This window comes from Thermus arciformis, from assembly GCF_900102145.1.
Taxonomy (GTDB): Bacteria; Deinococcota; Deinococci; order Deinococcales; family Thermaceae; genus Thermus; species Thermus arciformis.
The window spans coordinates 1-54,617 of sequence record NZ_FNBC01000007.1 but is presented as its reverse complement, the minus strand read 5'-3'; the positions used below and the strand labels follow the sequence as shown (position 1 = coordinate 54,617).

Genomic DNA, 54,617 nt, shown 5'->3' with positions numbered 1-54,617 from the left:
CGAGGCCATCGGGGCCCGGGTGGCGGTCCTCTACACCGACACCCTGGACGCCCGGGTAAAGGGCTACCTGGACCTCCTGGACCACAACCTGAAGGCCCTTTGCCCATAATGGGGGCATGGGCTTCAAGGAGATCTTCGGCGCCCTGCCCGAGGCCAGCGCCCAGGCCCCCGGGCGGGTGAACCTTTTAGGCGAGCACACGGACTACCAGGAAGGCTACGTCCTCCCCACCCCCCTCCCCTACTTCACCCGGGTGGAGGCGGGAAGGGCCAAGGGCCGGGTGGAGGCCTACAGCGAAAACCTGGGGGAGCTCCGGGCGAGGCCCCTGGAAAGCCCTCCCCAGGGGGACTTCCTGGACTACCTCTTGGGGGTGGTCTGGGCCCTTAGGGAGGCCGGGCACGGGGTGGAAGGGGCCCGGTTCTACGTCCGAAGCGACCTCCCCATGGGGGCGGGGCTTTCCAGCTCCGCCGCCCTCGAGGTGGCGGCCTTAAGGGCCCTCCGCACCCTCCACCGCCTCCCCCTCTCCGACCTGGAGGTGGCCCGCCTCGCCCAGAAGGCGGAGGTGGAGTACGTGGGGGTCCGGTGCGGGATCATGGACCAGATGGCGGCGAGCCTGGGCCAGCCGGGGCAGGCCCTCTTCCTGGACACCCGCACCCTGGCCTACGAGAACCTTCCCCTTCCCCCGGGGGTGCGGGTGGTCGTCTTGGACCTGGGGCTTGGGCGCCGCCTGGCGGAGGCCGGGTACAACCAGCGTCGCCAGGAGGCGGAGGAGGCGGCGAGGCGCCTCGGGGTGCGGAGTCTAAGGGACGTGGCCGACCTCTGCCTGGTGGAAAGCCTTCCCCCGCCCCTGGACCGGCGGGCCCGGCACGTGGTGAGCGAGAACCTGAGGGTCCTCCGGGGGGTGGAGGCCTTAAGGCGGGGGGACGCCCGGGCCTTCGGGGAGCTCATGACAGCGAGCCACCGCTCCCTGGCCCAGGACTACGAGGTGAGCCTCCCCGAGCTGGACCGCCTGGTGGAGGCGGCCCTAAAGGCCGGGACCCTGGGGGCCAAGCTCACGGGGGCGGGGTTTGGGGGGGCGGTGGTGGCCCTCGTGGAGGAGACCCGGTGGGAGGCCTTCCGGGAAGGCCTCTTCCGCTCCTTCCCCGGGCTTAGGATTCTCTAGAGGTAGACTGGGGGCATGGAACAACCAAGCCTCCTTCCCCTCCTGGACGAGCGCCTACCTCTCACGGAGGAAAAGGTGGCGGAGGCCGCCCGCCTGGCCGGGGTGCCCTTGGCCCAGGCCTGGGGGGTGGTGGCCTACTACCCCCGCTACCGGGGCCTGCCCCAGGGGCGGCTTCTGGTGGACGACCCCGTGGCCCGGGCCAGGGGGTTTTCCCGGCTTCGGGAGGAAGCGGAAGGCACCTATCCCCCCTTGGGCCTCGAGGCCCTCTCCCCCGTCTACCTGCGCTTCACCGAAAAGGGGCGCTTTCTGGAATGGGAGGGGCGGTGGGTGCCCTTTAGGGAGTTCCGCCTCCCCTTCGCCCTGGGCCGGGGCCACGGGCTCCTTCCCCCCGAGCCCGCCCCCACCCTGGCCCAGTACCTGGCCCTGGGGGGGCTTGGGGGGCTTCGGGCCTGGAAGGGGGGCCTGTTGGATCCGGGCAAGGTCCTGAAGGCGGTGGAGGAGGCGGGTCTCTTGGGCCGGGGCGGGGCGGCCTTCCCCACCCACGTGAAGATGCGGGCCGTGGCCCAAGGGCAAGCCCCCAAGTACCTGGTGGTGAACGCCGACGAGTCCGAGCCCGGCAACTTCAAGGACCGCTTCCTCCTGGAACACCACCCCTTCCTGGTCCTGGAAGGAGCCCTCCTCGCCGCCTTGGCCGTGGGGGCGAGCCGGGTCTACCTCTACGTGCGGGAGGAGTTTGAGGCGGCCATCCTGGGCCTGGAAAGGGCCATCCGGGAGCTGGAGGAGGCGGGTTTTCTTTTCGTCCCCACGGAGGTCTTCCGAAGCGGCGGGCTTTACATCTGCGGGGAGGAGACCGCCCTTTTGGAGTCCATGGAGGGCAAGCGGGCCGAGCCCCGCTTAAAGCCCCCCTTCCCCGTGGAGCGGGGGCTTTGGGGGAGGCCCACCCTGGTGCAGAACGTGGAGACCCTGGCGAACCTTCCCCTCCTCCTCCGGGAAGGCCCCGAGGCCTGGCGCCGGAAAGAGCCCAAGCTCTTCTCCATCAGCGGGGACGTGGCCCGGCCCGGCCTCTACGAGCTCCCCCTGGGCACGCCCCTGGGGGAGGCCCTGAGGCGGGCGGGAGGGGAGCCCGAGGCCCTTCAGGCGGTGCTCCTGGGCGGGGCCGCCGGGGTCTTCACCCGGGACTGGGACCTCCCCTTGGCCTACGGGGGCAGGCTCCCCCTGGGGGCCGGGGCCATCGTGGCCTTCGGGAAGGACGTGGACCTCTGGGAGGTCCTGGAGGGGCTGGCCCACTTCTTCCAGGAGGAGTCGTGCGGCAAGTGCTTCCCCTGCCCCCTGGGCACCGCGGTACAGGTGGGGATGGTGAGGCGGCGGGAGCGGGACCCTTCCCTCCTCCAGGACCTGGCCGCCACCTTGAGGGGAAGCCTCTGCGGCCTGGGCCAGTCGGCCTTCTGGGCTTACCGAAGCCTGTTGGAGGTGGAAGGTGCGGCTTAAGGTGAACGGGAAGGAAGTGGAGGCCAAGGAAGGGGCCCTCCTCCTGGAGGTGGCCCCGGTCCCCACCCTCTGCCACCACCCCCACACGGAGACCCGGGGGGTTTGCCGCCTCTGCCTGGTGGAGGTGAACGGCCGCCTGGCCCCCGCCTGCGCCACGGAGGTTCGGGAGGGGATGGAGGTGCGCACGGACACGGAGGGGCTAAAGGCCCTGCGCCGGACCCTTTTGGAGTGGCTTGCCCTCACCACCGACCTCTCCTTGGCCCCAGGGCTCCTGGGCCTGATGGCGGCCTACGGGGCCGAGCCCGGGCGCTGGAAGGAGGCGCCCAGCCGGCGGGGACGCCCCCCCATCCGCGACAACCCCTTCTTCCTGCGGGACTACGCCAAGTGCGTGAACTGCCGCCGCTGCGTGGACGCCTGCGGGGACGGGATCATGGGGGTCTACGCCCTGACCCTGGCGGGAAGGGGCCTCCAGGCCCACCCCACCACCCCCCTGGACCGTCCCCTGCCGGAAACCCCTTGCGTCTTCTGCGGCAACTGCGTACAGGTCTGCCCCACGGGGGCCCTTAGGCCCCTGGCCTTGGAGGTGGGATGATGCGCACCACCTGTCCCTACTGCGGCGTGGGCTGCCAGGTGGAGCCCGAGGTGAGGGAAGGCCGCGTGGTCCGGGTCCTGGCCCCGGACCTCCCCCCCAACCACGGGGCGCTTTGCGTGAAGGGCCGCTTCGGCCTGGACTTCCCCTTCTCCGGAAAGCGCCTCCTTTACCCCATGGTGCGGGAAAGGAAGGGGGCCCCCTTGCGCCGGGCCACCTGGGAGGAGGCCTTGGACTTCGCGGCGGGAAAGCTCCTGGAGGTCCTCAGGCGGAAGGGCCCGGGGGGGATCGCCGTCTTCCCCTCGGCCAAGACCACCAACGAGGAGGTCTACCTGGCCCAGAAGCTGGCCCGGGCCCTCCTTTCCACCCACAACGTGGACCACTGCTCCAGGCTCTGCCACTCCTCCTCCACCGCCGCCCTGAGCCGCTCCTTGGGCGGGGCCAGCATGACCAACCCCATAGAGGACGTGTGGAAGACGGACCTCTTCCTGGTGGTGGGCTCCAACACCACCGAGACCCACCCGGTGATCGCCGCCATGATCAAGAAGCGGGTGCGCCAGGGGGCCAGGATGATCGTGGTGGACCCGCGGTACACGGGGATGGCCGAGGCCGCCACCCTGTGGCTCAGGGTGCGGCCAGGCACGGACGTCTTCCTCCTGAACGCCATGGCCCGCTACCTCCTGGAGGAGGGCCTTTGGGACCGGGCCTACGTGGAGGCCCGCACCGAGGGGTTCGCAGAGTGGCGGGCCTCCCTGGAGGGGTACACCCTCGAGGCCGCCCAGGAGGTCACCGGGGTGCCCAAGGAAGGGATCGCCGAGGCCGCCCGCCTCTACGCCACCACGGAGCGGGCCGGGGCCTACTGGGCCATGGGGGTGACCCAGCACACCAAGGGCACGGCCACCGCCCAAGCCCTGGTGAACCTGGCCCTCCTCACGGGCAAGGTGGGGAAAGAAGGGGCGGGGCTCAACCCCTTGCGGGGCCAGAACAACGTCCAGGGGGCCGGGGACATGGGGGCCCTGCCCGACGTCTACCCCGGCTACCTCAGGGTGGCCGAGGAGGGGCCGAGGCGGCGTTTTGAGGCCCTCTGGGGCGTACCCCTCCCCGAGGCCCCGGGCCTGCGCATGACCGAGGTCTTCGCCGCCATCCCCGAGGTGGAGGCCATCTACCTCATCGGGGAGGACCCCGTGACCAGCGAGCCCTACCAGGACCACGTGAAGGAAAAACTCCTGGCCCTCCCCTTCCTGGTGGTCCAGGACATCCTGGAAAACGAGACCACCCCCTTCGCCGACGTGGTCCTGCCCGCGGCGAGCTTTTTGGAAAAGGAAGGCACCTTCACCAACACCGACCGCCGGGTGCAGCGGGTGCGGAAGCTCCTAGACCCCCCGGGGGAGGCCCGGCCCGACTGGTGGATCACCCAGGAGCTGGGGAAACGCCTGGCCCAGGCCCTAGGCCGCCCTTGGCCCACCTATCCCGGGCCCGAGACCATCTGGGAGGAGGTGCGGCGGGCCATTCCCGAGATGGTGGGCGGGATCTCCTACGCCCGCCTCGAGGCCCAAGGGGTGCGCTGGCCCTGCCCGGAGGAGGGGCACCCCGGGGAGGCGGTCCTCTTCCGGGAGGGCTTCAACACCCCCACGGGCAAGGCCCGCTTCTTCCCCGCCCCCTATACCCCCCCGGCGGAGACCCCCTCCCCGGACTACCCCCTCACCCTCTCCACCGGCCGGGTCCTCTTCCACTGGCACGGTGGGACGCTGAGCCGCAACAGCCAGCTGAACCAGGCCTACCCCGAGCTCAAGGTGGAGGTGAACCCCATAGACGCCAAACGGCTTGGCCTCGAGGACGGGGAGCCCGTGTACGTGGTGAGCCGGAGGGGGCGGATCAGGGCCAGGGCCTGGGTCACGGAGCGCACCCCGGAAGGGGTGGTCTACGCCCCCTTCCACTTCGCCGAGGCTCCCGCGAACCGCCTCACCCTGGACGCCCTGGACCCCGTAAGCCGCATCCCCGAGTACAAGGTGAGCGCCGTGCGCCTGGAGAAGGCCGACTAAACGGCGGGGAAGGCGAAGGTCTCGTAGCCCAGCTCGGCCACGGCGAACCAGCGGTAGAGCTCGTTCCGGAAGGCCCAGTAGGCGGAGTAGACCTTCTTGTAGGTGGCGTCCTTGGCCGCCTGCTCCTCGTAGAGGGCCTGGGCCTCCTGCAGGGCCTTCCGCAGGATCTCGTTGGGCCACTTCCTGAGGCGCACCCCCGCCTTGAGGAGGCGCTGGAGGGCCGGGGGGTTTTGCGCGTCGTACTTGGCCATCATGGTGAGGTTGACCTCCGCCGCGGCCACCTGGAAGGCCTCCTGGAACTCCTTGGGCAGGCGGGCCCACTCCCGCTGGGAGACCAGGAAGGAGAGCTGGGCGCTGGGCTCCCAGAAGGAGGGGTAGTAGTAGTACCTGGCCACCTTGTAGAAGCCCAGCTTCTCATCGTCGTAGGGGCCGGAGAACTCCGTGGCGTCAATGGTGCCCCGCTCCAAGGCGGGGTAGATGTCCCCGGCGGCCAGGGTCTGGGGCACCACCCCAAGCCTCCCCATCACCAGGCCCCCGAGGCCAGGGATGCGCATCCTGAGGCCCTTGAGGTCGGCGAGGCCCTTGATCTCCTTGCGGAACCACCCCCCCATCTGGGCCCCGGTGTTGCCCCCGGGGAACTGGACCACCCCGAAGTCGGCGTAGACCTCCCGGAGGAGCTCAAGCCCCCCACCCAGGAGCATCCAGGCGTTGTGCTGCCGGTAGGTCATGCCGAAGGGCACCCCCCCGTCAAAGGCCAGGGCCGGGTTCTTGCCCACGTAGAAGGGCCCGTAGGTGTGCCCCGCCTCCACCGTGCCCTGCTGCACCGCGTCCAGCACCTGCCCCCCGGGAACGATCTCCCCCGCCTGGTAGACGCGGATCTGGAAGCGCCCCCCCGTGAGCTCCGCTACCCTCTTGGCCAGGTCCTCGGCCCCGCCATAGAGGGTGTCCAGGCTCCTCGGGTAGCTGGAGACGAGCCGCCAGCGCACCTGGGGGCTCGCCTGGGCAAAGGCCCCGTAGGAAAGGCTCGCCGCCACGCCCACGCCAAGACCCTTGAGGAAGCTCCTCCTTTTCATAGGTTTCCCCCTTCCCCCCCAGTATAGCCAAGGAGCCGCTGCAGCTGGGCCAGGAGGGCCTGGCCCTCAAAGGGCTTGCCCAAGAAGGCCTGGGCCCCGGCCCTCAGGGCCTCCTCCTGGCTTTGGGCGGAAACGCTCGCGGAAAGGGCCAGGATGGGGATGGGGCTCCGCTCCCGGACCTTGCGGATGACCTCGAGGCCGGAAATCCCCGGCATCACCAGGTCGCAGATCAGGAGGTCGTAGCCCTCCCCGAAGCGCTCCAGGGCCCTCTGGCCGGAAGGGGCCCAGTCCACCTGGTGGCCCGCCCGTTCCAGGAGGCGCCGCACCATGTGGGCCACCAGGGGCTCGTCCTCAACGAGGAGGATGCGGGCCATACAAGGGTAGGATAACCCGGAAGAGGCTTCCCCTGCCCTCCTCGCTTTCCACCTCTATCCGCCCCCCGTGGGCCTCCACGATGTGCTTGGAGATGAAAAGGCCAAGCCCGGTGCCGGAAACCCCCCGGGCGCGGGCGTTTTTGGCCCGGGCGTAGCGCTGGAAAAGCCGGGGAAGCTCCTCCTTGGGGATGCCGGGGCCCGTGTCCGCCACCTCCAGGAAAAGCTCATCCCCCACCCGCCTGGCGGAGAGGGTGACCCTCCCCCCGGGCGGGGTGAACTTGAAGGCGTTGGAGAGGAGGTTTCCCACCACCTGGACGATGCGGTCCGGGTCCACCTCCACGAGGGGGAGCTCCTCCAGTTCCACCCGGAACTCCACCCCGGAAAGCCGGGCCACCCCCTGGAAGCTCCGGGCCAGGTCCAGGAGGAGGGGCTTAAGGTGCACGGGGCGCCGGGAGATCTCAAAGCGGCCCGCCTCGAGGCGGCTTGTGTCCAGGAGGTTGTCCACCATGGTCTTGAGGCGGAAGGCGCTTTCCATGATGAGCTCCACGGACTCCTGGGCGCTTGGGGAAAGGGCCTCCTCCTGCAAGAGTTCCGCCAGGCCCATGATCACCGCGAGGGGGGTGCGGAGCTCGTGGCTCACCGCGGCGATGAACTCCCCCTTGACCCGGTCCGCCTCCAGCCTGGGCCTGAGGTCCCTCAAGTCCACCACCACCCCCCCCACCCTGGGGTCCTGGAGGAGGTTCCGCCCCCAGGCCTCCATGGGGATGGGGGTGCCGTCTTTGTGGAGGACCCGGAACTCCCCGGTGAGGGTGTGCCCCGGCTGGGAAAGGAGCTCCCCAAGCAGGGCTTCCGCCTTGGGCCGGTCCTCCGGGTAGACGAAGTCCAAGGCCTTCACCGGGGCCTCCTTGTACCCCTCGGGCTCGTAGCCCAAAAGGGTGCGCACGCTGGGACTCGCGAAGCGGATGAAGCCTTCTTGGTCCAGCACGTAGACCACGTCCTGGGAGTGCTCCAGAAGGGCCTTCAGGCGCTCCTCCTCGGCCTCCAGAAGGGCCAGGAAGCGCCCCTTCTCCAAGACCAGGGCGAGGAGGGTGGCCACCTGCCCCAGGCGGTGGAGGAGCCTCTCGGAAAAGCGCCGCCCCTGGCGGTAGCCAAGGAGGAGGGCCCCCCGGAACCCTTGCGTCCGGAAGGGGACCACGAGGGCGCTCTTTAGGCCCAAGGCCTCCGCCAGGGCGCAGTCCTCTGGGGCCAAGGCCTCCACCCCCAAGGGGGCCTCCTCCCCCAGGGCCCGCTCCAGGAGGTTGGGCCGGGGAAGCTCTTCGGGAAGGGCACAGGTGCTGTAGAGCACCTCCCCTTTCCCCCCGCTTTCCGCAAGGAGCACCCCTTCCTGGGCGGCGAAGAGGGCCAAGAGCCGATCCACGATGGCCCGGCCCAAGGAGGGAAGGTCCCGCTGGCGGAGGGCCTCCTGGGCCACGTCCACCAGGGCCTGGGTGAAGGCCACCTGGTCCCTTAGAGCCCGCTCCATGCGGGTGCGCTCGGTGATGTCGTGGAGGACCAAAATCCTCGCCTCCCCCACCTGCCGCCCCCGCACGCTGTAGGTGGCCCCGCCCAGGGCGAGCTCCAGCCTCCCCCCTTCCAAGGCGGGGGCCAAGGCGGCGGGAAGGTCCTCCAAGGCCACCTCCGCCCCCAAGCCCAAGGCCTCCCGGGCCCGGCCGTTGGCGAAACCCCGCTCACCGAAAAGGACCACCACGCCGTCGGGAAGCTCCTCCAGGACCTGGGAAAGCCGGGTCCTCTCCGCGGCCAGGGCTAAGGAGAGGCGGGTCTTTTCCCGGTAGAGCTCGGCGTTGCGGAAGGCCACCCCCGCCGCCCCGGCCAGAAGCTCCAGGTAGCGCACCTCTTCTTCGGAAACGGGAGGCCCTCCGGGCCCGTGGTCCACGGCCAAGACCCCGAGGACGGCCTCCTCGGCCACCACGGGCACGAAGGCCACGGTGGGCCCCATCCCCTGGGCCACCCCAGGGGGAAGGGCCTCCCGGGGCACCAGGAGGCTTCGCCGCTCCCGGGCGGCCCGGGCCATGGGGTCGGGGGAGGAGGCCAGGGCGAGGTGAAGGGCGCTTTTCCCCTCGGTCCAGAAGACCTGCCTTCCCTTCACGGTGAGGTGGCCGAGGAGGCTCTCCCCCCGCACCAGGGCCACGGTGGCCCGGTAAAAGCCAAGGCGCTCCACCAGGGCCCGGGCCAGGGTCTCCAGCACGGCGTTGGGGTCCAGGGCCCGGGCCACCTCGCGGGTGAGGGCGCTCACGTGGGCCAGGGCCTCCACGTGCCGGGAAAGGCGGGCCAGGGCCTGGTTCCTCTGGGCGAAGAGCTCCCCATTCTTTAGGGCCAAGGCGGTGAGCTGGGCGAGGAGGGGGAGAAGGGGCTGGAGGGAGGGGGGAACCCCTTCCAGGGCCAGCACCCCCTTGGCGGCGAACCGGGGGCAGGAGGGGCAGACCAAGGGGCGGCTTTCCCGGGTGGCCCGGGGGCGCTCGGCGCAGCGGCTTTCGGGGTCGGCCCAGCAGAAGGAGGCCTCCTCGCCCACCACGGGAAGAAGCCACTCCTCCCTAAGCTTCAAGGGCCCCTCGGCGAAAAAAGCCTCCTGCACCGGCCCCTTGGCGTAGAGGGGCAAGGCGATGGCCGAGACCGTGTAGTGCCGCCCCCGCCCCGAGGCCACCTCCCCCACGAGCTCCCGGGTCTCGGGGTGGTAGAGGAAGAGGGCCGCCCGCTCCACCCCCTCCTCCGTGGCCACCTCCAGGAGGTTCCGGAGGATCTGGGTGGGCTCGAGGTCCTTGAGAAGCGCCCGCTGAAACCGGGCCAGGACCTCCATCTGCCCCACAAGCCGCATCTTGCCCCAATGGTAGCATGGGGGCCGGGGTTGCCAGGGGCTTCCAAAAATCTTAGACTCGGTCAAAGGGGGAGCCCCCGGCGGAAGGAGGTGCGGGATGCCCATAGACTTCAGCCTCACGGAGGAGCAAAGGCAGCTCCAGGCCCTGGCCCGGCGCTTCGCCAAGGAGGTCATCCTCCCCGTGGCCCGGGAGTACGACGAGAAGGAGGAGGTCCCCTGGCCCGTGATTGAGAAGCTCCACGAGGTGGGCCTCCTGAACGCCATCATCCCGGAGGAGTACGGGGGGATGGGGCTCAAGATGCTGGACGAGGTCATCGTGGGGGAGGAGCTGGCCTACGCCTGCATGGGCATCTACACCATTCCCATGGCGAGCGACCTGGGCATCACCCCGGTGCTCCTCGCGGGGACCCACGAGCAGAAAGAGCGCTTCCTGAGGCCCCTCACAAAGAAGCCCGCCCTCGCCGCCTTCGCCTTAAGCGAGCCCGGAAATGGCTCCGACGCCGCCGCCTTAAAGACCCGGGCCATCCGCCAGGGCGACCACTACGTCCTAAGCGGCACCAAGATGTGGATCAGTAACGGCGGGGAGGCGGAGTGGGTGGTGGTCTTCGCCACGCTGAACCCCGAGCTTCGCCACAAGGGGGTGGTGGCCCTGGTGGTGGAGCGGGGCACCCCCGGCTTCAAGGCCGTCAAGATCCACGGGAAGATGGGGCAAAGGGCCTCGGGCACCTACGAGCTCGTCTTTGAGGACGTGAAGGTGCCGGTGGAAAACCGCCTGGGGGAGGAGGGGGAGGGCTTTAAGATCGCCATGCAGACCCTGAACAAGACCCGGATCCCCGTGGCCGCAGGAAGCGTGGGGGTGGCGAGGCGGGCCCTGGACGAGGCCAGGAAGTACGCCAAGGAGCGGGAGGCCTTCGGCCAGCCCATCGCCAACTTCCAGGCCATCCAGTTCAAGCTCGCCGACATGCTCATCGGCATTGAGACCGCCCGCATGTACACCTACTACGCCGCCTGGCTCGCGGACCAGGGCCTTCCCCACGCCCACGCCAGCGCCATCGCCAAGGCCTACGCCTCGGAGATGGCCTTTGAGGCGGCCAACCAGGCCATCCAGATCCACGGCGGCTACGGCTACGTGCGGGAGTTCCCCGTGGAAAAGCTCCTCAGGGACGTGAAGCTCAACCAGATCTACGAGGGGACCAACGAGATCCAGAGGCTCATCATCGCCAGGCACGTCCTGGCGGAGTGAGGAGGTGAGGGATGAAGTTCGTGGCGGTGATCCGGCAGGTGCCCGACGGCGAGAGCAGGCTCAGGGTCCAGGGGGACCGCGTGGACCTCTCCGGGGCCACGATGATCCTGGACCAGATGGACGAGTACGCGGTGGAGGAGGCCCTCCGCCTCAAGGAGAAGCACGGCGGGGAGGCGGTGGTGGTGGGCTTCGGCCCCGAGCGCACCGAGGAGGCCATCCGCACCGCCTTGGCCATGGGGATGGACCGCGGGGTCCACGTGGTCTACGAGGGCTTTGCCGACCCCGTGGCCGTGGCCGAGGCCCTGGTGGAGGTCCTGAAGGAGGAGGCCCCCACCCTGGTCCTCACCGGGGGGCAGCAGGCGGACTGGGACAGCCAAGCCCTGGGGGGCGCCCTGGCGGAGGCCCTGGGGGTGCCGGTGGTGGCCTGGACCACCGCCCTCGAGCTGGAGGGGGACACGGCCAAGGCCAAGCACGACCTGGACGAGGGGGCGGAGTGGGTTAGGGTGCGGCTTCCCGCCGTCTTCACCACCCAGCAGGGCCTGAACGAGCCCCGCTACCCCACCCTCCCTGGGATCATGAAGGCCAAGAAGAAGGAGATTCGCAAAGTAGTGGCGGCGGTGAGCCCCAAGGTGGAGCTCCTCGCCCAGGAGATCCAGGAAAAGGCCAGGCTCGGCAAGATCCTGGACGGCAAGGACCCCGTGGCAGCGGCGGAAGAGCTCGTGCGGCTCCTCCACGAGGAGGCCAAGGTCATCTAGGAGGTGCCTATGGTGCTCGTAGTCTTGGACCACGACGGAAACCGGCTCAGGAAGGGAAGCCTCGAGGCCCTGACCCGGGCCCGCAGGCTCGCCGAGGCCTTCGGGGAGAAGGTGGCCGGGGTGCTCCTGGCCGAGGAGAAGGCCCCCGTGGAGGAGGCCCGCAAATACGTGGAGGTTCTCTACACCGCCACCCTAGGCCCCTACACCGCCGAGCGGTGGGCGGCCGGGGTGCTCAAGGCCGCCGAGGCCAGCGGGGCCAAGGCGGTGGTGGCCCCCTCCTCCAGGCAAAGCCGCACCTACCTGGGCCGGGTGGCCTACGCCCTGAAGGCGGGGCTTCTTGAGGACACCCTGGACTCCTGGGCCGAGGGCGGCCAGGTCTACGCCACCCGCTACGCCTACCTGAACCGGGTCACGGAGAAGGTGCGGGCCCCCCTTCCCGTGGTCCTCACGGTGAAGCCCAACACCACTCCCCTCGCGGAGCCCCTTGGGGGCGAGGCCGAGGTGGTGGCCCTCAGCGTGCCCGAGGTGCCCACGGTGGAGGTCCTGGAGCGCCTCCAGGAGGAGAAGAAGGGCGTCTCCCTCACCGAGGCGGACGTGGTGGTCACAGGGGGCCGGGGCATGGGAAGCGCGGAGGCCTTCAAGCGGGTGGAGGAGCTCGCCGCCCTCCTCGGGGGCGCGGTGGGGGCCACCCGGGCGGTGGTGGACGCGGGCTGGCGTCCCTACGCCGAGCAGGTGGGCCAGACGGGCAAGACCGTCCAGCCCTCCCTTTACATCGCCCTGGGGGTCTCCGGGGCGGTGCAACACCTGGCGGGGATGAACAAGAGCAAGTACATCGTGGCGGTGAACAAAGATCCCGAGGCCCCCATCTTCAAGCACGCCGACTACGGCATCGTGGGGGACGTGCACCAGGTGCTCCCCGCCCTCATTGAGGCGGTTAAAAAGCTCAAAGACTAGGCGTTTTTGCCCCGGTTGGGGTCCCCGCTTTGGCTAAAGCCAGAGCGGGGTATTCAGCTGCGGGGAGGGCCGCCCTCCTCCTCCATCCGGGCCTCCTCGAGGCCCTGGGAAGGGGCTTCCCCGGTCTTCTCCGGCTTCCTAGCCCCCTGCCGGAGGAGGCGGAAGACGAGGTAGAGAAGCGCCAAGACCACCAGAAGCCCCACCACGTAAGGCCAAGAAGGGGCCCCCTGGGGCGCGGGCACCTCGGGCAGGGAAAGCGGGGGGCTTGGGGCCTTGAAGACCTCCCCCTCCACCCGGGAAAGCCGATCGGCAAGGCCCTTCAAAGCCTCCTCATGGGCCTGAACCTGGGCCTCCAGAAGGGCCACCCGGGCCGCCAGGTCCCGGTAGGAGGCGTAGGCCTCATAGCCCGCCCAGCCCAAGAGGACCAAAAGCACGAGGGCCAAAAGGGCGTAAAGCCACCTTTTCATGGAACACCTCCTTTCCCTCTAGGCCCGGGCTTTCCTCCAGGCCCAAGGGCATTGTATCATGCCCTCACCTATGGCCGATAACGCCCGGCTCATCCTGGACGAGCTTCTTGCGGAGCTGGAAGAAAGGCGCAAAAAGGTGCTCCTAGGAGGGGGCGAGGAGCGCATAAAGAAGCAGCACCAGCAGGGCAAGCTCACCGCGAGGGAGCGCTTAGACTACCTCCTGGACCCGGGGAGTTTCGTGGAGCTCATGCCCTTCGCCGAGCACCTGGAAACCGGGCTCATGGAGGGGATAGAGGCCCCCGCGGACGGGGTGGTGACGGGCTACGGCACCATTGGGGGCCGCCCGGTCTTCGTCTTCAGCCAGGACTTCACCGTGCTGGGCGGCTCCCTGGGCAAGATGCACGGCCGCAAGATCGCGAGCCTCATGGACCTCGCGGCCAAGGTGGGGGCCCCCATCGTCGGCCTGAACGACTCCGCCGGGGCCCGGATCCAAGAAGGGGTGGACAGCCTCTCGGGCTACGGGGAGGTCTTCTACCGGAACGCCATCTACTCCGGGGTCGTCCCCCAGATCTCCGCCATCCTGGGACCTTGCGCCGGGGGCGCGGTCTACAGCCCCGCCATGACCGACTTCGTCCTCATGAGCCGGGGCACGAGCTACATGTTCATCACCGGCCCCGAGGTGATCAAGAGCGTCACCAAGGAGGAGGTGACCTTTGAGGAGCTCGGGGGGGCCGACGTCCACATGGAGAAAAGCGGGGTGGCCCACCTGGAGGGGAAGGACGACAAGGAGGTCCTGGACCTCATCAAGAAGCTCCTCTCCTACCTGCCCCAAAACAGCCGGGAAAAGCCCCCCGTCCTCACCCCCACGGACGACCCCTTCCGCCCCACCCCGGAGCTTCTGGAGATCGTCCATCCCGACGCCCGCCGCCCCTACAACATGCACCAGGTGATCCGCACCCTCCTGGACGACGGGGAGTTCCTGGAGATCCAGCCCCGCTTCGCCCGGAACATCATCGTGGGCCTGGGGCGGCTTGGGGGGTACCCCGTGGGGGTCATCGCCAACAACCCCCGCTTCATGGCCGGGGCCCTGGACATCAACGCCTCGGACAAGGCGGCCCGCTTCATCCGCACCATGGACGCCTTCAACATCCCCCTCCTCACCCTGGTGGACGTGACGGGCTTCCTGCCCGGTGTGGCCCAGGAGCACGGGGGGATCATCCGCCACGGGGCCAAGATGCTCTTCGCCTACGCCGAGGCCACGGTGCCCAAGATCACCCTCATCGCCCGCAAGGCCTACGGGGGGGCCTACCTCGCCATGAACTCCAAGGACATGGGGGCGGACGTGGTCCTGGCCTGGCCCACGGCGGCGGTGGCGGTGATGGGGGCGGAGGGGGCGGCGAACATCATCTACCGCAGGGAGATCCAGTCCTCCCCTAACCCCGAGGAGACCCGGAGGAGGAAGATTGAGGAGTACCGCCGGGCCTTTGACAACCCCTGGGTGGCGGCGGGGCGGGGCTACATTGACGATGTCATTGACCCCACCCACACCCGGCGCGTCCTCTACGGGCACCTAAGGATGCTCTGGGAGAAGCAGGAGGAGAGGCCCAGGAAGAAGCACGACAACATCCCCCTGTAGGCACCTTCCCCCGTAGGACCAAAGTCTTAGGACTTTGGTCTGTTTCCCTTTTGGATGGGCCTGGATAGCCTCTAGGCAAGGAGGTGAAGCAGACCTATCTGGCGGAACTCAGCGCCAGCGACCCCGGTGGGGTCTCCGAGCCCGTGAGCCTCACCTGCGTGCCGGCAGAGGGAACGTACATCCCCATCGGGGCCACCCAGACCGTGGTCTGCACCGCCACGGACAGCGCCACCTACCGCGCCCCCGTAAGCTCGGCGCCTCCTCCTCCCAACGTGAGCCAAGCGAGCTTCACGGTCCACGTGACCCTGGATGTCCACCCCGCGGGCTTTCTGTCCCCCTTGCGCATGGCCCCGCCCTACAGCGCCCACAAGCGGGGCTCCACCGTGCCCCACAAGCTCTACCCGCCCCGCTACGCCGACGGGACCCCGGCCACGGACCTGGCGGAAGGCCTTCGGCTGGTCCTCTACCCCTTGGGCGCCTGCGATGCCGAACCCGCTTCCGACATTAGCGGCAACGACTACCCCAGCGGCTCCACCACTTGGCGCTACGACCCCGAAAGCGGCCAGTACATCTTCAACCTCAAAACCCAAAGCGCCTGGAACCTGGGTTGCTACCGCACGGAGGTCAGCTACGCCGGGATCCTCCTGGCCAAGACCCACTTCAACCTGACCCGTTAGGGCTCCTTTAGGCTAAACTGGGGCCAGGCCATGATCCGGGTCTGGCTCCAGTTTCCCTCCCTCGCCTTGAAGGAGGCCGTGGCCGAGGCCTTAAAGGCGGAGGGCCTCGAGGCCGCCCCCCACCCCTTGGGTGCCCAGGTGGCCCTGGTCCTGGTGGAACGGGAGGTGCCCCCTCCCCCACCCCTCCCCTCCCTGGCCCTCCTTCGGGAAAACGACCAAGCCCCCCAGACCCTCAAGCGGGGGTACCGGGGCTACCTCTACCCGGACCAAGGCCTCGAGGTGCTGGTGAAGGCGCTGAAGGCCGTGGCCCAGGGGGAGGTCTGGGCCGAGCGCCGCAAGGTGGCCGAGGCCCTGGAGGAACCTCCTCCTCATCTCACCCTCCGGGAGAAGGAGGTGGCCGCCTTGGCCGCCTTGGGCCTCAGCAACAAGGAGATCGCCAAGGAGCTCGGCATCTCCGAGAAAACCGTCAAGGCCCACCTCACCCTCGTCTTCCAAAAGCTCGGAATAAAGCGCCGCTCGGAGCTCACCCACGTGCGCTTCCTTTCCTAGGGTTTGGGGCTTACGCCCTTGGACCTAGGCCTTTCTTTTCATAAGGCCTAAGTCCAAAGTCGCTTGAGCCCACGCGGGCCCGGGGCCCACCCTTAAGGGGAAACCTGGTGCCCAAGGACTCCGGGACCTACACCTTAAGCGAGGTGCCCCCGCCTCCCGGGTGGTGGCCCGCAGGCAGGTGGCTCCCCACCACCCCCACCTCTGGCGAGGCGACCGTGGGCTCCTCCGATGTCCACGGCCCGGACTTCGGCAACGTCTGCCTGGGCCCGGGTGGGGGGAGGACCCTGGGCTTCTGGAGCAACAAGAACGGCCAGAACACCATGAACGGCCTAGGGATGGACGCGATCCTGGCCGAGCTCAGGGCCCTCAACCTGGTGGACACCTCCGGGAACCCCTTTGACCCCACGGGCTACAGCGGGTTCCGCTCCTGGCTCCTCGGGGCGAACGCCACCAACATGGCCTACATGCTCTCCGCCCAGATGGCGGCCATGTACCTGAACGTGCGGGCGGGCTTCGTGAGCGGGAGCGCCCTCATCTACGCCCCGGGGACGCAAAGCGCGAACCCCGCGGGCTTCGCCACGGTGAGCGCCCTCCTGGAAGAGGCCAACGCCGAGCTTGGCCTCCACCCCACCGCCTACAGCGGCGACCCCTGGCGGAGCTACCAGGAGGCCCTCAAGGACGCCTTTGACTGGGCCAACAACAACCGGACCTTCGTCCAGCCCGGCCCCGAGGCCTGCCCCTTTGACTCCCCCTACTGAGGCCACCGGGCCTAACCCCCCGCCCTTGGGGCGGGGGGTTTGCTACCCTTTTAGGCGTGGACCTCGAGGCCTTCCGCACGGAGCTTGCCGCCTGCCGCCTCTGCCCCAGGCTCGTAGCCTGGCGGGAGGAGGTGGTGGGGAGGAAGCGGGCCTTCCGGGGCGAGCCCTACTGGGCCAAACCGGTTCCGGGCTTCGGCGATCCCCAGGCCAAGATCCTCCTCTTCGGCCTCGCCCCCGGGGCCCACGGGTCCAACCGCACGGGCCGCCCCTTCACCGGGGACGCCTCCGGGGCCTTCCTCTACCCCTTGCTCCACGAGGCGGGCCTCGCCAGCAAGCCGGAAAGCCTTCCCGGGGACGACCTCAGGCTCCACGGGGTCTACCTCACCGCGGCGGTGCGCTGCGCCCCGCCTGAGAACAAGCCCACCCCCGAGGAGCTCCGCGCCTGCGCCCGCTGGACGGCGCTGGAGCTCGGCCTCCTCCCCGAGGTGCGGGTCTACCTGGCCCTGGGGAGGGTGGCCCTCGAGGCCCTCCTCGCCCACTTCGGCCTGAGGAAGAGCGCCTACCCCTTCCGCCACGGGGCCCACTACCCTCTCCCCGGGGGAAGGCACCTCCTCGCAAGCTACCACGTCTCCCGGCAGAACACCCAGACGGGAAGGCTCACCCGGGAGATGTTCCTGGAGGTCCTCAAAGAGGCTAAGCGCCTCGCCGGGCTTTGAGCCAGGAGAGGAGATCCTTTAGGTCCAAAACGTTGAGCACCCGCTCGGGGCCGATCCAGGCCCTTTGCGCCGTGCCCACAGCGAGCTCCATGAAGCGGAGGTGGTCGGTCTGGTGGGCGTCGGTGGAGAGGCTTACCCAAAGCCCCATGCCGTAGGCCATCCGGGCGAGGTCGTCGGGGAGGTCCATGCGGTCGTAGTAGCCGTCAATCTCCACCGCCACGCCCTTTTCCTTGGCCTTCCGGAAGACCGCCTCCCAGTCGGCCTCAATGGGGGCGCGGCGGCCCAAAAGCCTCGCCGTGGGGTGGGCGAGGACGTGGACGAAGGGGTTCTCCAGGGCCTTGAGGAGGCGCCTGGTCTGGTCGGCCTTGGGGAGGTTGAAGCGGGAGTGGACGGAGACCAAAACCAGGTCCAGCTCCCTTAAGACCCAGTCCGGGTAGTCCAGGGTGCCGTCGGGGTGGATGTCCACCTCGGCCCCGGCGAGGAGGTAGGGGGGGCCGTGGGTCTCGTTGAAGCGGCGGATCTCCTCCACGCGCTTCAAGGCCTCCTCGGGGGAAGGCCCCCCCGCCACCCGCACCGCCGGGGAGTGGTCGGTGACCCCCAGGTACCGGTAGCCCAGGGCCCTCGCCGCCTCCCAGAGCTCCTCCAAGGTGTTCTGGCCGTCGGAGTAGGTGGAGTGGACCTGAAGATCCCCTTTGATCTGGGAAAGCTCAAGGAGCCTAGGAAGCCTTCCCGAAAGGGCCGCCTCTATCTCCCCCTGGTCCTCCCGGAGGGGGGGCGGGATCCAGGGAAGGCCCAAGGCGGCGTAGACCCCCTCCTCCGTCTCCCCGGCGATCCTTTGCTCCCCCCGGAAGACCCCGTACTCGGAAAGCTTCAGGCCCTTCTCCTGGGCCAAGGCCCTGAGCCTTATGGAGTGCTCCTTGCTCCCCGTGAGGTACTGGAGGCCCGCCCCGTAGCTTTCCAAGGGGACCACCCTCAGGTCCACCTGGAGGCCGTTTTTCAAAAAGACCGTGGCCCTTTCCTTTCCCTTGGCGTAGACCTCCTTCACCTGGGGAAGGCGCACGAAGCCCTCCACCACCCGCTCGCCCTCTCTGCTCGCCACCAAAAAGTCCAGGTCCCCCACGGTGTCCTTATAGCGCCTCGCCGAGCCGCAAAGCTCCGCCCGCTCCACCCCGGGAAGGCCCCTTATGGCCTCGAGGAGGCTTCGCGCCAGGGAGAGCACCGCCCCCAAGGGCCTCCGCTTCCCCGCCGCCTGGGCCAGGGCCAGGCCTTCCCGGATCCTTTCCACCTTCTTGGGGCCGAAGCCCTTGAGCTTCAGGAGGTCCCCCCGCTCCAGGGCCTCCTTGAGCTTTTCCAGGGAGTCTATGCCGAGCTCCTGGAAGAGCTGCCGGGCCGTCTTGGGCCCCACCCCGGGGACCTCCATCACCTCGAGGACCCCCCGCGGGACCTTCCGGGAAAGCTCCTCGTGCTTCCCCACCTTCCCCGTGCGGAGGAACTCCAGGATCTTGTCCGCGAGGTCCGGCCCCACCCCGGGAAGCCCCATGAGGGCCTCCTTGCCCCTCTTGGCGATCTCCTCTATGGGGGTGTCCAGGTCGTAGAGGGTGCGGGCCGCCTGGTAGTAGGCCCGGACCCGGAAGGGGTTGTCCCCCAGAAACTCGCTCATGAGCCCGATCTCCTCAAAGATCCGGGCGAGCTCCTGGTTCCGCATACCCCCACTATACGGGTAGACTGGACGAAGCCCCATGCCGAGGCCGGACCGGTTTCGTAAAAAGGTTCTGGAGCTCCTCAAAGAGGCGGGAAGGCCCCTCCACTACGCGGAGATCGGCCGCCTCCTCAAGGAGGACGGGCTCTGGAAGGACGTGAAGGAACCGGAGAAGATCGCCAAGATCCGCCTTTCCGCCCTGGCCCGCTGGCACCGAAGCCCGGTGGTGGCCCTGGGGAAAGGCCTTTACGCCCTCAGGGAAGAAGGCGGTACGAGCCCAGAACCTTGAGGTAGTTGGCCCGCTCAAAGGCGGCGGGCTCCGCCACCCGCCCATAGCTCATGGCCCCCCGCATCTCGGCCACGCTCCCGTAGCCCTTCTCCTCCATGATGGCCTCAAGCTCGGCGAGCACCGTCTGGAAGTGGCGGGGGCCCTTCTCCAGGATGGCGGAGGTCATCATGGCCACCTGGGCCCCTGCCAGAAGGGCCTTGGCCGCCTCCTTGCCCGAGTGGACCCCGCCCGTGAGGGCAAGCTCCAGGTTCACCCGGCCGTAGAGGAGGGCCACCCAGTGGAGGCGCAAAAGGACCTCGTAGGGGCGGGACAGGGTCAGGGTGGGCACCACGGAGAGGGTCTCCAGGTCAAAGTCCGGCTGGTAGAAGCGGTTGAAGAGGACGAGGGCCTTGGCCCCTGTGGCCTCCACCCCCTTGGCGAAGTGGGCGAAGGCGGTGAAGGCGTGGCCCACCTTCACGGCCACCGGGATCGCCACGCTTTCCACCACGGCCCGGATGGTGTCCAGGTACATGGCCTCCACCTCGGCCCCGGACAAGGCGGGGTCCGTGGGGATGTAGTAGAGGTTGAGCTCCAAGGCGTCGGCCCCCGCCTCCTGGAAGAGCCTGGCGTACTCCACCCACCCTCCCCGGCTCACCCCGTTGAGGCTTGCGATGATGGGGACGGAAACCCGCTCCTTGGCCCGGGCCAGGAGGTCCAGGTGGCGCTCGGGGGTGAGGCGGTACTCGTGGGCCCGGGGGAAGTAGGAGAGGGCCTCGGCGTAGCTCTCGTGGCCGTAGTGGAGGTAGTGGTCCAGCATCTCCTCCTCGAGGGTCACCTGCTCCTCAAAGAGGGAGTGCATGACGATGGCCGCCGCCCCCCCGTCCTCCAGGCGGAGGAAGCCTTCCAGCTTCTCCGTGTAGGGGGAGGCGGAAGCCACCAGGGGATGGGCCAGCTCTAAGCCGAGATAGGTGGTCCTCAAGTCCATCTCACACCTCCAGGGCCTCCTTGGCCGCAAGGCGCTCCAGCCTCGCCCACCGCTCCCGAACCGCCTCCTCGGCGAGCCTCAGGAAGGCCTCGGCCCCCTCGGGGTGGGTCTGCAGGAGGAGGCGGTAGCGGTTTTCCGCGTAGAGGTAGTCCCGCAAGGGGAGGGTCGGGGGCTTGGAGTCCAGCTTCAGGCCCTCCCCCGGCAGGTAGCGGAAGAGGGGCCAGTACCCCGAGCGCTCCGCCAGCTTCTGGTGCTCCATGCCCTTGGCCATGTCAATGCCGTGGGCGATGCAGTGGCTGTAGGCGATGAGGAGGGCGGGGCCCCGGTGGGCCTCGGCCTCGAGGAAGGCCCGCACCGTGTGGGCGTCGTTGGCCCCCATGGCGATCTGGGCCACGTAGACGTGGCCGTAGCTCATGGCCATGAAGGCCAGGTCCTTCTTGGGGGTGGGCTTGCCCGCCATGGCGAACTTGGCCACCGCCCCCAGGCCCGTGGCCTTGGAGGCCTGGCCACCGGTGTTGGAGTAGACCTCCGTGTCCAGGACCAGGACCTTCACGTTGGCCCCGCTGGCCAACACGTGGTCCAGGCCCCCGTAGCCGATGTCGTACGCCCAGCCGTCCCCGCCCACGATCCAGACGGAGTGGGGGATGAGGGCCTCGGCCACGGCCAGGAGGTCTTTGGCCCGGGGGTCGTCCAGGTGGGCGAGCCTCTCCCGAAGGAGGGCCACGTCCTTGCGCCGCGCCTCCACCTCCTCAAAGCCCACCTCCCGAAGGAGCCTTTGCAAAAGCTCCTCCCCCAAAACCTCCCGGAACTCCGGGAGAAGCCTCCTGGCGTACTCGGCCTTCTTGTCCAGGGCCAGGCGCATGCCCAGGCCGAACTCCGCGTTGTCCTCAAACAGGGAGTTGGCCCAGGCCGGGCCCCGCCCCTCCTTGTTCTTGCTCCAGGGGGTGGTGGGGAGGTTCCCCCCGTAGATGGAGCTGCACCCGGTGGCGTTGGCGATGATCAGCCGGTCCCCGAAGAGCTGGGAGAGGAGCCTCAGGTAGGGGGTCTCCCCGCAGCCCGCGCAGGCCCCGGGGAACTCAAAGAGGGGCTCCAAAAGCTGCACGTCCTTCACCGTGTGGAGCTTGAGGCCGGCCCTGGGGGTCTCGGGGAGGGAGAGGAAGAAGTCCCAGTGCCGGTTCATCTCCTCCCGCACCTCCAGCCTGGGGGCCAGGTTCAGGGCCTTGCGGCTGGGGTTGGTCTTGTCCTTGGCCGGGCAGGCCTCCACGCAGAGGGAGCACCCCGTGCAGTCGTCGGGGCTGATGGCGAGGACGAACTCCCCGGAAAGCTCCTTCCACATGGCCTTGCGGTGGGGGAAGCCCTCCGGGGCCCCCGCCAAGGCCTCCTCCGGCACCACCTTGGCCCGGATGACCGCGTGGGGGCAGACCAAAACGCACTTCCCGCACTGCACGCAGACGTTGGGGTCCCAGGTGGGCACGAACTCGGCGATGCCCCGCTTCTCGTAGCGGGCCGTGCCCGTGGGGTAGGTGCCGTCCGGGGGGAAGAGGGAGACGGGAAGGGCGTCCCCGAGGCCCAAGGCGATGGGCCCGAGGACCTCCCGCACGAAGGGCGGGGCCTCCCCCACCATGGGGGGGATGAGCTCCTGGGTGGAGGTCACCTGGCCTGGGATGGGGAGGGGTTCCACCGCGGAAAAGCCCAGGTCCACCGCCTGGAAGTTGCGCTCCAAAACGGCCCTGCCCCGCTTGCCGTAGCTCTTCTCAATGCCCTTCTTGATGCGGGCCTTGGCCTCCTCCTCGGGGAGGACCCCGGAGAGCTTGAAGAAGGCGGCCTGCATGATGGTGTTGATGCGCCCGGGGAGGCCCACCTTCCGGGCGAGCTCGTAGGCGTTCACCACGTAGACCTTCAGGTTCTTCCTGAGGATCTCCTCCTGCACCGGCCTAGGCAACCGGTCCCAGACCTCCTCCTTGGGGTAGGGGCTGTTGAGGAGGACCGTGGCCCCCTCCTCGGCCACCCCCAGCATGGGGAGCCTTTGCAAAAAACCCCACTGGTGGACCCCCACGAAGCTCGCCCGCTGGACCAGGTAGGGCTTGTTCAGGGGGTTGGGGCCGAAGCGCAGGTGGCTCACCGTGCGGGAGCCCGACTTCTTGGAGTCGTAGACGAAGTACCCCTGGGCGAAGAGGGGGGTCTCCTCCCCGATGATCTTGATGGTGTTCTTGTTAGCGGAGACGGTGCCGTCGGAGCCCAAGGCGAAGAAGACCGCCCGCACGGAGGCCGGGTCCTCAAAGTCCACCTCGGGGTAGGGGAGGCTTGACCCTGTGACGTCGTCCACGATGCCCACGGTGAAGCCGTGGCGGGGGCGGTCCTTCTCCAGCTCCGCGAAGACCCCCAGGGCCATGGCCGGGGTGAACTCCTTGGAGGAAAGCCCGTAGCGCCCGCCCACCAGGAGGGGCACCCCTTGGCCCCGGAGGGCGAAGGCGGCCGCCACCTCCTGGAAGAGGGGCTCCCCCACGGCCCCCGGCTCCTTGCCCCGGTCCAGGACCGCCACCTTGCGGGCGGTGGCCGGGACGGCCGCCAGGAAACCCTCCGGGTGGAAGGGGCGAAAGAGGCGCACCCGCACCATCCCCACCTTCTCCCCCCGCTCCAGGAGGTGGGCCACCGCCTCCTCCACCGCCAAGGAGGCGGAGCCCATGACCACCACCACCCGCTCCGCCTCCGGGTGGCCCACGTACTCGTAGGGGCGGTAGCGCCGGCCCGTGACCTCGGCGAAGCGGTCCATGGCCTCCTGGACCACCCGGGGGAGGCGCAGGTAGTAGGGGTTGATGGCCTCGCGGTTTTGGAAGTAGTGGTCGGGGTTTTGCGCCGTGCCCCGGATCACGGGGGCCTCGGGGGTGAGGGCCCGCTTGCGGAAGGCCTCGAGGGCCTCGTAGGGGAAAAGGGCCTTGAGCTCCCGGTCGGAGAGGGGCTGGATCTTCTGCACCTCGTGGGAGGTGCGGAAGCCGTCCATGGCGTGGAGGAAAGGAAGGCTGGCCTTTAGGGCCGCCACGTGGGCGACGGCCGCCAGGTCCTGGGCCGCCTGCACGGAGTCGGAGACCAGGATGGCCCACCCCGTGGGGCGCACGGCGTAGAGGTCCTGGTGGTCCCCGAAGATGGAGAGGGCGTGGGTGGCCAGAGCCCGGGCGGCCACGTGGATCACCCCGGGGAGGGCCTGCCCGGCGATCTTGTACATGTCGGGGATCATGAGGAGGAGGCCTTGGCTGGCGGTGAAGGTGGTGGCGAGAACCCCTTCCTGCAAAGCCCCGTGCAAGGCCCCAGCCGCCCCCCCTTCGGACTGCATCTCCACCACCTTGGGCACCAGGCCGAAGAGGTTGGGTTCCCCCTTGGCCGCCCACTCGTCGGAAAGCTCGGCCATGGGGCTGCTGGGGGTGATGGGGTAGATGGCGATGACCTCGCTCAGGCGGTAGGCCACCCGGGCCACCGCCTCGTTGCCGTCCACGGTGATGGGGCGCATAGGCTTCACCTCTACCCTACCCTATCCCCTCCCCCAGGTGAGGAATGTCCCAGGGGTAGAATGGGAGCATGCTCCGCTACCTCCTGGCCCTCGCCCTGGCCGCCTTGGGGGTGGCCCTCGAGGCCTACCGCCCCTTCCTCCTTCTCCTCGCGGGCCTCGTCCTCCTCCTCGCCCGGCCCCGAAGCTGCCCCAGGCCTTGACGGAAGGCCCTTCCGGGCGAAGACTTGGGGCGTGGACGCCTTCAAGCGCAACCTGGAAAAGCTGGCGGAACTCGCCATCCGCGTGGGGCTCAACCTGGAGAAGGGGCAAGAGGTCATCGCCACCGCCCCCGTTGAGGCCGTGGACTTCGTGCGCCTTCTCGCGGAGAAGGCCTACCGGGAGGGGGCGAGCCTCTTCACCGTGATCTACGGGGACCAGGAGCTTGCCCGCAAGCGCCTCGCCCTGGCGCCGGAGGAGGGGTTGGACAAGGCCCCGGCCTGGCTCTACGAGGGGATGGCCAAGGCCTTCAGGGAAGGGGCGGCGAGGCTTGCCGTCTCGGGGAGCGACCCCAAGGCCCTAGAAGGGCTTCCCCCGGAGAGGGTGGGCCGGGCGCAAAAGGCCAACGCCCGCGCCTACAAGCCCGCCCTCGAGGCCATCACGGAGTTCGTCAGCAACTGGACCATCGTCCCCTTCGCCCACCCCGGCTGGGCGAGGGCGGTCTTCCCGGACCTCCCTGAGGAGGAGGCGGTGAGGAGGCTCTGGGAGGCCATCTTCCAGGCCACCCGGGCCGACCAGGAAGACCCCATTGCCGCCTGGGAGGCCCACGACCGCGCCCTCCACGAGAAGGTGGCCTACCTGAACGCCCGCCGCTTCCACGCCCTCCACTTCCGGGGGCCGGGGACGGACCTCGTGGTGGGCCTCGCCGAAGGGCACCTCTGGCAGGGCGGGGCCACCCCCACCAAGGGGGGCCGGCTCTGCAACCCCAACCTGCCCACGGAGGAGGTCTTCACCGCCCCCCACCGGGAGCGGGTGGAGGGGGTGGTGCGCGCAAGCCGCCCCCTGGCCCTGGGGGGCACCCTGGTGGAGGGGATCTTCGCCCGGTTTGAGAGGGGCTTCGCCGTGGAGGTGCGGGCCGAGAAGGGCGAGGAGGTGTTGAAGCGGCTTCTGGACACGGACGAGGGGGCGAGGCGCCTCGGGGAGGTGGCCCTGGTCCCCGCGGACAACCCCATCGCCAAGACAGGCCTCGTCTTCTTTGACACCCTCTTTGACGAAAACGCCGCAAGCCACATCGCCTTCGGCCAGGCCTACGCGGAAAACCTGGAGGGCCGCCCCTCGGGGGAAGAGTTCCGGAGGCGGGGTGGGAACGAGAGCCTCATCCACGTGGACTGGATGGTGGGCTCCGAGGAGATGGACGTGGACGGGCTTTACGAGGACGGCACCCGCACTCCCCTCATGCGCCGGGGAAGGTGGGTGGTGTAAAGGGCTTTACTCCCCCCTTCCTCCCTCCCGCCTAACTTTAGAGGCGGAGGTGAGGCAACGAAGCGGGCAGGGACGTAAACGCCCGGGCGAGCCTGGGGCATCGTGGTTGCACGTTGATTTCGCAACACGAGTTGCCCGAAATAAGGCTCGGGGAGGTTCTTTTGGGGCCCCCACCGCGGCTTTCGCCGCGGTGGGGTACTTAGACCGCCTCCAGGGCCTCCTCAAAGAGGGCGAGGAGGTCCTGGGGGTCTTCCAGGCCCACGGAGACCCGCACGAGCCCCGGGGTCACCCCGGCCTGGAGCCTCGCCTCCTCCTTGAGGCGGCTATGGGTGGTGGTCCAGGGATGGACGAGGAGGGTGCGGGCGTCCCCGAGGTTCGCCGCCTTGAGGAGGCGGATGGCCCGGAGGAAGCGGCTCGCCCTCTCCAGGTCCCCCAGGTCCAGGGTGAGGATGGGCCCGCCCGAGGCCAGGTACTTCCGGGCGTTCCTGTGGGCGGGGTCCTCGGGGAGGCCCGGGTAGCGGAGGGCCTTCACCTTGGGGTGGCCCTGGAGACGCTCGGCGAGGAAGCGCGCGGTCTCGCTCATCCGCGCGACCCTCAGGGCCACGGTCTCCAGGCCCTGGAAGAGGAGGTAGGCGTTGAAGGGGGAAAGGGCCATGCCGCAGAGGGAAAGCCCCAAGGTGCGGACCCTTTCGGGGAAGCACCTCGCCCCCAGGGCCTCCCAGGGGACCTGGCCCTTGGGGTCGGGCTGCAAAAACTGGGGGTAGTTCCGCCAGAGCCCGGTTTCCCGGGAAAGCACCGCCCCGCCCAAAACGGAGCCGTGCCCCGAGGCCCACTTGGTGAGGCTCTCCACCACCACGTGGGCCCCCCAGGCCAAAGGCCGGCAGAGCGCCCCCGCCGCCCCGAAGGTGTTGTCCACGACCAAGGCCACCCCCTTCTCCTCGGCCAGGGTGGCCAGGGCCTCGAGGTCGGGCACAAGGAGGGCGGGGTTGGCCACGGTCTCCACGAAGAGGGCGCGGGTCTTTTCGCCGAGGGCCTCCCGCACGGCCTCGGGCTCGGGGTCCACGTAGCGCACCTTTACCCCCATGAGGGAAAGCACCTGGCCGAAAAGCCCGATGGTCTGGCCGAAAAGCCCCTTGGCCGCCACCACCTCGTCCCCCGGGCGGAGGAGGGCGAGGAGGGCGGCGAAGGTGGCCGCCTGGCCCGAGGCCAGGACCACGGCCTCCAAGGCCCCCTCCAGGGCCTTAAGCCTTTCCTCCAGGGCCTTGGCCGTGGGGTCCTTCTGGCGCGCGTAGACGTAGCCTTCCCCGGTGGCGAAGCGCTCTTGGCCCTCTTCTAAGGTCTTGAAGCCGTAGGCGGCCACGGCGTAGATGGGAAGGCCCACCGCCCCGTGGGGGTCTTCCGGGAGGCCGGAAAGCACGGCCAGGGTCTCGTACTCCATCCTCCCCTCCTAGCGCACCAGGAGCACGGGACAGGGAGCCTCGGCCACCACCTTCTGGCTCTGGCTTCCCAGGAAGAGGCTTCCCACCGCCCCAAGGCCCCGGGTGCCCATGACGATGAGGTCGGCCCTCTCCCCCAAGGCGGCCTGGAGGATGGCCTCCGCCGGGCGGCCCTCCAGGAGGAGGGCGTCCTCCCGGGGCACCCCGGTGAGGGCCACCGCCTCGGCCAGGACCTTTTCCGCCCGCTCCAGGCGGCGCTTCAAGGCCTCCTCAAAGAAGGGCTCCCCCAGGTAGTCGGGCACGGGCTCGTAGGCGTGGACCACGACAAGCCTCGCCCCGTGGGCCTCCGCCTCGGCCTTGGCCACCTCCGCCGCCCGCTTGGCGTGCTCCGAGCCGTCGTAGGCCAGGAGGATGGTCTTGAACATGGTCCTAGTTTACCCGCTTCCTTGGCCCACGGGATGGTCAAGCCTGGGGGCGGCTTTCCGAGGGAAGCTCCACCTTGCGGCCGCAGCGGCAGGTCTCCCCCTCAATGCGGGCGAGGGTGCCGTCCCCCTTAGGGTAGAGCCAAAGGGCCCCGCAGTCGGGGCAGCGCACCTCGGCCACCAGGGAGCGAACCTCCTCCGGGGAGAAGCGGTAGACCTCCCCGCACCAGTGGCAGACCACCTCCGCCCCGCCGTCCTTCACGATCATCTCCTCCCGCTCCTCCGGGGTGAAGAAGACCAGGGCCTCCAGGGCCTTCTCCCGGTTGCAGCGGCAGCGGAAGCGGGCGGGGATCTCGTTCTGGAGGTAGCCCAGGGCGCGGAGGTCGGTGCGCTCAAAGCCCAGGCCCGCAAGAAGGGCCTCCAAAGCCCCCTCTAGGCCCCGCTCCCGAAGGAGGGGGGTGAGGCCGGGGAGGTCCTTGAGGTTGGCCTCGAGGCGGCCCAAGACCTCCTCCTTGGCCCCGGGCATCACCTGGACGGCCACACCCCCCGCTACCTCCACCTCCCCCTCCCCTTTGACCCGCACGCCGAGGAGCACCGCCGAGGGGATCTGCTCCGACTGCCAGAGGTAGTGGGCGAGGTCCTCGGCGATCTCCCCCGAGACCAAGGGTACGGTGCTCGTGTAGACCTCCCCATTGGGGAGGCTCCGGTCCACCCGCAAGACCCCGGCCCCCACGAGCTCCCCCACGTTCAGCTTTCCGTCCTCCCTCAAGGGGACCTCGGCCTCGGGGTTTTTCACATACCCCCGGACGTTCCCCTGGGGGTCGGCCTCCACCAGGATCCCCCCCAAGGGCCCCGTCCCCTCCACGCGGAGGGTGATCCGCTCCTTGGGGGTCTTGAGGAGGAGCTGGGCGAGGAGGAGCGCCCCGGTCATGGCCCGGCCCAGGGCGGCGGTGGCCGTGGGGGAAAGGCCGTGGCGAAGCCTCGCCTCCTCCACCACGTCCGTGGTTTCGGCGGCCACCACCCGCAGGTCCCCTCCGCCCGCAAGGCCCCTAAGGATCCGTCCCATACCCCGCCATTATGCCACGGGCCTATAATCCCCCATATGGGCCTCGTGATCTACGACACCCTGGCGCGCCGCAAGGTGCCCTTTGAGCCCGCGGTCCCCGGCCACGTGGGGATCTACGTCTGCGGCCCCACGGTCTACTCCGACCCCCACCTGGGCCACGCCCGTGGGCCCGTGGTCTACGACGTCCTAAGGCGCTACTTCCTCCACAAGGGCTACAAGGTGCGCTTCGTTTCCAACATCACCGACGTGGGCCACCTCACCGACGACGCCGACGAGGGCGAGGACAAGATCGTAAGGCGGGCCAAGCTGGAACGGCTTGAGCCCATGGAGGTGGCCGAGAAGTACACCTGGAGCTACTTTGACGCCATGCAGGCCCTGAACGTCCTCAGGCCCTCCATCGCCCCGAGGGCCTCAGGCCACATCCCGGAGATGCTGGAGCTCACGGAAAGGCTTCTTGCGCGGGGCGTGGCCTACGAGCGGAAGGGAAGCGTCTACTTCCGGGTGCGCTCCTTCCCCGAGTACGGGAAGCTCTCGGGAAAACGCCTGGAGGAGCTCAGGGCGGGAGCCCGGGTGGAGGTGCGGGAGGAGAAGGAAGACCCCCTGGACTTCGCCCTCTGGAAGGCGGCGGAGCCGGGGCACCTCATGCGCTGGAAGAGCCCCTGGGGGGAAGGGTACCCCGGCTGGCACATTGAGTGCACGGCCATGAGCCTCAAGTACCTGGGGGAGGGCTTTGACCTCCACGCCGGGGGGATTGACCTGCAGTTTCCCCACCACGAGTGCGAGATCGCCCAGGCGGAGGCCGCGGGCTTCCGCTTCGCCCGCCACTGGATGCACCACAACCACGTGCTTTTGGAGGGGGAGAAGATGGCGAAGAGCACGGGGAACCTGGTCCTCCTCCACGACCTCCTCAAGGCCCACGAGCCCATGGCCCTCCGCTTCTACCTCCTCCAGACCCACTACCGAAGCCCCATGGACTTCACCTGGGAAGGGTTGGAAAGCGCCAAAAGGGGCTACGCCCGCCTCCTCCACGCCTACCGGGAGGTGCGAAGGCGCAAGAAGGCCGCTCCCCCCGGCACCACCCCCGAGCTGGAAAGGGCCCTGGACGCCTTGGAAAAGGCCTTCATGGAGGCCATAGAGGACGACCTCTCCACCCCCGAGGCCCTGGCCGCCCTCTTCACCTTCCTCCCCGAGCTCCACAAGCTCCTGCCCGAGGCCAGGGGGGAAAGCCTCGCCCGGGCCGAGGCGGTCTTCCACACCCTGGGGGAGGGGATCCTCGGCCTCTTTCCCGAGAGGGTCCTCGAGGAAAAGGTCTCGGGGCCCCTTCTGGAAGGCCTCATCAAGCTCCTCCTGGAGCTTCGGGAAGAGGCCAGGCGGGCCAAGGACTACGAAAGAAGCGACCTCATCCGGGAGAGGCTAAGGGCCCTCGGCGTGGTCGTGGAGGACACCAAAGAAGGCCCCAAGTGGCACCTGGAGGGCTAAAGACCGCCCCGTGCGGGGCAAGCCCGCACGGGGCGGTGTGAGGCACTTAACGGGGAATCGGGTAGCCCCCCGCCTCCAGCACCGCCTCCGCCGCCTGGCGGCGCAGGGCCACGAGGTCCAGGGGCTCGCGCTTCGTGAGCCTGCGGGCGGCGGAGTAGACCACCCGGGCCTCGTCCCCTTCCACGAGGCGGGGCAGCACCGAAAGCGCCCCCGCCTGGGCCCGGTCCAGGGCCTGGGCCAGGTAGATGCGGGCGAGGACCTGGGCGAGCCCGCCAAGCCGCCTGGCCCGGAGGAGGGCGCTCTCCGCGGCGTAGGCGTCAATGAGGATGTCGGCCACCGCCCCCAGCACCTCCTGCTCCTCCTCCACCCCCTGGCCGTACTTCTGCACGGCGAGCCCGGCCACCATGAGGGCGAGCTTCTTCAGGTTTTGGACCTGGTGGAGCTCGAGGTCCTCGGGCTCCTCAAAGCTCGGCTCCAGAAGCTCCTTCTGGAGCCGCTGGACGGCCTGCAGGAGGGGGAGCTGGCCCTTCAGGGCCCGGCGGAGGAGCATGCCCGGGATGAGGAGGCGGTTGATCTCGTTGGTGCCCTCAAAGATGCGGTTGATGCGGGCGTCGCGGTAGGCCCTTTCAATGGGGTACTCCTGGGAGTAGCCGTAGCCCCCGTGGATCTGCACCCCCTCGTCCACCACGTAGTCCAGGACCTCGGAGCCCAGCACCTTGATGATGCTGGCCTCCACGGCGTACTCCTCAATGCCCGCCATGACCGCCTCGGGGCCCTTCTTCCCCGCGAGGGCCTCGTCAATGAGGCCCACGGTGCGGTAGACGGCGCTTTCCGCTGCGTAGATGCGGCTCGCCATCTCGCCGAGCTTCTGCTGGATGAGGCCGAAGCGGCCGATGGGGCGGCCGAACTGCACCCGCTGGTTGGCGTACTGGGCGGAAAGCTCCAGGGCCCGCTTCGCCCCGCCCACGGCCCCCGCCCCGAGCTTGTAGCGGCCCACGTTGAGGACGTTAAAGGCGATCTTGTGCCCCTTGCCCACCTCCCCGAGGACGTTCTCCACGGGCACCTTGACGTCCTCCAGGATCACCTGGCGGGTGCTGGAGGCCTTGATGCCCATCTTCTTCTCCTCGGGGCCGAAGGAGAGACCGGGGGTGCCCCGCTCCACCAGGAAGGCGGTGAAGTGCTCCCCGTCCACCTTGGCGAAAACGGTGAAGAGCTGGGCGAAGCCCGCGTTGGAGATCCACTGCTTGACCCCGTTCAGGACGTAGTGCTTGCCGTCCTCGGAAAGCGTGGCCCGGGTCTTGGCGGCGAGGGCGTCGGAACCCGAGCCCGGCTCCGTGAGGCAGTAGGCGGCGATCCACTCGCCGCTTGCGAGCTTGGGGAGGTACTTCCGCTTCTGCTCCTCGGTGCCGAAGTAGACGAGGGGCAGGGTGCCGATGGAGGTGTGGGCGCCGTAGGTGACGGAGAAGCCCCCGCTTCCCGAAAGCTCCTCGGCCACCACGGTGGAGATCACCTTGGGCAGGTCCAGGCCGCCGTACTCCTCGGGGACGTCAATGGCAAGAAGCCCGAGCTCCCCCGCCTTGCGCATCAGGGGCACGTTGAGCTCAAGCTCCCCGTGCTCCATGCGCTCCAGAAGGGGAAGCACCTCCCGCTCCACGAAGGTGCGGGTGGTGCGGGCGATCTCCTTGACGCTCTCGTCAAAGTCCTCCGGGGTGTAGACCCGCTCCGGGACCTCCAAAAGCCAGCCGCCGCCTTTTTGCCAAAGCTTCTTCTCCTCGGTCATGGTCCTCCTCCTTAGGCCGGATAAACCTCAAACACGCCCGCGGCGCCCATGCCGCCGCCGATGCACATGGTGACGAGGCCGTACCCCCCGCCCCTCCGGGCAAGCTCGCTTAAGAGCTGGGCGGTGAGCTTGGCCCCCGTGGCCCCCAGGGGGTGGCCCAAGGCGATGGCCCCGCCGTTGACGTTCGTCCTCTCCTCGGGCATCTCCAGGGCCCGCATCACCGCCAGGACCTGGGCGGCGAAGGCCTCGTTGAACTCAATGAGGGCGATCTGGTCCAGGGTGAGGCCCGCCCGCTTCAGGGCCTTGGGCACCGCCTTCACCGGGCCGATCCCCATCACGTCGGGCTCCACCCCGGCCACGGCGAAGCTCACGAAGCGGGCGAGGGGCTTGAGGCCCAAGGCCTCCGCCTTCTCCCGGCTCATGACCACCACCGCCGCCGCCCCGTCGGAGTAGGGGCTGGCGTTCCCCGCGGTCACGGTGCCCCCCTTCTTGAAGGCGGGGCGGAGCTTGGCCAAAGCCTCCAAGGAGGTGTCGGGGCGGACCGTCTCGTCCCGATCAAAGAGGACCTCCTCCACCTCCTTCTTGGTCCCCCGGTAGGTCACCTTGGGCACCCGGATGGGGACCACTTCAGGGAAGCGCCCCTCGGCCCAGGCCTGGGCCGCCTTCTGGTGGCTCCTCAAGGCCCACCGGTCCTGGTCCTCGCGGCTTATGCCGAAGCGCTCCGCCACCCTCTCGGCGGTGAAGCCCATGCCGATGTAGGTGGAGTAGGTCTCGGGGCTCCACTCCGTGGGGGTGAGGTCGGGGTGGAGCCGGGTGTGGAAGCCCGACATGGGCACCTGGCTCATCATCTCCACCCCGCCCGCCAAGACGGCGTCCGCCATCCCCGTCATCACCGCCTGGGCGGCCATGGCGACCGTCTGGAGGCCGCTGGAGCAGAAGCGGTTGATGGTGGCCCCCGCCACCTCCACGGGGAAGCCCGCCCGGAGGAGGGCCAGGCGGGCGATGTTCAGCCCCTGGGCCGCCTCGGGCATGGCGCACCCCCAGAGGACGTCCTCGAGCTCCTTGGGGTCCAGGCCCACCCGCTCCACCGCGGCCCGCATCACCTGGGCGGAGAGGTCCACGGGGTGCAAGGTGGCCAAGGCCCCGTCCTTCTTGCCCCGGGCCACGGGGCTCCGCACTGCGCTTACGATGACCGCTTCCCGCATCTTCAATCCCCCTTAGTTCCTAAGCGGCTTGCCCGTCTTCAGGGTGTAGGCGATGCGCTCCTGGGTCTTCCGGGTGCCGAGGAGCTTCAAGAAGGCCTCCCGCTCCAGGTCCAGAAGGTCCCACTCGGAGACCTCCCGCACGGGGCCCTCGCCCCCGGAGAGGACGTAGGCGATCTCCAGACCGATCCTCACGTCGTGGTCCGTGATCTCCCCCGCCTCGCGGAAAGCCCAGACGGCGTAGCGGAGGTTGCCCAAGGCCTCGCTCCCCAAGACCCGGACCCTCGGGGGCAGGGGCGGGCGGTAGTCGGGGGCGAGCTCCAAAACCCGCCTTTTGGCGTCGGCGATGAGGAAATCCCGGTTCATGCTGATCCGGTCCCGGTCCTGGAGGAAGCCCATCTTCAGGGCCTCGAGGGCGCTCGTGGAGGTCCTGGCCATGGCGATGAGGTTAAAGGCCCGCTTCACCGCCTCAAAGGGGTCGGCCTCCTCGTAGGGGGCAAGCTCCTGGGTGAAGCGGAGGAGCATCTCCTTGGTGCCGCCCCCCGCGGGCAGAAGCCCTACCCCGGCCTCCACCAGGCCCATGTAGAGCTCGGCGTGGGCCTGGACGGCGTCGGCGTGCAGGGTGAACTCCGCCCCGCCCCCCAGGGTGAGGCCAAAGGGGGCCACCACCACGGGGAAGGGGCTATAGCGGAGGGACATGGAGGCCTTCTGGAACTGGCGCACCGCCAGGGCGAGCTCGTCCCAGTCCCCCTCCTGGGCCAGGGAGAGGATGAGGGCCAGGTTGGCCCCGGCGGAGAAGGCCCTGGGGTCCTCGTTGCCGATGACGAGGCCCAGGTAGCCCTTCTCCTCCACGTACTCCAGGCTCTTCTGGAGCATGCGGATGACCCCTTCCCCGATGGCGTTCATCTTGGTGCGGAACTCCAAAAGGGCCACCCCATCCCCCAGGTCCAGAAGGGCCGCCTCCTTGCCCTCCAGGAGGACCTTGCCCTCGGACTTGAGGGCCTTCAGGGAGAGGACGCCCTCCCGCTTGGGCAAGGGGTGGTAGGCCCCGTCAAACCCCAGGTAGGCGCCGTCCTTGTAGAAGGCCCCCTGGGCCTTCCGGAGAAGCTCGGGGGCCTCGAGGCCCTCCTCGGCGAAAAGGGCCTCCACCCGGGAAAGCCCCACGGCGTCCATGTTCTTGAAGGGGCCTTCCTCCCAGCCGAAACCCCACTCCAGGGCCTGGTCCACGGAGACGAGGTCGTAGGCGATCTCCGGAGCCTTCTCCAGGGTGTAGTGGGCGGTCCTGGCGAAAAGCTCCCGGAGGAAGGCCCCGTACTTGCCGGGAAGGTCCAAGGCCTTGGCGAGGCGCTCCCTCAGGGGAAGGTCCCGGAGGGCGCGAAGCTCGGGAAGCTCCAGCTTGGTCCGGGGGGCGTACTCCAGGGTCCGGTAGTCCAGGGTGTAGATCTCCCCGTTCACCCGCTTGTAGAACCCGGCCCCCGCCTTCTCCCCTAAGCGGCCCTCCTCCACGAGCCGGTGGACCCACTCGGGCAGGGCGAAGTCCTCCCCGGTGGCCTGGGCAAGCTCCTCGGTCACGAGCTTCAGCACGTCCAGGCCCGTGAGGTCGGCGGTGCGGAAGGTGGCGGAGTTCGGGCGGCCGAGGAGGGGCCCGGTGAGGGCGTCCACCTCGTCAATGGTGAGGCCGTGCTTCTCCATGAGGCGCACCGCCTGCACCATCCCGTAGACCCCGAGGCGGTTGGCGATGAAGCCGGGGGCGTCCTTGGCGAGAACGGTGCCCTTGCCGAGGTTCCTCTCCCCGAAGCGGCGGATCGCCTCCAGGACCTTGGGGTCGGTCTCGGGGGTGGGGATGAGCTCCAGGAGGTGGAGGTAGCGGGGCGGGTTGAAGAAGTGGGTGCCCAGGAAGCGCCGGCGGAAGCCCTCGGAGCGCCCCTCCAGAAGCACCCTCATGGGGATGCCGCTCGTGTTGGAGCTAATGATGGCGGTGGGTTTCAGGAGGCCTTCCAGGCGGGCGTAGAGGGCCTGCTTGGGCTCGGGCTTCTCAATGATGGCCTCCACCACCCAGTCGCAGTCCTTGAGCTTCTCCAGGTCGTCCTCGGTGTTGCCGATCTCAATGTACCGGGCCCGCTCGGGGTCCATGAAGGCCGCGGGCTTGGCCTTGAGGGCGCGCTCCAGGCCCCGCTTGGCGTACTCGTTGCGGTCCTCCTTCCCGGGGATGTCCAGGAGGACCACCGGGATCCCGGCGCTGGCCACCAGGGCGGCGATCCCGCTTCCCATGGTCCCCGCGCCTACCACGCCTACCTTCTTGATCATGGCCACCTCCTTATACTGAGTCAAAGTTTAACCCCAAAACGCTCCGCCTGTCAAAGGGCGGCGCCACCCTGGGCCGCTTCCAGCTCAAACCGGACTCCGGCGGCTAGCGGTCGGCGAAGAGGTAAAGGGCTTCCATCAGGGCCTCGGGGTAGTCCCGGGGCCTTAAGCCCTTCTTCTCCAGGCGGAACCCGGGCGGGTACTGGGTGAGCTCCACCCGGTAAGGAAGCCCTTTTAGGCCGCGGGCGTCGTAGTCCAGGGGGTAGCGGGGGAAGACCACCTCCAGGTGGGTGAGGCCCTCCGTGATGGACACCACCCCCTTCCTCTCCGCCACCAGGCGGAGCCGGGCGAGGGCCACGAAGTTCTCCGCCTCCTCAGGGAGAGGCCCGTAGCGCGCTTTGAGCTCCCGCACCAGGCGGGAAAGCTCGGCGAGGCTTTTCGCCTCGGCGAAGCGGCTGTAGTAACGGCTCCTGGCCTCGAGACTCGGCACGTACTCCGCGGGCAGCCGGGCGGAGAGGGCGAGGTCCACCGTCACGTGGGGCCGCTCCTCCCTGACCTCCCCCTTGAGCTTTCGGATGGCCTCTTCCAGAAGCTCGGTGTAGACCTCGAGGGAAAGCGCCCGGATGTGCCCGTGCTGCTCCGGGCCCAGGAGGTTCCCCACGCCCCGGATCTCCATGTCCTTCTCCGCCAGGAGGTGGCCCGAGCCCAGGTCGGAGAGGTCGGCGATGGCGGCGAGGCGCTTCTCCGCGGCCTCGGTGAGGCGAGGCGGGTGGAAGAGGTAGGCGTAGGCCTCCTCCTCCCTCCGTCCCACCCGGCCCCGGAGCTGGTACAAGGTGGCGAGGCCCAGGCGGTCCGCCCGCTCAATGAGGATGGTGTTGGCCTCGGGCACATCCAGGCCCGCCTCAATGATGGTGGTGGCGAGGAGGACGTCGTAGGCCCCCTCGGCGAAGAGGAGCATGGTCTCCTCAATGAGCCCCTCGGGCATCTGGCCGTGCACCACCCCGATGCGGGCCTCGGGGACGAGCCCTTCCAGAAAGCGCCGCCTGGCCTCTATGGAGGCCACCCGGTCGTGGACGTAGAAGACCTTACCCCCCCGCTCCAGCTCAAAGAGGATGGCCTCCCGCACCAAGAGGGGGTCAAAGGGGGCGAGGAAGGTCCGGATGGGCTTACGGCCAGGGGGCGGGGTCTTTATGCTGGAGAGGTCCTTCAAGCCCACCAGGGCGGAGTAGAGGGTTCGGGGGATGGGGGTGGCGGAGAGGTAGAGGGTGTCCACCTCCGCCTTGAGCTCCCGGATCCGCTCCTTCTGGGCCACGCCGAAGCGGTGCTCCTCGTCCACGATGAGGAGGCCGAGGTCCCTAAAGCGCACGTCCTCCTGGAGGAGGCGGTGGGTGCCGATGACGATGTCCACCGTGCCCTCGGCGAGGCCCTTCAGGATGGCCTCCTCCTCCTTGGGCGGGGTGAAGCGGGAAAGGACCGCCACCCTCACGGGGAGGCCCTGGAAGCGCTCCCTAAAGGTCTTCCCGTGCTGCTCAGCGAGGAGGGTGGTGGGCACGAGGAAGGCCACCTGGGCCCCGTGCCCCACCACCCGGTGGGCGGCCCTCAGGGCCACCTCCGTCTTGCCGAAGCCCACGTCCCCCGAGACCAGGCGGTCCATGGGGTGGGGGCTTTCCAGGTCGCGGAGGACCTCCTCCAGGGCCCGCTTCTGGTCGGGGGTGAGCTCGTAGGGGAACCCCTTCTCCACCAGAGGGTCCCACTCGGGCAAGGGGGGAAAGGCCCGGCCCGGGGTGGCCTTGCGCTTGGCCTGAAGGACGAGGAGGCGCCCGGCGAGCTCCTCCACGTCCTTCCTGGCCTTCTCCTTGGCCCGCTGCCACTCCCCCTTGCCCAGGGAGGAAAGCTCCGGGGGGTCGTCCGTGGTCCCGGGGTGGCGCTTGAGGAGAGGAAGCTGCTCCACGGGGAGGTAGAGCTTCCCTTCCCCCTTGTAGCGCAGGACCAGGTAGTCCCGCTTGACCCCCAGGACCTCCCGGGTCTCCAGGCCCAGGTACTGCCCGATGCCGTGCTCCGGGTGGATGAGGTAGTCCCCCGGGGAAAGGGCCCCGGGGTCGCTGAGCCCCTCCCCTACCCGGACCCTGGCCCGCACCCCCCCGGTGGCGAAGACCAGGGCCTCGGTGAGGAGGACCCACTCCCCCCACTCCGCCCCGCCCTCAAAGTCCCCGGGGAGGAGGGCAAGCCGCCCCTTGGGCCCGGGGAACCGGTCTAGAACGAGGGGCGAGAAGGCCTGGAGGCGCCTTTTGAGGTAGTCCAGGGTGCGGGCGTGGCCCACGAAGAGGTGGACCCGCTTTCCCGCCTCCAGCCAGCAGGCGAGGTCCTTCTCCAGGGCCTTCAGGCTTCCCCGGTAGGGGGGAAGGGGCCTCGCCCCGAGCTCCAAAGGGGGGAGCTCCACCCCGCCGCCCAGGGCCACCACGGGCCTTCCCGCAAGGAGGGGCCAAAGGGCCTCGGGAGCGAGGGCGGGGGTGTCCAGGTAGACGGGGCCGGGGAAGTGGAGGACCTTCTTGGAGGTGAAGCCCTCCGCCTTCCCCGGCTTGGGCAGGAGGATGTGGCGCCGCCTCTCCTCCCCCCTCACCAAAAGCCTTTCCAGCTCGTCCCCGAAGAACTCCAGGCGCACCTCGCCGAGCTCCACCACCTCCCCCAGGACGCGGTAGTCCTCGTCCCGGGCGTAGCCCAGCTTGAGGAGGCGGGAGAGGAGGGCCTCCCGGGGATAGGCGCGGCCCACCTCCAGAAGAAGCCGCCAGGCCTCGGGGTCCTCGGGGAAGGGGCTTAGGGCCTCCTCGTAGGAGAGGACGAAGAGGGCCTTTTCCTCCAGGGCCTCGAGGCCGGGGTTCAGGTAGACCCTGGCCCCGAAGGCGGAGAGGTCCCGGTAGCGCCTAAGCCGCGCCTCGGGGACGAGGAGGAGGGCTGGGGGCGGCTCCTTTGCGAAAAGCAGGGCCGCCACCACCTGCGGAAGGGCCAGGCGGTGGCCGTGAAGCTTCTCCAAGGCGATTTCCATGCCGCTTTGGCCCCGAAGGGCCAAGGGCTATTCTAGCGCGTAGGCGTGGACCGCCAAAGCCCCAAGCCCCACGTTGGCGGTGATGGTGGCCCCCGAGCGGGTGATGCGGCCCCGCTCCAGGCGCAGGGCGCTTTCCAGGCTCCGCTTTAGCCCCTCAATCCACTCGCTTGAGGCGTCGGAGTGGGCGATGGTGATGCGGGCGGCGCGGCCCCTGAACTCCTCCAGGACAAGCCGGGCGAGGGCCTCGGGGACCGCGCCCTCCCGGACCACCCGGAGGAAGCGGGTGTGCCCCTTCTCAATGCGGAGGATGGGCCTCAGGCCCAAAAGGTTTCCCACCACCTCGCCAAAGCGGGGGAGGCGGCCGTTTCGGGCGAGGTGGGAGAGGTCGGCCACGCTGAAGTAGAGGCTGGAGCGTTTAAGCCTCTCCATCTCCCGCACCACCGCCTCCTCCTCGGCGCCCTTCTTCAGCAACTCCACCGCCCGGAGGACCATGGCCCCAAGACCTGCGGAGACCATCCCCGAGTCCACCACCCGGATGCGGGTGGGGGCCACCCTAAGGGCCGCTTCCCGGGCCCTCTCCACGGTCTTGGAAAGCTCCCCCGAGACGTGGAGGGAAAGCAGGCGGTCGTAGACCTGGAGGTGGCGCTCGTAGACCTCGGCGAAGTCCTCCACGCTGGGGGGCTCGGTCACGGGCTCGGCCCCGGCCCGCATGGCCTGGTAGAGGGCGTCGGGGGTGAGCTCCTGCCAGTCCTTGTAGCGGCGCCCGGCCAGGCGCACGTAGATGGGCACCAGGCCCACGGCCTCCTCCTGAAGCACCTTTGGGGAAAGGTCCGAAGCGGTGTCGGTCACCAGCCCTAGGTCCACACCCCCATCTTATACCAGGTCAAAATACCCTCACGCTATAATGGCGGAAGCATGCTCTTGGTCACCGGCTTTGAGCCCTTCGGGGGGCTTTCCCACAACCCCTCCCAGGCAGTCCTGGACCTCCTGCCCGAGGCCCTGGGAGGCCTTCCCCTCCGCAAGGCCCTCCTCCCCGTGGACGCAAAGAAGGTGGGGGAAGCCCTCCAGGCCCTCTACGCCGAAAGGCCCCAGGCGGTGCTCCACCTGGGCCTTGCCGAGGGGAGGCCCCTCCTTTCCCTGGAGCGGTTGGCGGTGAACCTCCTGGACTTTGAGCGCCCCGACAACGGCGGAAGGACGCTCCAGGACACCCCGGTGGTCCCCGGGGGGCCCTTGGCCCTCGAGGCCCGCTTCCCCATCAAGCGCATCCTCGCCCGCTGGCGGGAGGCGGGGATCCCCGGAAGGCCAAGCCTTTCCGCGGGGAGCTACCTCTGCAACCAGGTCTTCTACCTCTCCCTGTACCACCTGCCCGAGAGCGTCCCCGTGGGCTTCCTCCACCTTCCCCCGGACGAAACCCTGGCCCTGGACAAGGGGGGAAGCTACGTGCCCCTAAGGGAGCAGGCCCGGGCGGTGAGGCTGGCCCTGGAGGCCCTGTGAAGCTCTTGTTCGTCTCCAACGGTCCCACCGAAGACGCCATTGGGGCAAAAATCGCCGCATCCTTGAGCCACCCAACATGGGCCCTACCCCTGGTGGGCCGAGGACGGGCATACGAGGGCGTAGCCCAGGAAATCCTGGGGCCGAGAAAAGAAATGCCCTCTGGTGGCTTCCTTTTTGGCAGCCTCAAAAATACCCTTTCGGATTTAAAGGCGGGCTTCCTCTCCATGAGCCTGGCCCAGTGGCGAGCCGCCCTTTCTTCCCAACCCGAGGCCGTGGTGGTGGTGGGAGACGCTTACGCCCTAAGCGTGGGTGCCCTGGCAGCCCGGGGAAGACCTCTTTATCACGTGAATCCCCTCGTCTCGGCCCACTATCTGGAAGGGGCCAGGCCCCTGGAGCTCCTCCTGGACTGGGGCGGAAGCGACTTCACCCCTTACGAGCGTTTTCTGCACCGAAAAGCTCGGGCGGTCTTTGTGCGGGACGAACCCAGCTTAAAACGCCTCCGGAACCTGGGCATCGCCCACGCCTACTGGTACGGGAGCTTCGCCATGGACCTCCTACCCCCACCGGAACAGGACATTACCCGCTGGGTGGGCGAAGGAGACCTCTTAGCCCTCCTGCCTGGAACCCGGGGGGATGAGGCCTTCAGCCTCCCCCTGATGCTGGAGGCGGCGCTCCACCTGCCCCTGACCCCCGCCGTGGCCTGGGCCAAAGGTTGGGACGCCCTCCCCACGCTTCCGGGCTGGCAGGGCCAGGAGGCGGGTCCTGGCATACTGCGCTTGGAGAAGGAGGGCAAGGCCGCATGGGTCCTCCGGGGCGCTTTCTCGGCCATCCTGCACCGCAGCCGCCTGGCCTTGGCCACCGCGGGCACGGCCACGGAACAAGCGGCGGGCCTTGGCATCCCCGTGGTGGCCTTCCCCACCCCGGGTCCCCAGTACACCCGGGCCTTCGCCAAGAGGCAAAAGAGGCTTCTCGGGGAAGCCCTGCACTTGGCGGAGCCCGATCCCAAACACGTGGCCGAGCGAGCCCTCGTCCTCTTCAGAGAGGAAGGCTTGTACCGGAAGGCCAGCCAAGCCGGTCGGGAGCGCATCGGACCCCCGGGGGGCATCTTGGGAGCGGCCCGCCACATCCAGGAGGACCTGCACCGCCTGGAACGGGTCCGCGGGTTATGCTAAGCCACGCATGCGCCTCTACCGCGTAGGCCTCTTCACCGACGTCTACTTCCCGAACCCCAACGGGGTGACCACGAGCGTCTACCTCCTCCTGAGGGAACTCCGGCGCATGGGCCACGAGGCCTGGGTCCTGGCCCCGGCCCACCCCGAGGCCCCGGAGAACGAGGAAGGGGTGGTGCGGGTCCCCTCCGTGGCCTACCCCTTCTACGAGGGGCAGCAGATCGCCCTCCCCTCGGCCCGGTACCTGCCCACGGAGTTGGAACTCATCCACACCCACACCCCCCTCACCCTCGGGGTGTGGGGCTTGCGGCTCGCCCGGAGCAAGAACCTCCCCCACGTCTCCACCTTCCACACCCACTACGAGAAGTACGCCCACTACGTGCCGGGCCTCGCCTTTTTGGACAAGTACACGGGGATCGTGCCCCGCCTGGCCAAGGCCTTCTACAACCGGGTGGAGGTGGTCATCGCCCCCACGGAGCCCGTGAAGCGCCTGGCGGAAAGCTACGGCATAGAGCGCCCCATCCGGGTCATCCCCACCGGCATAGATAACCGCCTCCTGGAAGAGGCCCCCCTTCCCTCCCCTTCCCCTTGGCCCGAGGGAAAGAGGCGCCTCATCACCGTGGGGCGGCTGGGGAAGGAGAAAAGCTTTGACGTGGTCCTCAAGGCGGTGGCGGAGCTCGCCAAGGAGGAGGACGTCTTCCTGGTGCACATCGGGGAAGGCCCCGAGCTTCCCCACCTCGAGGCCCTCGCCAAGGAACTCGGGATCGCCGACCGGGTCCTCTTCCTGGGGCCCGTGCCTTACCGGAAGATCGGCGGCTACTACCGCCTGGCGGAGCTTTTCCTCTTCGCCAGCGAAACGGAGACCCAGGGCCTCGTGGTCTGGGAGGCCCAGGCCATGGGGGTGCCGGTGGTGGCGGTGGGGGCGGAAGGCGTGTTGGAGGGGGTGGAAGACGGCAAGACCGGGTACCTGGTCCCCCCAGGAGACTTCCGGGCCCTGGCGGAAAAGGCCCTAGAGCTCCTGAGGGACGAGGAGAAGCGCAGGCGCTTCAGCCTGCAGGCCCGGGCCTGGGCCCTAAAGCGCTCGGCGGAGCGCATCGCCGAAGAGATCGTGGCCGTTTACGACGAGGCGAATGAGATCCTGAGGGCCGAGCCCCGGAGGCTCATCTTTCCCTTTCCCCGGCTTCCCCGAAATAGCCTCGAGGATCGCCCAGGAGGTTTCTAGCCTGCCTCAGGAGGAACCGCCCCCATCCCCCCTTGAGCCTGCGGGCGGAGGTGAGGACGAGGGCGTCCCTCGCGTAGCGCACGGGGCCCAAGGCCTTGAGCCTCCAGCCCAAGAGGACGTCTTCCCGGGCCTCCACCTCGGGGAAGCCCCCCACCTCCAGGGCCGCCTCCTTCAGGACCATCATGTTGGCCCCGGCGAGGTTGGGCCGCCCCAAAAGGGCCATGAGGCTCAGGAAGGCCCGGTAGCCCCACTCGGAAAAGGCGGCCTCCAAGGGGGAGACCCCGTAAAAGCGCAAAGGGCCGTAGACGGCCACCGCCCCCAAAGCCCTCTGGGCGAGCCTTTCCAGCCAGCGGGGCGTGGGCAGGGAGTCGGCGTCGGTCATGGCCACCCACTCCCCCCGGGCGGCGAGAAGCCCCGCCTGGCGGGCGTAGGCCACCCCCTTCCTCCCGCAGAAGACCACCCGCGCCCCCAAGGCCTCGGCCACCTCCCGGGTGCGGTCCGTGGAAGCGTTGTCCACCACGATGACCTCAAAGGGCGGAAGGGTCTGGGCGAAGACCGCCTTTAAGGCCCCGGGCAGGTAGGCCTCCTCGTTGTGGGCGGGGATCACCACGCTGATGCGCACGGGTATACTCTAGCGTGTTTCGCTACCTGCCGTGGGCCCGGGAGGGGCTTTCCGCCCTCGTGCGCCTTCTCCTGGCCGTGGGCCTGATGGAAGGCGTGCGGAGCGGCTACTTCGCGGGCCTCCTGCCCTTCTACGCCCCGGAAAGGCTCCACCTGGGGCCCACCGCCTTTACCCTGGCCTACACCCTGCACCAGCTGGCCGAAAACCTCTCCAAAAGCTTCGGGGGGCTTATGGCCGAGCGGGTGGGCTTCGGGCTCACCTTGAGCCTGGCCGCCTTCGCGGGCCTTTTGGCCCTCCTCCTCACCCCCATGGCCCAGGGAGCCTGGCTTTTGTGGGCCTTGGGGCTCCTTTGGGGGCTTTCCATGTCCACCCTTTACCCGGGCCTCATGACCTACACCAGCCGCATTGCCCTCCCGGGGCGGGAGGCCCGGGCCCTTTCCTTCACCCTCACCCTGGTGATGCCCTGGGTGGGGATCGGCCTGGTGGGGGTGGGCCAGGTGGCCCAGGGCCACCCCGAGCTCGGGCTAAAGCTCCTCCTCGGGGCCCAGGCCCTGGCTCTGGCCCTCGCCCTGAGCCTCCTGCGCCTCCGGATCCCCGTGCCGCCCCCCTCCAGGGAGCGCTACCCCCTCGTCCGCCTCCTCCTCTTCGTGCCCGCGGCCTTCGGCCAGACCTTCGCCCCGGCCCTGGTCTCCCTCTTCCTCCTCCGCTTCGCCAAGGAAAGCCTGGGCCTCGAGCCCCTTCAGCTTGGCCTTCTCCTCCTCTTGGGAGGGGGGCTCGCCTTCGGCCTCCTTCCTTTCACCGGGCGCCTGGTGGACCGAAGGGGCTACCGGCTGGCCCTGGTGGGGGGGCTTGGCCTCTTGGGCCTGGCCATGGGCCGCCTGGCCTTCGCCTCCTCCTGGGGAGAGGTGGCCCTTTTGGCCCTCCTGGCCGGGGTGGGGTTTAGCCTCTTCATGCCGGGCTGGAACGGCTTCCTGGCCAAAAACCTGCCCCAGGAGAACCGGGCCGCCGTCTGGGGTACCTTGATGACCGTGGAGGGCCTGGGGGTGGCCTTGGGGCCGGTGGCGGGAGGGGCGTTGTGGGAAGCCTTCGGCCTCCACGCCCCCTTTTTGGTGGGTAGCGCCATCTTTTTGGCCCTGAGCCTCTTCTACGCCGTGGTCCTGGGGAGGGCGCGATGGAGCTAGCCTTGGGTCTGGTCCTTCTCCTCTACGGCCTCTCGGACCTCCTCTTCCGCTTCCTGGGCCTTAGGGCCTACGCCCACGGAAGCCGGCGGGAGCCCAAGGTGGCCCTCACCTTTGACGACGGCCCCTCGGAAAGGACGGAAGCCCTCCTCGCCCTCCTCGCCCGGCACGGGGTCAAGGCCACCTTCTTCCTCACCGGGGAGAGGGCCCGGGCCAGGCCGGACCTGGTGGAGGCCATTAGGCGGGAAGGCCACCAGGTGGAGGACCACGGGGAGGGGCACCGCCCCCTTTGGCTCCTCCTCCCCTGGCTGGAGTGGCGGCACATGGCCCAAAACCCCGGGCGCTACTACCGCCCTCCCCACGGCCTCCACACCCCCTTCACCCGCCTCTTCGCCCGGCTTTTGGGCAAGCGGGTGGCCCTTTGGGACCTAGAAAGCAAGGACTGGCTCCCCCTGCCCCCCGAGGAGCTCGCCGAAAGGCTCCTCTTCTACCTGCGCCCCGGGTCCATCGTCCTCCTCCACGACGGGCCGGAGCGCACCCTGAGGCTCCTGGAGCGGGCCCTCCCGGAGATGCTCCGCCTGGGGTACCGGCCCACCACCCTGGACGACCTCGCCCCCTTGCCCCTCACCCCGAGGCTCGCCCTCATCCGGGGCCTCCAGGGGTTTGAGGAGCGGTACAACCGGAGGCACCGGGTGGTGCGGGCGGGGCTTGGCCCCTTTGACCTTTTCCGGATAGAGAAAAAGCCCTTCCCCGGCCCCGCCCTCCCCGGGCTTCCCCGGGGCGTCCCCGCCTTTGAGCTCCACCTGGAAAGCCAGCGGGTGATGGCGCTTGCCCCCTTTGAGGCGGTCCGCCACCTGCGGCGAAGCCTGGCGAAGGTGGCGGAGAGGGTGGCCGAAGACCCCGAGGTGCGCCTCGTCTACGGGTACACCTACCTGGCGGACGGGGGAAGGATCCTGGGCCTCAAGACCCAAGACCTCCCCTTCTGGCCAAGGCTCGTGGCGGGGCTCGCCAGCGCCTGGTTCCTCTGGCTTTACCGGGGGGAGCTCCCCAAGCGGAAAAGGCCCCCGGCCCGGATGGCCTACCTCAGCCGGGAGGAGCTCCTCGCGCGATACCCACCGTCCACTCCCGCTTCCCCACCCCAGGGACCCGGTGCAGGGCAAACCCCGCCTCCCGGAGGGCCCGCCTGAAGGCCCCCTGGGCGGAGTAGGTGGCAAGCCTCCCGCCCCGCTTCAGACTCCTCCGGAGCTTTAAGAGGACGGGGAGGGACCAGGCCTCGGGGTTGGCCCTGGGGCTGAAGGGGTCCAGGTAGACCGCCGTGGCCCAGCGGGAGGGCAAGACCGCCTCCCGCACGTCCAGGAAGAGGAGCCGTAGCTCCCCCCAGGACCCCTGGAAGCAAGAGGTGGGCCAGGCCCTAAGGAGGTCGGCGAAGACCGCTTCCGCTCGGGGCAAAGGGAGAGGGATTTGCGCCAGGGCCTCCCTGGGCAAGGGCTCGCGCTCCACCGCCAGGTAGGAAAGCCGCACTCCCCGCGACAGGGCGCTTTCCAGGGCCACCCGGAAGTTCACCCCGAGCCCGAAGCCCACCTCCAGGACCCTGGGGGCGGGGTGGAGGTGGGTGAGGGTCTTCTCCAGGTAGAGCCTACGCGCCTGGAGGAGGGCCCCCTGCCTCGGGTGGTAGGCCTCCCCGTAAGCGGGGTGGAAGAGGGTGGGGGTGCCGTCCGCGGTGAGGAGGCGCTCCATTCCCATTTAGAATACCCCCCATGGAACTCACCCTCCTGGACAAGCTCTCGGGGACCCTGGTGAACGCCGCCACCGTGGCCCTGGGCACGGGGCTCGGCCTCGCCCTAAGGGGAAGGCTTCCCGAAAGGATGGCCCGGATCATGGTGCAAGGGGTGGGGCTCACCACCCTCTTCATCGGCCTCTCCATGGCCCAGGCCCTGGGAAAGGCCAAGGGCGGGGCGGTGGACGGGGTGGTCCTGGGGCTCGTCGCCTTGGTCCTGGGGGGGCTTTTGGGGGAGTGGGCCCGGGTGGAGGAGGGCCTCGAGGGCCTCGGGGAGAGGATCAAGCGGGCGGTGCGGGGCGGGGGGAGTTTCACCGAGGGCTTCGTGGCGGCGAGCCTCCTCTTCTGCGTGGGGCCCATGACCCTTCTGGGCTCCATCCAAAACGGCCTCACGGGGGACGCAAGCCTCCTCCTCCTCAAGGCCACCCTGGACGGCCTCTCCGCCATCGCCCTCACCAGCTCCTTCGGCGTGGGGGTGGGCTTCAGCGTCCTGGTGATCCTCCTCTACCAGGGGGGGGTGGCCCTCCTGGCGGGCACCTTGAGCCAGGCCCTCCCCGACCCCGCCCAAGACCCCCGGGTCCTCCTGGTGACCGGGGTGGGGGGGCTCATGGTCCTCGGGGTGGGCATCAACCTCCTGGGGCTCACCAAGGTGCGGGTGGGCTCCTTCCTCCCCGCCCTCCTCCTCGCCCCCTTGGTCTGGGCCTTGGCGGAGTGGCTGAGCTAAGATAGCCCCCATGGAGCTTTCGCCCGACCTCTTGCGGAAACTGGAGGCCTTGGCCCAGATCCCCCTGGCCCCGGAGGAGGAAGCCCTCCTCCTGGAGGACCTTAGGCGCATCCTGGACTTCGTGGACGCCCTTCCCCGGGTGGAGGCGGAAGGGGAGGAGGAGGCCCAAGGCCGCCTGAGGGAGGACGAGCCCAGGCCCTCCCTGCCCCAGGCCGAGGTCCTGGCCCTGGCCCCCGAGGCCGAGGACGGCTTCTTCCGGGTGCCCCCCGTTCTGGAGTAGCCATGGTGGACCTCAAGCGCCTGCGCCAGGAACCCGAGGTCTTCCACCGGGCCATCCGGGAAAAGGGGGTGGCGCTGGACCTCGAGGCCCTCCTCGCCCTGGACCGGGAGGTCCAGGAGCTGAAAGGGCGCCTCCAGGAGGTCCAGACCGAGCGCAACCGGGTGGCCAAGGAGGTCCCCAAGGCCCCCCCGGAGGCGAAGGAGGCCCTCGTCGCCCGGGGCAAGGCCCTGGGGGAGGAGGCGAAGCGGCTGGAGGAGGCCTTGAGGGAGAAGGAGGCGCGGCTTGAGGCCCTCCTCCTCCAGGTCCCCCTCCCCCCCTGGCCCGGGGCGCCCGTGGGGGGGGAGGAGGCGAACCGGGAGATCAAGCGGGTGGGGGCCCCGCCGGAGTTTTCCTTCCCTCCTTTGGACCACGTGGCCCTCATGGAGAAAAACGGCTGGTGGGAGCCCAGGATCAGCCAGGTCTCGGGAAGCCGCTCCTACGCCCTCAAAGGGGACCTCGCCCTTTACGAGCTCGCCCTCCTCCGCTTCGCCATGGACTTCATGGCGCGGCGGGGCTTCCTCCCCATGACCCTCCCCTCCTACGCCCGGGAGAAGGCCTTCGTGGGCACCGGCCACTTCCCCGCTTACCGCGACCAGGTCTGGGCCATCGCCGAAACCGACCTCTACCTCACGGGCACCGCCGAGGTGGTCCTAAACGCCCTCCACTCCGGGGAGATCCTCCCCCACGAGGCCCTTCCTTTGCGCTACGCGGGCTACGCCCCCGCCTTCCGCTCCGAGGCGGGAAGCTTCGGCAAGGACGTGCGGGGGCTCATGCGGGTCCACCAGTTCCACAAGGTGGAGCAGTACGTCATGACCGAGGCGAGCCTCGAGGCCTCCGACCGGGCCTTCCAGGAACTCCTCCAAAACGCCGAGGAAATCCTGAGGCTTCTAGAGCTCCCCTACCGCCTGGTGGAGGTGGCCACGGGGGACATGGGCCCGGGGAAATGGCGGCAGGTGGACATTGAGGTCTACCTGCCCTCGGAGGGGCGCTACCGGGAAACCCACTCCTGCTCGGCCCTTCTGGACTGGCAGGCCCGGCGGGCGAACCTCCGCTACCGCGACCCCGAAGGCCGGGTCCGGTACGCCTACACCCTGAACAACACCGCCCTCGCCACCCCCCGCATCCTGGCCATGCTCCTGGAAAACCACCAGCTCCAAGACGGCCGGGTGCGGGTCCCCAAGGCCCTCGTCCCCTACCTGGGCAAGGAGGTGCTGGAACCGTGCGGATAGAGGCGGCAGAGCTCAGGATTTTGGAGCTTCCCCTAAAGTTCCGCTTTGAGACGAGCTTCGGGGTGCAGACCAAGAGGACCATCCTCCTCCTGAGGCTCTTCGGGGAGGGCCTGGAGGGCCTGGGGGAAGGGGTGATGGAGCGCCTTCCCCTCTACCGGGAGGAGACGGTGGCGGGGGCCAGGTACCTCCTGGAGGAGGTCTTCCTGCCCCGGGTCCTGGGGCGGGACCTCCCCAACCCCGAGGCCCTGAGGGAGGCCCTTATGCCCTTCCGGGGCAACCCCATGGCCAAGGCGGTCTTGGAGATGGCCTTCTTTGACCTCTGGGCCAAGGCCCTGGGGAAGCCGCTTTGGCAGGTCCTGGGCGGGGTGCGGCAGGCGGTGGAGGTGGGGGTCTCCCTGGGCATCCAGCCCTCGGTGGAGGACACGCTTAAGGTCGTGGAGCGGCACCTCGAGGAGGGCTACCGCCGCATCAAGCTCAAGATCAAGCCGGGCTGGGACTACGAGGTCCTGAAGGCGGTGCGAGAGGCCTTCCCCGAGGCCACCCTCACCGCCGACGCCAACAGCGCCTATCGCCTCGCCGACCTCCCCCGGCTTAGGCGCCTGGACGAGCTTTGGCTGGACTACCTAGAGCAGCCCCTGGCCTACGACGACCTCCTGGACCACGCCAAGCTCCAGCGGGAGCTTTCCACCCCCATCTGCCTGGACGAGAGCCTCACGGGGGCGGAGAAGGCGAGGAAGGCCATTGAGCTTGGGGCGGGCCGGGTCTTCAACATTAAGCCCGCCCGCCTCGGCGGCCACGGGGAGAGCCTCCGGGTGCACGCCCTGGCCCAAAGCGCCGGGATCCCCCTCTGGATGGGGGGGATGCTGGAGGCGGGGGTGGGGAGGGCCCACAACCTCCACCTGGCGACCCTTCCCGGCTTCACCAAGCCCGGGGACGTGAGCTCGGCGAGCCGCTACTGGGAGGAGGACCTCATAGAGGAGGCCCTCGAGGCCAAGGACGGCCTCATGCCCGTGCCGGAGGGCGTGGGCCTCGGGGTCCACCTGAAGCTTCCCTTCGTGGAGCGGGTCACGCTATGGCAGAGGTACATGTCCGCGAGCTGAGGGGCTGGGAGGAGATGGAGGAGGTGGTGGCCCTCCAGCGGGAGGTCTGGGGGCGCGCGGAAAGCGACCTGGTGCCGCGGGGCCTCCTCATCGCCGTCCAGGACGAGGGGGGGCTTGTGGCCGGGGCCTTCGCCGAGGGGAGGATGGTGGGCTTCGTCTTCGGCTTCCCCACAAAAGACCCCGCCCTCCACCACTCCCACATGCTGGGCGTCCTGGAGGCCTACAGGGGCACGGGGGCGGCCCTCCTCCTTAAGCGCTTCCAAAGGGACTGGTGCCTCGCCCGGGGCATTCGGAAGGTGGTCTGGACCTTTGACCCCATGCGGGGAGCGAACGCCAACTTCAACCTGCGGAAGCTCGGGGCCACGGCCAGGACCTACTTCCCCGACCACTACGGCCCCATGTCGGGCATCAACGCCGGGGCCCCCTCGGACCGGCTCCTCGCCGAGTGGGACCTCCTCTCGGAAAGGGTCTACGCCCGCATCTACGCCCCCCCGCCCGAGCCCGAGGTGGCGGGCCTCCCCCAGGTGAACCGGGTGGAGGGGGAGGTGCCCCTGGAGGCGAGGCTTGACCTCGAGGCCGAGAGGCTCCTCTTCCAGATCCCCGAGGACTGGGGGAGGATCCTCCGGGAAGACCCCGCTTTGGCCCTAACGTGGCGGGAGCACAGCCGCCTGGTCCTCCCCCACTACTTCGCCCGGGGCTACCGCCTGGTGGACTTCCTCCGCCACCCCAACCGGTATGTCCTGGCTAAGGACTGAGCTCTGGACCGCCGAGGTGGTCTACACCGGCTTCGGCACCCCCATGCTCCGGGGGGCCTTGGCGGTGCAGGGCGGGTTCGTGGTGGGCCAGGGAAGCCTGGAGGAGCTAAGGGCCCGCTTTCCCGAAGCGGAGGTGGTCCACAAGGGCCTTGCCCTCCTCCCGCCCCCGGTGAACGCCCACACCCACCTGGACCTCACCCTCCTCCCCCTCTACCGGGGGCCCTTCGCGGGCTTCCTGCGCCACGTGGTGGCCCACCGGGAACGGCGGGGGCTGGAAGGGACGAAGCGGGGCCTGGAGGAGCTTCTGGCCTCCGGGGCGGGAGCCTTCGCCGACATCGTCTTCAAGGACGAGGGGATGGACTTCCTCCTCGAGGAAAGCCCCCTCCCCGGGGTGGCCTTCTACGAGGTCTTCGCCCCGGAGCCCTCCCTGGCGGAGGAGGTCTATAGGGCGGTGCGGCGGAAGGTGGAGGCCTGGCGGAGGCGGGAAGGGAAGGTAAGGGTGGGGCTTTCCCCCCACGCCCCCTACTCCGTGAGCCCTCTCCTCCTCAAGCGGCTTGCGGAGTGGGCCAGGGCCGAGGGGATCCCCCTCATGGTCCACGCGGCGGAAAGCCCCGAGGAGGTGGCCTTCCTCGCTCGGGGGGAGGGCCCCTTGCGGGAGGTGTACGGCCGCTTCGCCCAGACCCCCTGGACCCCCCCGGGCACGACCCCCGTCCGCCACCTCCACGCCCTCGGGGTCCTGGGGCCCACCACCCTCCTCGTCCACGGGGTCCAGGTGGACGAGGAGGAGGTGGGGCTCCTCGCCGAGACGGGGACCAAGGTGGTCCTCTGCCCCCGGTCCAACGCGAACCTGGAGGTGGGGGAGGCCCCCCTCGCCCTCTACGCCAAGCACGGGGTGGAGCTCGCCCTGGGCACGGACTCTAGGGGCTCAAGCCCCGACCTGGACGTGAAGAACGAGGCCCGCTTCCTCTGGGGCCGGGCGGAGCCCCGCCTCCTGGTGCGGGCCCTCACCCGGGGAGGGTACCGGGCCTTGGGCCTCCCCACGCCCAGGCTCACCCGGGGGACGCCCCTGGCTTTGGTACACTCCCTCTGATGCCGCCCCGCCCGCCCAACCGCTTCCCCCTCTTGGACGAGGGGACGCGCCACTTAGGCCCCCTCATCCTCTACAGCGCCTTCACGGGGGCCGCGGCCGGGCTTGGGGTGGCCCTCCTCAACCTGGCCCTGCGCGCCCTGGGAGAGGCCGCGGGGCTCGCCTTCGGCTACCTCCCCCCGGAACCCCCGGGGGAAGGGGGGCTTTTGCAGGCCTTCACCGGGCCCCGCTTCTGGCCCCTGGCCCTTCTCCTCCCCCTCCTTTTTGCCCTCATCAGCCTCCTGGGAAGCGGCCAGGGGCTTTCCGCCCTCCTCCTCCTGGCCCGGGAAGGGCGGGAGGCCTCGAGGCTCGCCCACCCCCGGTCGGTCCTGGGGGGGGTGCTGCAGCTCGCCCTCTACTCCCCCCTGGGGCGGGAAGGGCCCTTTGGGGTGCTCGGCCTCTGGCTGGGAAGCGCCCTGGACCGCCGCTTTCCCCGGGTGGGCGGGGGGCTGGCCTTCGCCGGGCTTGCCGCGGGGCTTGGGGCCGCCTTCCACGCCCCCGTGGCGGGGGCCCTCCTGGCCACAGAGATCCTCTACCAAAGCCTCCTCCTGGAGGCCCGGGCCCTCACCCCGGCCCTCATCGGGGCCCTTTCCGGCTTCGCCGTGTACGGGGCCTTCTTCGGCTACACCCCCCTCCTGCCCTTCCGGGTGGAGGTGGGCCTCGAGGCCCTGCCCGCGGGGATGCTCACGGGCCTCCTGGCGGCCCTCCTCGCCGCCTCCCTCACGGAGGGAAGCCGCTTCCTGCGAAGGCGGCTTAAGCCCCTGGCCTTTCCCCTGCGGCACGGGCTTTTGGGCCTGGCCCTGGGGCTTAGCCTCCTCCTCGTGCCCGAGGCCTTAGGGGCGGGCCTCGGCTGGGTGGCGGTGGCCACCACCCCTCTTCTTGGCCTCTCCGCCCTCCTCTCCTTGCTCCTCGCCAAGCTCGCCCTGGTCCTCCTGGCCCAGGGGGCGCGGGCCTACGGGGGCCCCTACACCCCGGCCCTGGTCCTGGGCGGCCTCCTGGGGGCCCTCCTCGCCCGGCTCTCGGGGCCCCTGGCCCTGCCCCCGGAGGCCTTGGCCCTAGCCGGGGGAAGCGCCGTCTTGGCCGGGGTGGCCCGGGCCCCCTTCGCCGCCACAGTGCTGGCCGCGGAGTGGGGGGGGTACGCCACCTTGCCCCTCGTCCTTCCCGCCGTCCTCCTGGCCTACGTGCTGAGCCCTGCCCACCCCTCGGAAGGCCTCAGGGAAGCCCTGGCCACGCAGGAGGAGCCTCCGTCTGAAAGGCCTCCGCAAAGGGAACCCCCGCCTCCTGCCCCAGAAGGCGGCGCCGAGCCCGGAAGTCCTCGAGGCTGAAGGCCCACCCGTAGAACTCCCGGTAGAAGGCGAACACCTTCTCCGCCACCTCCTGGGTCTCCGCCACGTTCACGTACACCCAGGGGCGCAAAAGCTCCCGCCTCGGGTAGTGGTAGAGGCGCACGGGCTTCCGGTGGGCCTCCCCCACGAGCTTGGGGATGCGGCAGAGCTTCAGGGCGGAAAGCACCGCCTGGTGGGTGGCCCGGTGGTCCGGGTGGACGTCCAGGGGGTCCCAGGTGATCACGGCGTCCGGCCGGAACTCGGCCATGAGCCGGGCCAGGGCCAGGGCCTCCTCCCGGCCCCCGGTGAGCAGGGTGTCCCGGAAGGGCAAGAAGCGGGGCTCGGCCCCGATGAGCCCCGCCACGTGGGCCCCGTGCCCTTCCCGCACCCGGGCCACCTCCTCGGGCGGCGCGTCCCCGAACTGGCTGGCGAGCTCCCCCCGGGTCATCCAGACCAGCATCACCCGGTCCCCCTTCCGGGCGTGAAGGGCCAGGGTGCCCGCGGCGCCGATCTCGTCGTCGGGATGGGCGAAGACCGCCAGAAGGTTCATGGGGCCAGTCTACCCGCCTTGCCCCCAAGGGGGAAACCCCTTAGCATGGGGCCTAACTATGGTCAGGGGCATCAGGGGCGCCATCACCGTGGAGGAGGACACGCCGGAGGCCATCCACCAGGCCACCCGGGAGCTTCTCCTGAAGATGCTGGAGGCCAACGGCATCCAAAGCCACGAGGAGCTCGCCGCCATCATCTTCACCGTCACCGAGGACCTCACCTCCGCCTTCCCCGCCGAGGCCGCGCGGCAGATCGGCATGCACCGGGTCCCCCTCCTCTCCGCCCGGGAGGTGCCGGTGCCGGGAAGCCTCCCCCGGGTGATCCGGGTCCTCGCCCTCTGGAACACCGACACCCCCCAGGACCGGGTGCGCCACGTCTACCTGAGGGAAGCGGTGCGGCTCCGGCCTGATCTGGAAAGCGCCCAATGAGCCTTGACACGCCGGTCCCCCGGGCGTATCCTGAAAAAGGCTAAAGGAGGTGCGGGATGAAGAAGGCGTATCTGGTTTGGGGGATGGCGGCGCTTCTTAGCCTGGGAGTGGCCCAGCAGGCGGGAGGCCTCACCCTGGAGGGGGTAGAAGCCCTGCGGCAGGAGGCCCGGAAGGCCTACCCCGTGGGGTTCGTGGACCTCGCCCCCTGGAAGCGGGCCCTGGAGGCGGCGGAGGCCCTGGCGAAGCAGAACCCCAACGACCTCCGGGCCCTTCGCCTTCTGGCCGAGATCTACACCGAGACCCAGTGGGCCATCCGCGCCTGGGAGGCCTGGATGAACTACCGGGAGAAGGGAGGCACCTGGGACGAGGCCGCCAGGCAGGCGGCGGCCAAGGTGGCCCGTACCCTGGCCTTCTACGCCAACCAGCGCGGGGACCGGGCCGAGGCGGAGCGCTGGGCGGCCCAGGCCCAGGCGGTGGAGGCGGGCCAGTAATACCACCCCATGCTGGCTTGCGCCAGCATGGGGGCCCCGGCGCAAGGTCCCTGGGGCCTCCTAGGGCCCCTAGGGTGAAGGAAACCGGAAACATAGGGCAGGAGTTTTCACCCTACCTCTCACCCTCCTTCCCGAGCCTCCTCCTTGGGGGCGAGGTGGCTTTTATCTCGGTCAGTAGCCTCTCCCCAGCTACCCTCTGGGCGTGGCGCCACGCCATCCCCGGAAAGGCCAGCCGCACCTCCCTCATCGCGTGAAAGGCCTGTACCACCAGCTCCGCGTGCATGAGCTGCGCCGCAAACGAACGCGCCTGGCTCCTTCCCTGCCCCAGGTTCTGCTTGTAAAGCCTATGCACCACCTCCGCCTTCCAACGGCAAAACCACGCCTCCAGCACCTCCTGCACACCCCCCGCCAGGGTGGAGACCAGGGCAAAGCCCCACCACCCAGCCCCGCGCCCCACCCAGACCAGCACCAGGTCCACCCACCCCACCTGGGGCCACTCCACCCGCACCCGCTTGGCGTAGGCCCCAAAGCGCCGGTAGTACCGGGCCCTCCCGGGAGGGTAGGCCTGAAGGAGCTCCCCCACCGAAAGGCTCTCCCCCACCTCCGGCTCCAGGGGCCGGACCTTCACCCGGCTCCGCATCCGGCCCACGAAGGGAACCCCGGCCCGAATGAGGGACCTCAGGGTAAGTCCTCCGCTGAACTGGGCGTCGGCCACCACCGCCTTGAGGTTCAGGCCGGGCTCCAGGGCCAGGAGGTCAAAGACCTCATCCAGCAGGGCCTCGGAGGGGGTCTTCGCGGGGTAGAGAGGGGTTTCCATGCCCGGGTTGAGGAAGGGTTTGAGGGCCAGGGGGTAGGGGTCCTGGTGAGGGTAGACGAGGGTGAGGGAGAGGAAGAGGTGTCCCCAAACGGGGGCCTTGCGGCCGGAGTGGTAGACCTGGCCGAGGCCCTGGATTTGGGGGCCGGTGTGGGGGGAGGGCATGAGGTCCACGGCCAGGTAGGGGTCCCTGGGGGCTGTTTGATACCCTTTTATGCTAATTCCTTCGTCCTAGGCCACCAGTGGAACAGGGTGTGCCGCCTGAGGGTCTCGGGGTCCTGGGCAAGGACCCGGC

At 69.4% G+C, this 54,617-nt stretch carries 50 protein-coding genes (1 of these 50 running past the window's edge); 31 read left to right on the top strand and 19 right to left on the bottom strand.

Going from position 1 to position 54,617, the window contains the following annotated elements; translation table 11 throughout:
• The 5 genes in view from BLP62_RS04170 to fdhF are tightly spaced (at most 15 nt apart) and all read left to right on the top strand, a layout consistent with a single transcriptional unit that may run on beyond the window.
• Positions 1-109 carry the 3' end of a metal ABC transporter substrate-binding protein gene (locus tag BLP62_RS04170; RefSeq protein ID WP_093006156.1) on the top strand. It extends 743 nt beyond the left edge of the window, so 109 of the gene's 852 nt are visible here — the last part of the coding sequence; the start codon falls outside the window, past its left edge; its stop codon occupies positions 107-109.
• 7 nt (positions 110-116) lie between these two features.
• Positions 117-1,160 carry a galactokinase gene (gene galK, locus BLP62_RS04165; protein ID WP_093006154.1) on the top strand — a complete coding sequence of 348 codons (1,044 nt, stop codon included), beginning with the start codon at positions 117-119 and terminating at the stop codon, positions 1,158-1,160.
• 15 nt (positions 1,161-1,175) lie between these two features.
• Positions 1,176-2,648 (top strand): NADH-ubiquinone oxidoreductase-F iron-sulfur binding region domain-containing protein, encoded by a 1,473-nt coding sequence (locus BLP62_RS04160; protein WP_093006152.1) that lies wholly within the window; start codon positions 1,176-1,178, stop codon positions 2,646-2,648.
• The gene (locus BLP62_RS04155) at positions 2,638-3,240 is read left to right on the top strand and encodes a 2Fe-2S iron-sulfur cluster-binding protein (protein WP_093006150.1); all 603 of its coding nucleotides are present in this window, start codon (positions 2,638-2,640) and stop codon (positions 3,238-3,240) included. The genes BLP62_RS04160 and BLP62_RS04155 overlap by 11 nt, the downstream gene beginning before the upstream one ends.
• On the top strand, positions 3,240-5,279 hold the full coding sequence (gene fdhF / locus BLP62_RS04150; RefSeq protein ID WP_093006148.1) for a formate dehydrogenase subunit alpha: 2,040 nt from the start codon (positions 3,240-3,242) through the stop codon (positions 5,277-5,279). Before BLP62_RS04155 ends, fdhF begins: the two co-directional genes overlap by 1 nt.
• Here the strand turns inward: fdhF and BLP62_RS04145 are convergent.
• Genes BLP62_RS04145 through BLP62_RS04135 form a run of 3 tightly spaced genes read right to left on the bottom strand, consistent with a single transcriptional unit; the run spans position 5,276 to position 9,598 of the window.
• On the bottom strand, positions 5,276-6,352 hold the full coding sequence (locus BLP62_RS04145) for a TRAP transporter substrate-binding protein (RefSeq protein ID WP_093006146.1): 1,077 nt from the start codon (positions 6,350-6,352) through the stop codon (positions 5,276-5,278). The genes fdhF and BLP62_RS04145 overlap by 4 nt on opposite strands.
• A complete protein-coding gene (locus BLP62_RS04140; RefSeq protein ID WP_093006144.1) occupies positions 6,349-6,726 on the bottom strand; it encodes a response regulator in 378 nt (125 codons plus the stop codon). Before BLP62_RS04140 ends, BLP62_RS04145 begins: the two co-directional genes overlap by 4 nt.
• Positions 6,704-9,598, bottom strand: a complete 2,895-nt coding sequence (locus tag BLP62_RS04135) for an ATP-binding protein (RefSeq protein ID WP_093006142.1) — start codon at positions 9,596-9,598, stop codon at positions 6,704-6,706. Before BLP62_RS04135 ends, BLP62_RS04140 begins: the two co-directional genes overlap by 23 nt.
• A 97-nt stretch (positions 9,599-9,695) precedes the next feature.
• Between BLP62_RS04135 and BLP62_RS04130 the strand changes: the two genes are divergently transcribed.
• From BLP62_RS04130 to BLP62_RS04120, 3 genes are read left to right on the top strand one after another with little or no spacing between them, the layout of a single operon-like run.
• Positions 9,696-10,841, top strand: a complete 1,146-nt coding sequence (locus BLP62_RS04130; protein WP_093006140.1) for an acyl-CoA dehydrogenase family protein — start codon at positions 9,696-9,698, stop codon at positions 10,839-10,841.
• An 11-nt stretch (positions 10,842-10,852) separates the two neighbouring features.
• The gene (locus tag BLP62_RS04125; RefSeq protein WP_093006138.1) at positions 10,853-11,596 is read left to right on the top strand and encodes an electron transfer flavoprotein subunit beta/FixA family protein; all 744 of its coding nucleotides are present in this window, start codon (positions 10,853-10,855) and stop codon (positions 11,594-11,596) included.
• Between the two features lie 9 nt (positions 11,597-11,605).
• On the top strand, positions 11,606-12,550 hold the full coding sequence (locus BLP62_RS04120; RefSeq protein ID WP_176758135.1) for an electron transfer flavoprotein subunit alpha/FixB family protein: 945 nt from the start codon (positions 11,606-11,608) through the stop codon (positions 12,548-12,550).
• A gap of 53 nt (positions 12,551-12,603) precedes the next feature.
• On the opposite strand, the gene BLP62_RS04115 is transcribed toward BLP62_RS04120, so the two are convergent.
• Positions 12,604-13,017: a hypothetical protein gene (locus tag BLP62_RS04115; protein ID WP_093006134.1), complete on the bottom strand. Its 414-nt coding sequence runs from the start codon at positions 13,015-13,017 to the stop codon at positions 12,604-12,606.
• A gap of 70 nt (positions 13,018-13,087) precedes the next feature.
• On the opposite strand from BLP62_RS04115, the gene BLP62_RS04110 reads away from it, so the two are divergent.
• The 5 genes from BLP62_RS04110 (at position 13,088) to BLP62_RS04090 (ending at position 17,353) form a co-directional block, all read left to right on the top strand.
• Positions 13,088-14,653, top strand: a complete 1,566-nt coding sequence (locus tag BLP62_RS04110) for an acyl-CoA carboxylase subunit beta (RefSeq protein WP_176758134.1) — start codon at positions 13,088-13,090, stop codon at positions 14,651-14,653.
• A gap of 83 nt (positions 14,654-14,736) precedes the next feature.
• Positions 14,737-15,330: a PxKF domain-containing protein gene (locus tag BLP62_RS13700; protein ID WP_093006130.1), complete on the top strand. Its 594-nt coding sequence runs from the start codon at positions 14,737-14,739 to the stop codon at positions 15,328-15,330.
• A 30-nt stretch (positions 15,331-15,360) separates the two neighbouring features.
• Entirely contained in the window at positions 15,361-15,879 is a 519-nt protein-coding gene (locus BLP62_RS04100) for a helix-turn-helix transcriptional regulator (RefSeq protein ID WP_093006128.1), read from the top strand.
• 107 nt (positions 15,880-15,986) lie between these two features.
• Positions 15,987-16,637, top strand: coding sequence for a hypothetical protein (locus tag BLP62_RS04095; RefSeq protein WP_176758133.1), 651 nt, complete (start codon positions 15,987-15,989; stop codon positions 16,635-16,637).
• A gap of 56 nt (positions 16,638-16,693) precedes the next feature.
• Positions 16,694-17,353, top strand: a complete 660-nt coding sequence (locus BLP62_RS04090; RefSeq protein ID WP_093006126.1) for a type-5 uracil-DNA glycosylase — start codon at positions 16,694-16,696, stop codon at positions 17,351-17,353.
• Here the strand turns inward: BLP62_RS04090 and polX are convergent.
• Positions 17,331-19,058, bottom strand: a complete 1,728-nt coding sequence (gene polX, locus BLP62_RS04085; protein WP_093006124.1) for a DNA polymerase/3'-5' exonuclease PolX — start codon at positions 19,056-19,058, stop codon at positions 17,331-17,333. The two genes, BLP62_RS04090 and polX, sit on opposite strands and share 23 nt — an antisense overlap.
• 34 nt (positions 19,059-19,092) lie before the next feature.
• Between polX and BLP62_RS04080 the strand changes: the two genes are divergently transcribed.
• On the top strand, positions 19,093-19,341 hold the full coding sequence (locus BLP62_RS04080; protein WP_093006122.1) for an HTH domain-containing protein: 249 nt from the start codon (positions 19,093-19,095) through the stop codon (positions 19,339-19,341).
• Here BLP62_RS04080 and BLP62_RS04075 read toward each other — a convergent pair.
• Both BLP62_RS04075 and nifJ read right to left on the bottom strand, forming a co-directional pair.
• A complete protein-coding gene (locus BLP62_RS04075) occupies positions 19,307-20,305 on the bottom strand; it encodes a dihydroorotate dehydrogenase-like protein (RefSeq protein ID WP_093006120.1) in 999 nt (332 codons plus the stop codon). The genes BLP62_RS04080 and BLP62_RS04075 overlap by 35 nt on opposite strands.
• A 1-nt stretch (position 20,306) precedes the next feature.
• Positions 20,307-23,810 carry a pyruvate:ferredoxin (flavodoxin) oxidoreductase gene (gene nifJ, locus BLP62_RS04070; protein ID WP_093006118.1) on the bottom strand — a complete coding sequence of 1,168 codons (3,504 nt, stop codon included), beginning with the start codon at positions 23,808-23,810 and terminating at the stop codon, positions 20,307-20,309.
• 68 nt (positions 23,811-23,878) lie between these two features.
• Between nifJ and BLP62_RS14315 the strand changes: the two genes are divergently transcribed.
• Positions 23,879-24,010, top strand: a complete 132-nt coding sequence (locus tag BLP62_RS14315) for a hypothetical protein (RefSeq protein WP_267874007.1) — start codon at positions 23,879-23,881, stop codon at positions 24,008-24,010.
• A gap of 31 nt (positions 24,011-24,041) precedes the next feature.
• Positions 24,042-25,268: an aminopeptidase gene (locus tag BLP62_RS04065; RefSeq protein ID WP_093006116.1), complete on the top strand. Its 1,227-nt coding sequence runs from the start codon at positions 24,042-24,044 to the stop codon at positions 25,266-25,268.
• Between the two features lie 199 nt (positions 25,269-25,467).
• On the opposite strand, the gene BLP62_RS04060 is transcribed toward BLP62_RS04065, so the two are convergent.
• The 3 genes from BLP62_RS04060 to hslO are packed head-to-tail and all read right to left on the bottom strand — an operon-like array spanning position 25,468 to position 28,192.
• Positions 25,468-26,706 carry an O-acetylhomoserine aminocarboxypropyltransferase/cysteine synthase family protein gene (locus tag BLP62_RS04060; protein WP_093006114.1) on the bottom strand — a complete coding sequence of 413 codons (1,239 nt, stop codon included), beginning with the start codon at positions 26,704-26,706 and terminating at the stop codon, positions 25,468-25,470.
• A 9-nt stretch (positions 26,707-26,715) separates the two neighbouring features.
• Positions 26,716-27,129, bottom strand: coding sequence for a universal stress protein (locus tag BLP62_RS04055; protein ID WP_018112343.1), 414 nt, complete (start codon positions 27,127-27,129; stop codon positions 26,716-26,718).
• Between the two features lie 37 nt (positions 27,130-27,166).
• Positions 27,167-28,192, bottom strand: coding sequence for an Hsp33 family molecular chaperone HslO (hslO, locus tag BLP62_RS04050; protein ID WP_093006112.1), 1,026 nt, complete (start codon positions 28,190-28,192; stop codon positions 27,167-27,169).
• Positions 28,193-28,228: 36 nt separating this feature from the next.
• Here hslO and cysS point away from each other — a divergent pair, with 36 nt between their 5' ends.
• Complete coding sequence (gene cysS / locus BLP62_RS04045) at positions 28,229-29,671, top strand: cysteine--tRNA ligase (RefSeq protein WP_093006110.1); 1,443 nt, start codon at positions 28,229-28,231, stop codon at positions 29,669-29,671.
• 46 nt (positions 29,672-29,717) lie between these two features.
• Here the strand turns inward: cysS and BLP62_RS04040 are convergent, their stop codons facing one another.
• The 5 genes from BLP62_RS04040 to BLP62_RS04020 all read right to left on the bottom strand — a co-directional run bounded on the left by BLP62_RS04040 (position 29,718) and on the right by BLP62_RS04020 (position 38,864).
• Positions 29,718-31,451, bottom strand: coding sequence for an acyl-CoA dehydrogenase family protein (locus BLP62_RS04040; protein ID WP_093006108.1), 1,734 nt, complete (start codon positions 31,449-31,451; stop codon positions 29,718-29,720).
• An 11-nt stretch (positions 31,452-31,462) separates the two neighbouring features.
• A complete protein-coding gene (locus BLP62_RS04035; protein ID WP_093006195.1) occupies positions 31,463-32,656 on the bottom strand; it encodes a thiolase family protein in 1,194 nt (397 codons plus the stop codon).
• A 12-nt stretch (positions 32,657-32,668) separates the two neighbouring features.
• A complete protein-coding gene (locus BLP62_RS04030) occupies positions 32,669-34,960 on the bottom strand; it encodes a 3-hydroxyacyl-CoA dehydrogenase/enoyl-CoA hydratase family protein (RefSeq protein WP_093006106.1) in 2,292 nt (763 codons plus the stop codon).
• 103 nt (positions 34,961-35,063) lie between these two features.
• Positions 35,064-38,000, bottom strand: a complete 2,937-nt coding sequence (gene mfd, locus BLP62_RS04025) for a transcription-repair coupling factor (RefSeq protein WP_093006193.1) — start codon at positions 37,998-38,000, stop codon at positions 35,064-35,066.
• A gap of 27 nt (positions 38,001-38,027) precedes the next feature.
• Positions 38,028-38,864, bottom strand: coding sequence for a DegV family protein (locus tag BLP62_RS04020; RefSeq protein ID WP_093006104.1), 837 nt, complete (start codon positions 38,862-38,864; stop codon positions 38,028-38,030).
• 51 nt (positions 38,865-38,915) lie between these two features.
• Here BLP62_RS04020 and BLP62_RS04015 point away from each other — a divergent pair, with 51 nt between their 5' ends.
• Genes BLP62_RS04015 through BLP62_RS04005 form a run of 3 tightly spaced genes read left to right on the top strand, consistent with a single transcriptional unit; the run spans position 38,916 to position 41,885 of the window.
• Complete coding sequence (locus BLP62_RS04015) at positions 38,916-39,494, top strand: pyroglutamyl-peptidase I (protein ID WP_093006102.1); 579 nt, start codon at positions 38,916-38,918, stop codon at positions 39,492-39,494.
• Positions 39,491-40,666 carry a lipid-A-disaccharide synthase-related protein gene (locus tag BLP62_RS04010; RefSeq protein ID WP_093006100.1) on the top strand — a complete coding sequence of 392 codons (1,176 nt, stop codon included), beginning with the start codon at positions 39,491-39,493 and terminating at the stop codon, positions 40,664-40,666. Before BLP62_RS04015 ends, BLP62_RS04010 begins: the two co-directional genes overlap by 4 nt.
• A 7-nt stretch (positions 40,667-40,673) precedes the next feature.
• Positions 40,674-41,885 (top strand): glycosyltransferase family 4 protein, encoded by a 1,212-nt coding sequence (locus tag BLP62_RS04005; protein WP_093006098.1) that lies wholly within the window; start codon positions 40,674-40,676, stop codon positions 41,883-41,885.
• Here BLP62_RS04005 and BLP62_RS04000 read toward each other — a convergent pair.
• Complete coding sequence (locus BLP62_RS04000) at positions 41,824-42,507, bottom strand: glycosyltransferase family 2 protein (RefSeq protein WP_093006096.1); 684 nt, start codon at positions 42,505-42,507, stop codon at positions 41,824-41,826. The genes BLP62_RS04005 and BLP62_RS04000 overlap by 62 nt on opposite strands.
• A 14-nt stretch (positions 42,508-42,521) precedes the next feature.
• On the opposite strand from BLP62_RS04000, the gene BLP62_RS03995 reads away from it, so the two are divergent.
• Together BLP62_RS03995 and BLP62_RS03990 are read left to right on the top strand one after the other, a co-directional pair.
• A complete protein-coding gene (locus tag BLP62_RS03995; RefSeq protein ID WP_093006094.1) occupies positions 42,522-43,688 on the top strand; it encodes an MFS transporter in 1,167 nt (388 codons plus the stop codon).
• Positions 43,679-44,872, top strand: coding sequence for a polysaccharide deacetylase family protein (locus BLP62_RS03990; protein WP_093006092.1), 1,194 nt, complete (start codon positions 43,679-43,681; stop codon positions 44,870-44,872). The genes BLP62_RS03995 and BLP62_RS03990 overlap by 10 nt, the downstream gene beginning before the upstream one ends.
• On the opposite strand, the gene mnmC2 is transcribed toward BLP62_RS03990, so the two are convergent.
• Positions 44,769-45,422, bottom strand: a complete 654-nt coding sequence (gene mnmC2, locus BLP62_RS03985; protein WP_093006090.1) for a tRNA (5-methylaminomethyl-2-thiouridine)(34)-methyltransferase MnmC2 — start codon at positions 45,420-45,422, stop codon at positions 44,769-44,771. The genes BLP62_RS03990 and mnmC2 overlap by 104 nt on opposite strands.
• Before the next feature lie 20 nt (positions 45,423-45,442).
• Here mnmC2 and BLP62_RS03980 point away from each other — a divergent pair, with 20 nt between their 5' ends.
• From BLP62_RS03980 to BLP62_RS03950, 7 genes are read left to right on the top strand one after another with little or no spacing between them, the layout of a single operon-like run.
• Entirely contained in the window at positions 45,443-46,186 is a 744-nt protein-coding gene (locus tag BLP62_RS03980) for a DUF554 domain-containing protein (RefSeq protein ID WP_093006088.1), read from the top strand.
• A gap of 10 nt (positions 46,187-46,196) precedes the next feature.
• Positions 46,197-46,466 carry an Asp-tRNA(Asn)/Glu-tRNA(Gln) amidotransferase subunit GatC gene (gene gatC / locus BLP62_RS03975; protein WP_176758132.1) on the top strand — a complete coding sequence of 90 codons (270 nt, stop codon included), beginning with the start codon at positions 46,197-46,199 and terminating at the stop codon, positions 46,464-46,466.
• A gap of 2 nt (positions 46,467-46,468) precedes the next feature.
• Entirely contained in the window at positions 46,469-47,734 is a 1,266-nt protein-coding gene (gene serS, locus BLP62_RS03970; protein ID WP_093006084.1) for a serine--tRNA ligase, read from the top strand.
• Positions 47,725-48,834, top strand: coding sequence for an o-succinylbenzoate synthase (gene menC / locus BLP62_RS03965; RefSeq protein WP_093006082.1), 1,110 nt, complete (start codon positions 47,725-47,727; stop codon positions 48,832-48,834). The genes serS and menC overlap by 10 nt, the downstream gene beginning before the upstream one ends.
• Positions 48,807-49,589: a GNAT family N-acetyltransferase gene (locus BLP62_RS03960; RefSeq protein WP_093006080.1), complete on the top strand. Its 783-nt coding sequence runs from the start codon at positions 48,807-48,809 to the stop codon at positions 49,587-49,589. The genes menC and BLP62_RS03960 overlap by 28 nt, the downstream gene beginning before the upstream one ends.
• Positions 49,570-50,679 carry an amidohydrolase family protein gene (locus BLP62_RS03955; RefSeq protein WP_093006078.1) on the top strand — a complete coding sequence of 370 codons (1,110 nt, stop codon included), beginning with the start codon at positions 49,570-49,572 and terminating at the stop codon, positions 50,677-50,679. Before BLP62_RS03960 ends, BLP62_RS03955 begins: the two co-directional genes overlap by 20 nt.
• Complete coding sequence (locus BLP62_RS03950) at positions 50,679-52,040, top strand: chloride channel protein (RefSeq protein ID WP_093006076.1); 1,362 nt, start codon at positions 50,679-50,681, stop codon at positions 52,038-52,040. The genes BLP62_RS03955 and BLP62_RS03950 overlap by 1 nt, the downstream gene beginning before the upstream one ends.
• Here BLP62_RS03950 and BLP62_RS03945 read toward each other — a convergent pair.
• Positions 51,928-52,590, bottom strand: a complete 663-nt coding sequence (locus BLP62_RS03945; RefSeq protein ID WP_093006074.1) for a PIG-L deacetylase family protein — start codon at positions 52,588-52,590, stop codon at positions 51,928-51,930. The two genes, BLP62_RS03950 and BLP62_RS03945, sit on opposite strands and share 113 nt — an antisense overlap.
• Positions 52,591-52,648: 58 nt before the next feature.
• Between BLP62_RS03945 and aroH the strand changes: the two genes are divergently transcribed.
• On the top strand, positions 52,649-53,017 hold the full coding sequence (aroH, locus tag BLP62_RS03940) for a chorismate mutase (RefSeq protein ID WP_093006072.1): 369 nt from the start codon (positions 52,649-52,651) through the stop codon (positions 53,015-53,017).
• 56 nt (positions 53,018-53,073) lie between these two features.
• Positions 53,074-53,508 carry a hypothetical protein gene (locus BLP62_RS03935; RefSeq protein WP_014629713.1) on the top strand — a complete coding sequence of 145 codons (435 nt, stop codon included), beginning with the start codon at positions 53,074-53,076 and terminating at the stop codon, positions 53,506-53,508.
• A gap of 112 nt (positions 53,509-53,620) precedes the next feature.
• Here BLP62_RS03935 and BLP62_RS03930 read toward each other — a convergent pair whose 3' ends face one another.
• Positions 53,621-54,496, bottom strand: a complete 876-nt coding sequence (locus BLP62_RS03930) for a hypothetical protein (protein WP_093006070.1) — start codon at positions 54,494-54,496, stop codon at positions 53,621-53,623.
• Positions 54,497-54,617: the final 121 nt, after the last annotated feature.

Coding starts and splice junctions, on each gene's coding strand:
- galK (WP_093006154.1), top strand. CDS start 117: ATGGGCTTCAAGGAGATCTTCGGCGCCCTGCCCGAGGCCAGCGCCCAG.
- BLP62_RS04160 (WP_093006152.1), top strand. CDS start 1,176: ATGGAACAACCAAGCCTCCTTCCCCTCCTGGACGAGCGCCTACCTCTC.
- fdhF (WP_093006148.1), top strand. CDS start 3,240: ATGCGCACCACCTGTCCCTACTGCGGCGTGGGCTGCCAGGTGGAGCCC.
- BLP62_RS04145 (WP_093006146.1), bottom strand. CDS start 6,352: ATGAAAAGGAGGAGCTTCCTCAAGGGTCTTGGCGTGGGCGTGGCGGCG.
- BLP62_RS04140 (WP_093006144.1), bottom strand. CDS start 6,726: ATGGCCCGCATCCTCCTCGTTGAGGACGAGCCCCTGGTGGCCCACATG.
- BLP62_RS04135 (WP_093006142.1), bottom strand. CDS start 9,598: ATGCGGCTTGTGGGGCAGATGGAGGTCCTGGCCCGGTTTCAGCGGGCG.
- BLP62_RS04130 (WP_093006140.1), top strand. CDS start 9,696: ATGCCCATAGACTTCAGCCTCACGGAGGAGCAAAGGCAGCTCCAGGCC.
- BLP62_RS04125 (WP_093006138.1), top strand. CDS start 10,853: ATGAAGTTCGTGGCGGTGATCCGGCAGGTGCCCGACGGCGAGAGCAGG.
- BLP62_RS04120 (WP_176758135.1), top strand. CDS start 11,606: ATGGTGCTCGTAGTCTTGGACCACGACGGAAACCGGCTCAGGAAGGGA.
- BLP62_RS04115 (WP_093006134.1), bottom strand. CDS start 13,017: ATGAAAAGGTGGCTTTACGCCCTTTTGGCCCTCGTGCTTTTGGTCCTC.
- BLP62_RS04110 (WP_176758134.1), top strand. CDS start 13,088: ATGGCCGATAACGCCCGGCTCATCCTGGACGAGCTTCTTGCGGAGCTG.
- BLP62_RS04100 (WP_093006128.1), top strand. CDS start 15,361: ATGATCCGGGTCTGGCTCCAGTTTCCCTCCCTCGCCTTGAAGGAGGCC.
- polX (WP_093006124.1), bottom strand. CDS start 19,058: ATGCGGAACCAGGAGCTCGCCCGGATCTTTGAGGAGATCGGGCTCATG.
- BLP62_RS04080 (WP_093006122.1), top strand. CDS start 19,093: ATGCCGAGGCCGGACCGGTTTCGTAAAAAGGTTCTGGAGCTCCTCAAA.
- BLP62_RS04075 (WP_093006120.1), bottom strand. CDS start 20,305: ATGGACTTGAGGACCACCTATCTCGGCTTAGAGCTGGCCCATCCCCTG.
- nifJ (WP_093006118.1), bottom strand. CDS start 23,810: ATGCGCCCCATCACCGTGGACGGCAACGAGGCGGTGGCCCGGGTGGCC.
- BLP62_RS14315 (WP_267874007.1), top strand. CDS start 23,879: ATGCTCCGCTACCTCCTGGCCCTCGCCCTGGCCGCCTTGGGGGTGGCC.
- BLP62_RS04060 (WP_093006114.1), bottom strand. CDS start 26,706: ATGGAGTACGAGACCCTGGCCGTGCTTTCCGGCCTCCCGGAAGACCCC.
- BLP62_RS04055 (WP_018112343.1), bottom strand. CDS start 27,129: ATGTTCAAGACCATCCTCCTGGCCTACGACGGCTCGGAGCACGCCAAG.
- hslO (WP_093006112.1), bottom strand. CDS start 28,192: ATGGGACGGATCCTTAGGGGCCTTGCGGGCGGAGGGGACCTGCGGGTG.
- cysS (WP_093006110.1), top strand. CDS start 28,229: ATGGGCCTCGTGATCTACGACACCCTGGCGCGCCGCAAGGTGCCCTTT.
- BLP62_RS04040 (WP_093006108.1), bottom strand. CDS start 31,451: ATGACCGAGGAGAAGAAGCTTTGGCAAAAAGGCGGCGGCTGGCTTTTG.
- BLP62_RS04035 (WP_093006195.1), bottom strand. CDS start 32,656: ATGCGGGAAGCGGTCATCGTAAGCGCAGTGCGGAGCCCCGTGGCCCGG.
- BLP62_RS04030 (WP_093006106.1), bottom strand. CDS start 34,960: ATGATCAAGAAGGTAGGCGTGGTAGGCGCGGGGACCATGGGAAGCGGG.
- mfd (WP_093006193.1), bottom strand. CDS start 38,000: ATGGAAATCGCCTTGGAGAAGCTTCACGGCCACCGCCTGGCCCTTCCG.
- BLP62_RS04015 (WP_093006102.1), top strand. CDS start 38,916: ATGCTCTTGGTCACCGGCTTTGAGCCCTTCGGGGGGCTTTCCCACAAC.
- BLP62_RS04005 (WP_093006098.1), top strand. CDS start 40,674: ATGCGCCTCTACCGCGTAGGCCTCTTCACCGACGTCTACTTCCCGAAC.
- BLP62_RS03990 (WP_093006092.1), top strand. CDS start 43,679: ATGGAGCTAGCCTTGGGTCTGGTCCTTCTCCTCTACGGCCTCTCGGAC.
- mnmC2 (WP_093006090.1), bottom strand. CDS start 45,422: ATGGAGCGCCTCCTCACCGCGGACGGCACCCCCACCCTCTTCCACCCC.
- BLP62_RS03980 (WP_093006088.1), top strand. CDS start 45,443: ATGGAACTCACCCTCCTGGACAAGCTCTCGGGGACCCTGGTGAACGCC.
- gatC (WP_176758132.1), top strand. CDS start 46,197: ATGGAGCTTTCGCCCGACCTCTTGCGGAAACTGGAGGCCTTGGCCCAG.
- serS (WP_093006084.1), top strand. CDS start 46,469: ATGGTGGACCTCAAGCGCCTGCGCCAGGAACCCGAGGTCTTCCACCGG.
- BLP62_RS03960 (WP_093006080.1), top strand. CDS start 48,807: ATGGCAGAGGTACATGTCCGCGAGCTGAGGGGCTGGGAGGAGATGGAG.
- BLP62_RS03955 (WP_093006078.1), top strand. CDS start 49,570: ATGTCCTGGCTAAGGACTGAGCTCTGGACCGCCGAGGTGGTCTACACC.
- BLP62_RS03950 (WP_093006076.1), top strand. CDS start 50,679: ATGCCGCCCCGCCCGCCCAACCGCTTCCCCCTCTTGGACGAGGGGACG.
- BLP62_RS03945 (WP_093006074.1), bottom strand. CDS start 52,590: ATGAACCTTCTGGCGGTCTTCGCCCATCCCGACGACGAGATCGGCGCC.
- aroH (WP_093006072.1), top strand. CDS start 52,649: ATGGTCAGGGGCATCAGGGGCGCCATCACCGTGGAGGAGGACACGCCG.
- BLP62_RS03935 (WP_014629713.1), top strand. CDS start 53,074: ATGAAGAAGGCGTATCTGGTTTGGGGGATGGCGGCGCTTCTTAGCCTG.